Origin of the sequence: Nonomuraea sp. NPDC050202, assembly GCF_040656115.1 — a bacterium.
Taxonomy (GTDB): Bacteria; Actinomycetota; Actinomycetes; order Streptosporangiales; family Streptosporangiaceae; genus Nonomuraea.
Genome location: NZ_JBFALF010000002.1, coordinates 111,136 through 158,902, shown reverse-complemented (window position 1 = coordinate 158,902; position 47,767 = coordinate 111,136). Strand labels below are relative to the sequence as shown.

At 71.0% G+C, this 47,767-nt stretch carries 37 protein-coding genes; 19 read left to right on the top strand and 18 right to left on the bottom strand.

The window, feature by feature from the left end; all coding sequences use genetic code 11:
* Nucleotides 1-306: 306 nt before the first annotated feature.
* On the bottom strand, nucleotides 307-591 hold the full coding sequence (locus AB0I79_RS05775) for a LysM peptidoglycan-binding domain-containing protein (protein WP_357867474.1): 285 nt from the start codon (nucleotides 589-591) through the stop codon (nucleotides 307-309).
* 1,095 nt (nucleotides 592-1,686) lie between these two features.
* Between AB0I79_RS05775 and lexA the strand changes: the two genes are divergently transcribed.
* The 3 genes from lexA to AB0I79_RS05760 all read left to right on the top strand — a co-directional run bounded on the left by lexA (nucleotide 1,687) and on the right by AB0I79_RS05760 (nucleotide 5,113).
* Nucleotides 1,687-2,394 (top strand): transcriptional repressor LexA, encoded by a 708-nt coding sequence (gene lexA, locus AB0I79_RS05770; RefSeq protein ID WP_357867471.1) that lies wholly within the window; start codon nucleotides 1,687-1,689, stop codon nucleotides 2,392-2,394.
* A gap of 725 nt (nucleotides 2,395-3,119) precedes the next feature.
* Nucleotides 3,120-4,094, top strand: coding sequence for a helix-turn-helix domain-containing protein (locus AB0I79_RS05765; protein ID WP_357867468.1), 975 nt, complete (start codon nucleotides 3,120-3,122; stop codon nucleotides 4,092-4,094).
* 416 nt (nucleotides 4,095-4,510) lie between these two features.
* Nucleotides 4,511-5,113, top strand: coding sequence for a cysteine hydrolase family protein (locus AB0I79_RS05760; protein WP_357867465.1), 603 nt, complete (start codon nucleotides 4,511-4,513; stop codon nucleotides 5,111-5,113).
* Nucleotides 5,114-5,117: 4 nt separating this feature from the next.
* Here the strand turns inward: AB0I79_RS05760 and AB0I79_RS05755 are convergent, their stop codons facing one another.
* The 3 genes from AB0I79_RS05755 to AB0I79_RS05745 all read right to left on the bottom strand — a co-directional run bounded on the left by AB0I79_RS05755 (nucleotide 5,118) and on the right by AB0I79_RS05745 (nucleotide 8,845).
* Entirely contained in the window at nucleotides 5,118-6,569 is a 1,452-nt protein-coding gene (locus tag AB0I79_RS05755; protein ID WP_357867462.1) for a family 43 glycosylhydrolase, read from the bottom strand.
* Nucleotides 6,570-6,577: 8 nt separating this feature from the next.
* Entirely contained in the window at nucleotides 6,578-7,906 is a 1,329-nt protein-coding gene (locus AB0I79_RS05750) for a glycoside hydrolase family 43 protein (protein WP_357867459.1), read from the bottom strand.
* A 96-nt stretch (nucleotides 7,907-8,002) separates the two neighbouring features.
* Nucleotides 8,003-8,845, bottom strand: a complete 843-nt coding sequence (locus AB0I79_RS05745; protein WP_357867456.1) for an aminoglycoside adenylyltransferase domain-containing protein — start codon at nucleotides 8,843-8,845, stop codon at nucleotides 8,003-8,005.
* A gap of 65 nt (nucleotides 8,846-8,910) precedes the next feature.
* On the opposite strand from AB0I79_RS05745, the gene AB0I79_RS05740 reads away from it, so the two are divergent.
* Nucleotides 8,911-10,014, top strand: a complete 1,104-nt coding sequence (locus AB0I79_RS05740; RefSeq protein ID WP_357867453.1) for an aminotransferase class I/II-fold pyridoxal phosphate-dependent enzyme — start codon at nucleotides 8,911-8,913, stop codon at nucleotides 10,012-10,014.
* Here AB0I79_RS05740 and AB0I79_RS05735 read toward each other — a convergent pair.
* Nucleotides 9,995-13,153, bottom strand: coding sequence for a PDZ domain-containing protein (locus AB0I79_RS05735; protein WP_357867450.1), 3,159 nt, complete (start codon nucleotides 13,151-13,153; stop codon nucleotides 9,995-9,997). The two genes, AB0I79_RS05740 and AB0I79_RS05735, sit on opposite strands and share 20 nt — an antisense overlap.
* A gap of 115 nt (nucleotides 13,154-13,268) precedes the next feature.
* On the opposite strand from AB0I79_RS05735, the gene AB0I79_RS05730 reads away from it, so the two are divergent.
* Both AB0I79_RS05730 and AB0I79_RS05725 read left to right on the top strand, forming a co-directional pair.
* The gene (locus AB0I79_RS05730) at nucleotides 13,269-13,697 is read left to right on the top strand and encodes a hypothetical protein (protein WP_357867447.1); all 429 of its coding nucleotides are present in this window, start codon (nucleotides 13,269-13,271) and stop codon (nucleotides 13,695-13,697) included.
* A 49-nt stretch (nucleotides 13,698-13,746) separates the two neighbouring features.
* Nucleotides 13,747-14,715 carry a TIGR03557 family F420-dependent LLM class oxidoreductase gene (locus tag AB0I79_RS05725; protein ID WP_357867444.1) on the top strand — a complete coding sequence of 323 codons (969 nt, stop codon included), beginning with the start codon at nucleotides 13,747-13,749 and terminating at the stop codon, nucleotides 14,713-14,715.
* Here the strand turns inward: AB0I79_RS05725 and leuS are convergent, their stop codons facing one another.
* Nucleotides 14,716-17,196 carry a leucine--tRNA ligase gene (leuS, locus tag AB0I79_RS05720; RefSeq protein ID WP_357867441.1) on the bottom strand — a complete coding sequence of 827 codons (2,481 nt, stop codon included), beginning with the start codon at nucleotides 17,194-17,196 and terminating at the stop codon, nucleotides 14,716-14,718.
* Between the two features lie 438 nt (nucleotides 17,197-17,634).
* Between leuS and AB0I79_RS05715 the strand changes: the two genes are divergently transcribed.
* Nucleotides 17,635-19,608: a hypothetical protein gene (locus AB0I79_RS05715; RefSeq protein ID WP_357867438.1), complete on the top strand. Its 1,974-nt coding sequence runs from the start codon at nucleotides 17,635-17,637 to the stop codon at nucleotides 19,606-19,608.
* A gap of 11 nt (nucleotides 19,609-19,619) precedes the next feature.
* Here AB0I79_RS05715 and AB0I79_RS05710 read toward each other — a convergent pair whose 3' ends face one another.
* A complete protein-coding gene (locus AB0I79_RS05710; RefSeq protein ID WP_357867435.1) occupies nucleotides 19,620-20,861 on the bottom strand; it encodes a cytochrome P450 in 1,242 nt (413 codons plus the stop codon).
* Between the two features lie 228 nt (nucleotides 20,862-21,089).
* On the opposite strand from AB0I79_RS05710, the gene AB0I79_RS05705 reads away from it, so the two are divergent.
* On the top strand, nucleotides 21,090-22,283 hold the full coding sequence (locus AB0I79_RS05705; protein ID WP_357867432.1) for an RNA methyltransferase: 1,194 nt from the start codon (nucleotides 21,090-21,092) through the stop codon (nucleotides 22,281-22,283).
* 18 nt (nucleotides 22,284-22,301) lie between these two features.
* On the opposite strand, the gene AB0I79_RS05700 is transcribed toward AB0I79_RS05705, so the two are convergent.
* The 3 genes from AB0I79_RS05700 to AB0I79_RS05690 are packed head-to-tail and all read right to left on the bottom strand — an operon-like array spanning nucleotide 22,302 to nucleotide 26,017.
* On the bottom strand, nucleotides 22,302-23,141 hold the full coding sequence (locus AB0I79_RS05700) for an alpha/beta hydrolase (protein ID WP_357867429.1): 840 nt from the start codon (nucleotides 23,139-23,141) through the stop codon (nucleotides 22,302-22,304).
* Between the two features lie 43 nt (nucleotides 23,142-23,184).
* Nucleotides 23,185-24,438 carry a cytochrome P450 gene (locus tag AB0I79_RS05695; RefSeq protein WP_357867426.1) on the bottom strand — a complete coding sequence of 418 codons (1,254 nt, stop codon included), beginning with the start codon at nucleotides 24,436-24,438 and terminating at the stop codon, nucleotides 23,185-23,187.
* Between the two features lie 31 nt (nucleotides 24,439-24,469).
* Nucleotides 24,470-26,017, bottom strand: a complete 1,548-nt coding sequence (locus tag AB0I79_RS05690; RefSeq protein WP_357867423.1) for a GMC family oxidoreductase N-terminal domain-containing protein — start codon at nucleotides 26,015-26,017, stop codon at nucleotides 24,470-24,472.
* Nucleotides 26,018-26,168: 151 nt separating this feature from the next.
* Between AB0I79_RS05690 and AB0I79_RS05685 the strand changes: the two genes are divergently transcribed.
* The 4 genes from AB0I79_RS05685 (at nucleotide 26,169) to AB0I79_RS05670 (ending at nucleotide 30,657) form a co-directional block, all read left to right on the top strand.
* Nucleotides 26,169-27,704: a long-chain fatty acid--CoA ligase gene (locus AB0I79_RS05685; protein ID WP_357867420.1), complete on the top strand. Its 1,536-nt coding sequence runs from the start codon at nucleotides 26,169-26,171 to the stop codon at nucleotides 27,702-27,704.
* 224 nt (nucleotides 27,705-27,928) lie between these two features.
* The gene (locus tag AB0I79_RS05680) at nucleotides 27,929-28,873 is read left to right on the top strand and encodes a phosphotransferase (protein WP_357867417.1); all 945 of its coding nucleotides are present in this window, start codon (nucleotides 27,929-27,931) and stop codon (nucleotides 28,871-28,873) included.
* Nucleotides 28,874-29,024: 151 nt separating this feature from the next.
* Nucleotides 29,025-30,323: a PHB depolymerase family esterase gene (locus AB0I79_RS05675; protein ID WP_357867414.1), complete on the top strand. Its 1,299-nt coding sequence runs from the start codon at nucleotides 29,025-29,027 to the stop codon at nucleotides 30,321-30,323.
* A 169-nt stretch (nucleotides 30,324-30,492) separates the two neighbouring features.
* Nucleotides 30,493-30,657 carry a hypothetical protein gene (locus AB0I79_RS05670; protein WP_357867411.1) on the top strand — a complete coding sequence of 55 codons (165 nt, stop codon included), beginning with the start codon at nucleotides 30,493-30,495 and terminating at the stop codon, nucleotides 30,655-30,657.
* Between the two features lie 94 nt (nucleotides 30,658-30,751).
* Here the strand turns inward: AB0I79_RS05670 and AB0I79_RS05665 are convergent, their stop codons facing one another.
* The 4 genes from AB0I79_RS05665 to AB0I79_RS05650 form a co-directional block, all read right to left on the bottom strand.
* Complete coding sequence (locus AB0I79_RS05665) at nucleotides 30,752-32,011, bottom strand: class I SAM-dependent methyltransferase (RefSeq protein WP_357867408.1); 1,260 nt, start codon at nucleotides 32,009-32,011, stop codon at nucleotides 30,752-30,754.
* A gap of 8 nt (nucleotides 32,012-32,019) precedes the next feature.
* Entirely contained in the window at nucleotides 32,020-33,369 is a 1,350-nt protein-coding gene (locus AB0I79_RS05660; RefSeq protein ID WP_357869612.1) for an FAD-binding oxidoreductase, read from the bottom strand.
* A gap of 130 nt (nucleotides 33,370-33,499) precedes the next feature.
* Complete coding sequence (locus AB0I79_RS05655; protein ID WP_357867405.1) at nucleotides 33,500-34,483, bottom strand: NAD(P)-dependent oxidoreductase; 984 nt, start codon at nucleotides 34,481-34,483, stop codon at nucleotides 33,500-33,502.
* Nucleotides 34,480-36,018 (bottom strand): protein kinase, encoded by a 1,539-nt coding sequence (locus tag AB0I79_RS05650; protein WP_357867402.1) that lies wholly within the window; start codon nucleotides 36,016-36,018, stop codon nucleotides 34,480-34,482. The genes AB0I79_RS05655 and AB0I79_RS05650 overlap by 4 nt, the downstream gene beginning before the upstream one ends.
* A gap of 139 nt (nucleotides 36,019-36,157) precedes the next feature.
* Here AB0I79_RS05650 and AB0I79_RS05645 point away from each other — a divergent pair, with 139 nt between their 5' ends.
* The gene (locus tag AB0I79_RS05645; RefSeq protein WP_357867399.1) at nucleotides 36,158-37,279 is read left to right on the top strand and encodes a CaiB/BaiF CoA-transferase family protein; all 1,122 of its coding nucleotides are present in this window, start codon (nucleotides 36,158-36,160) and stop codon (nucleotides 37,277-37,279) included.
* Nucleotides 37,276-38,427: a cytochrome P450 gene (locus tag AB0I79_RS05640; protein ID WP_357867396.1), complete on the top strand. Its 1,152-nt coding sequence runs from the start codon at nucleotides 37,276-37,278 to the stop codon at nucleotides 38,425-38,427. The genes AB0I79_RS05645 and AB0I79_RS05640 overlap by 4 nt, the downstream gene beginning before the upstream one ends.
* On the opposite strand, the gene AB0I79_RS05635 is transcribed toward AB0I79_RS05640, so the two are convergent.
* Complete coding sequence (locus AB0I79_RS05635; protein WP_357867393.1) at nucleotides 38,384-39,607, bottom strand: FAD-dependent monooxygenase; 1,224 nt, start codon at nucleotides 39,605-39,607, stop codon at nucleotides 38,384-38,386. The genes AB0I79_RS05640 and AB0I79_RS05635 overlap by 44 nt on opposite strands.
* A gap of 79 nt (nucleotides 39,608-39,686) precedes the next feature.
* On the opposite strand from AB0I79_RS05635, the gene AB0I79_RS05630 reads away from it, so the two are divergent.
* Nucleotides 39,687-40,223 (top strand): helix-turn-helix domain-containing protein, encoded by a 537-nt coding sequence (locus tag AB0I79_RS05630; protein ID WP_357867390.1) that lies wholly within the window; start codon nucleotides 39,687-39,689, stop codon nucleotides 40,221-40,223.
* Here AB0I79_RS05630 and AB0I79_RS05625 read toward each other — a convergent pair.
* Nucleotides 40,208-40,660 carry an effector binding domain-containing protein gene (locus tag AB0I79_RS05625; protein ID WP_357867388.1) on the bottom strand — a complete coding sequence of 151 codons (453 nt, stop codon included), beginning with the start codon at nucleotides 40,658-40,660 and terminating at the stop codon, nucleotides 40,208-40,210. The genes AB0I79_RS05630 and AB0I79_RS05625 overlap by 16 nt on opposite strands.
* 96 nt (nucleotides 40,661-40,756) lie before the next feature.
* Here AB0I79_RS05625 and AB0I79_RS05620 point away from each other — a divergent pair, with 96 nt between their 5' ends.
* Complete coding sequence (locus tag AB0I79_RS05620) at nucleotides 40,757-42,196, top strand: GuaB1 family IMP dehydrogenase-related protein (protein ID WP_357867385.1); 1,440 nt, start codon at nucleotides 40,757-40,759, stop codon at nucleotides 42,194-42,196.
* Nucleotides 42,197-42,255: 59 nt separating this feature from the next.
* Here the strand turns inward: AB0I79_RS05620 and AB0I79_RS05615 are convergent, their stop codons facing one another.
* Nucleotides 42,256-43,011, bottom strand: coding sequence for an SDR family oxidoreductase (locus AB0I79_RS05615; protein ID WP_357867383.1), 756 nt, complete (start codon nucleotides 43,009-43,011; stop codon nucleotides 42,256-42,258).
* A 79-nt stretch (nucleotides 43,012-43,090) separates the two neighbouring features.
* On the opposite strand from AB0I79_RS05615, the gene AB0I79_RS05610 reads away from it, so the two are divergent.
* From AB0I79_RS05610 to AB0I79_RS05600, 3 genes are all read left to right on the top strand, one after another.
* Entirely contained in the window at nucleotides 43,091-43,465 is a 375-nt protein-coding gene (locus AB0I79_RS05610) for an FKBP-type peptidyl-prolyl cis-trans isomerase (protein ID WP_185102311.1), read from the top strand.
* 340 nt (nucleotides 43,466-43,805) lie between these two features.
* Nucleotides 43,806-45,329 carry an ATP-dependent DNA ligase gene (locus AB0I79_RS05605; RefSeq protein ID WP_357867379.1) on the top strand — a complete coding sequence of 508 codons (1,524 nt, stop codon included), beginning with the start codon at nucleotides 43,806-43,808 and terminating at the stop codon, nucleotides 45,327-45,329.
* Between the two features lie 250 nt (nucleotides 45,330-45,579).
* The gene (locus AB0I79_RS05600; protein WP_357867376.1) at nucleotides 45,580-46,587 is read left to right on the top strand and encodes a septal ring lytic transglycosylase RlpA family protein; all 1,008 of its coding nucleotides are present in this window, start codon (nucleotides 45,580-45,582) and stop codon (nucleotides 46,585-46,587) included.
* Nucleotides 46,588-47,119: 532 nt separating this feature from the next.
* Here AB0I79_RS05600 and AB0I79_RS05595 read toward each other — a convergent pair.
* On the bottom strand, nucleotides 47,120-47,716 hold the full coding sequence (locus AB0I79_RS05595; RefSeq protein WP_357867374.1) for a DUF1707 and DUF4870 domain-containing protein: 597 nt from the start codon (nucleotides 47,714-47,716) through the stop codon (nucleotides 47,120-47,122).
* Nucleotides 47,717-47,767 lie beyond the last annotated feature (51 nt).

Genomic DNA, 47,767 nt, shown 5'->3' with positions numbered 1-47,767 from the left:
GGGAGGCCACCGTGCAGGGAGGCCGCCGTGCAGGTGTGTCGCCGCACAGGAACCGGCCGGGCAGGGCAGGCGCCGTGGCATGCAAGGCAGCACGGGCGGAGCCACGTGTCAGGGAAGGCTCGACGACCGACCGCGACGCCGTTCCCGCTGACGGTTGGCCCCATGCCGACGTGCTGCGTCCACCTCCAAGAGGGGCTGCTCGTCCGACTCAGGGAGGGCTGCTCGCCCGACTCAAGGAGAGTTGCTCGCCCGACTCAGGGGGGTGCTCGCCCGGCCCTCAGGGTGTCACGCCGACTGACGCGGCGGTCAGCGTAAGGCGGCGGTGTCCTTCGGGACGTAGATGCGGGTACCCGGCCGGATGAGCGAGTCGGACAGCCCGTTCAGCCGCCTGATCTCCTCCACCAGCGCCCCCGGATCATCCCCCGCGGAGAGCGCGTCGGCGATCTCCCACAATGTGTCCCCCTTGTGCACCTCAACCCACGGAAGCCCAGCATGGCCGGCCACCACGACCCGCACTTCCGCGTGCCCGGCCGCCCGCGTTCCGAGCCAGAACCCGCCCAAGGACAGCAACGCCACAGCCAGCACCAGCACGACCCGACCCCGCCGGGTCAGCCGCACAGGCGCGGCGCCCCTCCCCGCAACGCCCCGGCCTTCCGCAACACCTGCCCGCCCGGAAGCGTCCCGCCGCCCCGGAACCCCCGACTGTCCGGTGATGCGCCGCCGCCCGAAGACGCCTCGCCGCCGCAAAGCCGCCCGACGCCGCCGGAACGCGACACTTCGCCGCCCCGAGGCACCGCCCTCCCAAGCGGAGGCACCGCCCCGACGAGCAGAGGCACCGCCCTTCCAGGCGGAGGCACCGCCTTGAGGGCCCGAGACACCGCCTTGACGACCCGAGGAACCGCCTTGACGACCCGAGGAGCCGCCACTCAGGCGAGCGGAGACGCCGCCCTGACGAGCGGAGGCAGCGCGCTCCCGCATGGAGGCATCGCCGCGCCGAGTCGGGAGGTCGCCCCGCCGCTCGCCTGAATCACCGTCGCGCGCGAGGGCGACGGCTCGCCCCGACCCCTCTCCCGATCCGCTCTTACCTTTGACCCCTCCGCTCCCGCTCCCTCCGCTTCTGGCCCCTCGCACCCCGCCCTTCGCGCCGGGCCTCCGGCCCCCCACGGTGTCATCGCCGCCACCCCGCCCTTGCCGCTTCTTGCCCCTCCCCGGGGGCGGCGGGACGGTGGTGTCCGGGTCGTCGCCCGCACGCGGCGACGGGACGAGCCGCAAATGGGACCTTCCCCCACCACTCGAACGGGACCCCAGCCTCTTGCCGGAATTCCCTCGAACAGCGGCCCCCACCCGCGTATTGTCGGCCCGTCGATCCTTACTCCGCGTGGCATCGGCGATCAGTGTGAGCCGGTTGACGTCTTCGCTGGTCGTGTCCGTATTTGTGGGCGTTCGCATGGATGACCTCCCGCCGTGTGGCCCGAGGAAAAGGCCAAATAAAGATCAGCAAATCGAACACGATGTCGATCGAACTCCCGTACGATGTTGTACACCACGCTGGCGACAATTTCGAGGAAGACTCGAACAATTGTTTGAAGATGATCTTCAACAGCGATACGGTCGCTGTGTGCGACATCAGGACCACGGACCGGGAGGTTCGCCGGTTAGGCGGGCCGCCAGGCGAGGAGGAAGAGCATGACCGAGCGGGATGACGCAAACGGGGTCAGCGACCTCGCGGTGCGCCGGCGAGACTCCCTGGGCTTGACGCCCAGGCAGCGCAAGATCCTCGAAGTGATCCGCGACTCGGTACAGCAGCGCGGATATCCACCGTCCATGCGCGAGATCGGCGAGGCGGTGCAGCTGACCAGCACGTCCAGCGTGTCCCACCAGCTCACCGCGCTACAGCGCAAGGGTTACCTGCGCCGCGACCCGCACCGGCCGCGCGCGCTGGAGGTCCGCCTCCCGGGCGAGCCCGTGCTCTGGGTCGATCCCGACGCCACCGACGAGGAGCCCACGGTCAACCGCCCGACGGCCGCCTACGTCCCTCTCGTGGGCCGCATCGCCGCCGGTGGGCCGATCCTCGCCGAGGAGAGCGTCGAAGACGTCTTCGCCCTGCCCAAGCAGCTCGTCGGTGAGGGCACGCTGTTCCTCCTGCAGGTCGCCGGTGACTCGATGATCGAAGCCGCCATCGCCGATGGCGACTGGGTGGTCGTACGCCAGCAGCCCGTCGCGGAGAGCGGCGACATCGTGGCCGCGATGATCGAGGGCGAAGCCACGGTCAAGACCTTCAAGCGCAAGGACGGCCACGTGTGGCTCGTCCCCCACAACTCCAACTACGAGCCCATCCCCGGCGACGAGGCCAGCGTCCTTGGCAAGGTCGTAGCGGTCCTGCGCCGCCTCTAGCCAGGGCGGGTCACCGTCTCCGGCCAAGGCGGGTCACGGCCCCCGCAAGGGGACAGGTCTCCGACCAAGGGTGGGTAGCCGCCTGAAGCGAAGGCGGACCTCCGTCTCCGACCGGGGAGGGGCACGTTTTGTAGCGAAGGTGGGTCTCCGTCTCCAGCCGAGGCGGGTCACGGCCCTGCCGGGGGACGAGTCTCCGACCAAGGGTTGGTAGCCGCCTGGAGCGAAGGCGGGCCGCTGTGTTCGGCCAAGGCGGGTTACGGCCCTGCGGGGGAGACGGGTCACTGTCTCCAGCCGAGGTGGGTCACGGCCTGCGGCGGGGACGAGTCTCCGTCCCAGCCGAGGCGGGTCAGGACTCGGGCGCGCGTCCGACCTTCCGCGCCGCGAACCGGCGCGCGCCGAAAACACCACCCATGGGTACGCCGTCACCGCCACGACGCCAAGGGCGCCGAGCGCTGGGTACGCTCAGTGCCGCGCTGCGCGCCGGGGCTTGTGTCGCGCCGGGCAGCCAGTGATGTTGTCCGGGCACGAGACCCGTGCACTTTTGGAACGTTCCTGGCGCTGCCACTCTTGGATCGTTCTCTCGCCGCCCCACACCTGCCATGTCCGGGGCGGGCTTCGTCATGTCGCGACACCTGGTCCCGGTTGCGGATGCCCCGTGAACGGTGTCCGGATATGACAGAACCACGTCATAGCGGCCATAGAGGCATTTTTGCGACAATAGGGGCATGCCCGCTCCACACCGTGTCGTCGTCGCCGTGTTCCCCGACGTCGATCTGCTCGATGTCACCGGTCCCGCGGAAGTCTTCGCGGTCGCGAACCGGGAGATGTCCGGCCGGACGCCGTACCAGGTGCTGCTGGCCGGGGCGGACGGCGGCCAGGTACGCACCAGCGCCGGGGTACGGCTCGCCACCGACCTGACCTTCGACCAGGTCGGCGACCGGGTCGACACGCTGGTGGTGCCCGGCGCGGTCGACCGCGACGGTGCACCGGTGATCGATCCGGACCTGGTCGGCTGGATCGCCGACACCGCCCCGCACGCCCACCGGGTCGCCTCCGTGTGCGTCGGGGCGCATCTGCTGGCCGCCGCGGGCCTGCTGGCGGGCCGGACGGCCACCACGCACTGGGCCACCGCCGACCGGCTGGCCACCGACCACCCCGACGTCACCGTCGACCCCGATCCGATCTACATCCGCTCCGGGAAGGTGTGGACGGGCGCGGGCATCAGCTCCTGCATGGATCTGGCGCTCGCCCTGGTGGCCGAGGACCACGGCGAACGGCTCGCCCTGGCGGTCGCCCGGCAGCTCGTGATGTACCTCAAGCGGCAGGGCGGGCAGAGCCAGTTCAGCGTCCCGCTCTGGCAGGCGCCGACCGAGCGCCGCGACCTCGACGAACTGCGGGTGTGGATCACCGCGAACCTCACCGCCGACCTGTCGGCGGCGGCGCTCGCCGAGCGCGTGTGCCTGAGCGAGCGGCACTTCGCCCGGGTCTTCCGCAAGGAGACCGGGTCCACTCCGGCCGCCTACGTCGAGTCGGCCCGGGTGGAGGCGGCGCGCCGGCTGCTGGAGGGCACCGACGAGCCGCTCGACCGGGTCGCCGCAACGTGCGGCCTGGGTTCGGCGGAGACGCTGCACCGGGCGTTCCGGCGGCGCCTCGGCACCACCCCCGCCTCCTATCGGCGACGCTTCCGCACCGCCGCCTGACCCAGCCCACCACCCTCGCCCCGAGGTTGCCTCTCCTGTCCTCGGCCGGGCGCTGGCGGGGTGCGGCCGAACACCTCCGCCCCACCGGCCCAGGCGGATCTGCCTCCGCGATGCATCCGCCCGACCTGCCAAGGCGAGGACACGTCGCAGCGCCTCAGCCCGACCGGGCCGGACGGCGGTGTGATCGCAACGCTTCCGCCCGACCGGCCGAGGTGAGGAAGCGTTGCAACGCCTCAGCCCGACCGGGCCAGACGGACGTGCTGCCGCAACGTCTGCGCCCGGCCGACCGCAACGCCTGCGTCCGTCCGGGCCAGGCGGTAGTGGCCCGTGTTCGCCACGGCCGTTGATGGCTTCACGCCTGACCACGGCCGATGATCCACCATGTCCTGTTCCCGTACTACTCCAAGGAGAATGAGATGACCGTTTCGACCACTCTGCGTGAAGTGATCGGCCTGGACGGCGCCCTGCCGTCGCTGTCCGCCAGCACCCTGATCCTGATCGACTTCCAGAACACCTACCGCACCGGCGTCATGGCCCTCCCCGACGCCGACCGCGCCCTCGACGCCGCCGCCCGCCTCCTGGAGCGCGCCCGCGCCGCCGGAACACCGGTGGTGCACGTCGTCAACGACGGCGGCGAAGGCACCCCGTACGACATCCGCGCCGAGATCGGGCAGATCGATCCGCGTGTCGCGCCCCGGGACGGTGAGCCGGTCGTCGTCAAGGGCTTCCCGAACTCCTTCCACGAGACGGACCTGCTGGAGACGCTGCGCCGCCTGGACGCCGGGCCTGACCTGGTGCTGGCGGGCTTCATGACCCACATGTGCGTCCAGTTCACCGCCCAGGGCGCGTTCAACCTCGGCTACCGCCCGACGGTGGTGGCGGAGGCGTGCGCGACCCGGCCGCTGGCGGGCCCGGACGGCACGCCTGTCCCGGCGGATGCCCTGCACGCCGCCGCCCTGACCACGATCGGCGACCTGTTCGGCTTGGTCACCGCCCGGGCGACCGACCTTCCCGCCTGACCGGTCACTCCAGGACGAAGCTCGCGCTTCCCCGGAACGCGCTCGACCCGTCATCCCGCTCCACCCACACCTGCCCCGCCCGATGCCTCAGGTAGTACCCGGGGAAGTTCACCGACTCCAGCGACACGGTCCCGCTCCCCGCGAGCCCGCTCCGCCGCACGAAGCTGGCGTCCGCGGAGAACAGCGCGGACCCGTCCCGCTGCTCCACCCAGGCCTCGTGGTTGCGATGCCGCAGGTAGTAGCCGGGGAAGTTCGCCGACTCCAGCGACACCGTTCCGCTCCCCGACAGCCCGGTCACGAGCCGGAACTGCGAGTCCGCCAGCGGGGTCACGTTGGCTTCGAGCCGAGCACGGTAGTTCCAGTGCCGCACCGCCGCCCCCGGCGTGTCGTACGACATGAGGCGCACCGGCGTGACCCCGTCGGGGACCGGGATGCCGAAGTCGGGCGTGCCGTCCGCGCGCCAGTACACCTTCTGGACGCGCGTACGGCGGTTCGGGTCGTTCAGCGGGTCGCCGGAGATGTCCCGGTAGGACCGGTCGTGGTAGACGAGGATGTCGCTCTGCCCGTCCTCGGAGGTGGTGAAGGAGTTGTGGCCGGGGCCGTACTGGCCGGTCGCGGCGTTGCTCGCGAAGACCGGGCTCTGGCTCTTCGTCCAGGACGACGCCTGGAGCGGGTCGGCGGTGGCGGAGGCGGTCAGCAGGCCGAGGCAGTAGTTGGCGTCCGTGGCGCTGGCCGAGTACGTCAGGAAGAGCCGGCCGTTGCGCTGCAGCACGGAGGGGCCTTCCGCGACCTTGTACCCGCGTGTCTCCCAGGCCAGCGTCGGGACGGTCAGGCGGGTCGTGGCGCCGGTGATCGTCCACGGGTTGGCGCCCATCCGGGCGATGTACAGGTTGGAGTTGGTCGCGATGCCTGGCTCCTGCTGAGCCCACAGCAGGTAACGCACGCCGCCCGCGACGAACGTGGTGGCGTCGAGGGAGAAGGTGTCCCAGGGGGTGGCGATCCGGCCGCGTTCGGTCCAGGCGCCGGTCAGGGGGTTGGCTGCGGCGTTCTCCAGGACGTACATGCGGATGCGCCAGACGTCGTCGGCGCGGCCGGCGGCGAAGTACACGTACCACTTGCCGTTGATGAAGTGGATCTCCGGCGCCCAGATGTGCGCGCCCATCTCGCCGCTGGTGTGCCTGCGCCAGATGACGCTCTCCGGCGCGGTGGCCAGGCCCTGGATGGTGGTGGCGCGGCGCAGCACGATCCGGTCGTACTCGGGGACGGTGGCGGTGAGGTAGTAGTAGCCGTCGGTGTGGCGGAAGATGTGCGGGTCGGCGCGCTGGGCGGCCAGCGGGTTGGTGTACTGCACCGCCGGTGATGCGTGCGCGGCCGTCGGCAGGAGGTTGGCGGTCACGGTGAGCAGGCTAGCCAGGACGGCGAGGAGCACGACCCGGCGGGGGATATTTCTGGACATGTCCCTCCCTACGCGAGCGGAGACGTGACCGTGAAGGAGGCGTCGGAGGCGAACACCGAACCGGACGCCCACAGGTCCAGCCGCAGCTCGTAGTTGTAGTGCCGCAGGTAACGCCCGGGCAGGTTGTAGGACTCGAACGACAACGCGCCCCCGCCCGCCAGGCCGGCCCGCCCGCAGAACGTGGCGTCGCCCTTGAAGATGGCCGAGCCGTCGTCACGTTGCAGGGCGAGCCGCATGTTGTAGTGCCGCAGGTAGTAGCCGGGCTGGGTGGCCGACTGGAACGAGTAGCAGCCGGAGTGGGCCAGCCCGGCCGTGACGGTGAACGTGCCGGACTGCCGGTCGGCGAGCGCGCTGGACGGCGTCAGCGGGTCGAGGTAGGCCAGGCCGCCGCGGTGGCGCACGTACCGGTCGGGGAAGTTGGCCGAGCGCAGCGATCGGTTGCCGGTGGGCACGGCGGTCGTGTCGCCGGCGTCCTCGCGCAGCACGGTGAAGTGCCTGGCCGTCCCGGACAGGCCGGGCAGTTCGACCTTGGCCCCGAACGATGACAGGTTGGCGCTGTCGGCGTAGTAGTAGCGCCCGCCGGTGTAGTTGTCGAAGTAGAGCCGCCAGCGGCCGTCCGGCAGCCGCGTCAGCGCCGGGCCCTCCAGGCCGGAGCCCCAGCCGGCCCAGTTGCCCGTGCCGGTGAACGTCCACGGCCCGGTGAGCGAGGGGGCGGTGGCGTGTTCGATGTACTTGGTCGTCTCGTTCTTCAGGAAGTTGTGGTACGTCGAGCCGGACTTGACCACGAAGCTGTCGATGTAGTTGGCCGAGATGCCCAGCGCGACCGGGGCGCTCCACGCGGACAGCGCGCTGTTGGTGGCGGTGATCCGGTACGGCCTGAACTGCCCGGCGGTGCCCGTCGTGGACGCGGAGTAGATCACGTGCACGCTGCCGTCGGAGTCCTTGAACCACTCGGGCGCCCAGGTGCTGCCGGTGGCGCCGTTCAGGCCGACGGTCACGTTGCGCAGGAACGTCCAGCTCACGGTGTCGGCGCTGCGGGCGAAGCCGATGGTGTCGCCGGTCCAGTTGGTGGTGTGGACGAGGTAGTAGTAGCCGTCGGTGTGCCGCATCACGCTGGGGTCGCGGATCAGCCCGGACGGCGGCCGGTAGGCGTTGGCCCTGATGAGGTTGTAGGTGCCGGCGTTGAAGGAGTCGTAGACGTACATGTTGGACTCGCTGGCGTTGGTGAAGGCCGTCATCAGGTAGTGCGGCGCGGGCCCGGCGGCGTGCGCGACGTGGGCCGGGACCAGGACGGTGGCCAGCAGCACCAGGCATAACCCGACGAAACGTGTACGCATCCAGCGGCCCTCCACGATGTTAGCGTTAACATCTCACCGCGCCGGAACAGGCGGCAGTGAGCGCATTCGTACCCCGGCAGCGGGGCCCCGTCAATATCAGCGCGCCCGGTACAGCGCGTGCGCCGCCGAGATCGCCTGGTCCGCGAAGCCGAGCACGTCGCGCCTGCGCTCGAACGGCGATCCGTACAGCGAGCGCCGCGGCGTGCCGAAATGGTCGCCGAGCCCCGCGATCACGCTCCCCGCCGACGGCAGCGCGCTGTCCTCCTCGCGCAGCCGCAGCGCCTCGTCCACCACACGGTGCCAGCGCTCCGAGAAGGCCTCACGCGCGTACCGCACCGCCCCCGACTTGGAGGTGATCTCGCCGGTGGCGAGCGTGTAGTGCAGCCGGGCGACTCCTGTGACGATCCACACGGTGCCGTACCCGCCGAGGCAGATCAGCCCCCACGGGGTGAACGGGCGCGAGGCGCGGGTCACCAGGCGGCGCCAGTAGAGTTCGAGGTTGCGATCGGTCCAGGCGGCCAGGGCGCCGGGATCGTTCCAGATCTTCAGCTCCTCCGGCTTGGGCCCGCGGCAGGTCAGCCCGTGGCGGGCCAGCGTGTGCCAGGTGACGGGGTTGACCGAGCCCCGCCGGTTGAGCCGCCCGGCGTGCGCCTGCGGGCGCTCCCCCAGCTCGGCCGGGTCGTGGCCGAGGTCGTCCCAGGTGAGGTAGACGCCGTCGAAGGGGTGGGCGCCGAGTCTGGTGTGGATGCGCTCCAGCACCCCGGCCGCCGGCGGCCGCCTCGTCACCGCGACGAAGTCGACGTCGCTGGTGCCCGGCCGGTAGTCGCCGAGCGCCGCGGAGCCCTCCAGGTAGAGCCCCTCCACCAGCCCGGGAGCCTCCGCGTCGGCCAAGGTGAGGTACGTCTCGACGATCGCGTCGATCTTCGGGTGGGGCGTCATGGCCGCCCAGCCTGCCATACTCCGCGCCACCGCCTCATCACAATCCAGAATCCTAGAATGGCCGAGTGAATGACGCATATACCCCCTTAACCCTTAAATCCACACATGATGGTCTCAAGTGGGCGGCGGTCGAGCCGGGGGTGATCCCGGCCTGGGTGGCCGACATGGACCTGCCCACCGCCCCCGCGGTCGCCGAGGTGCTGCGCCGCCGGGCCGACGGCGACCTGGGTTACCCGGTCTGGCTGCTGGACCAGAACGCCGGCCCGCTGGCCGAGGCGTTCGCCGAGCGCATGGCGGGCCGGTTCGGCTGGCAGGCCGACCCTGGGCTGGTGCGTCCGTTCAACGACCTCAACCAGGCGCTCCAGGTGCTCCTCCAGCTCTGGACGAAGCCGGGCGACGGGGTCGCGGTGCACGTCCCGGCGTACCACCCGTTCCTGGACACGCTGAGCGTCATGGAGCGCCCGCTGCGCCCCATCCGGATGGAGCCGGACGGCGACACGTGGCGCTTCGAGGTGCCCGACCTGTCGGGCTGCCGGGTGCTCCTGCTGGTGAACCCGCACAACCCCACAGGCCGCGCGTTCACCGAACGCGAGCTGACCGAGCTGGCCGAGCACGCCGAGCGGCACGACCTGCTGGTCATCGCGGACGAGATCCACGCCGACCTGGTGTACGAGCCGCACCGGCACATCCCCTTCGCCACGATCCTGCCCGCGCGCACGGTCACGCTGACCTCGGCGACGAAGGCGTTCAACCTGGGCGGCATCCGCTGCTCGGTGGCCCACTTCGGCCACGAGGGCGCGCGCAAGGCCCTGGAGGCGCAGCCGCCCTTCGTCTACGGCTCCCCCAGCGTGTTCGGCGTGGAGGCGACCGTGGCGGCCTGGCGGCACGGGGACGACTGGCTCGCGGAGACGGTGGCGCTGCTCGACCGCAACCGTCGCACGATCGCCTCCCGCCTGCCCGCCACGTTCGGCTACCGGGTCCCGGAGGCGACGTACCTGGCCTGGCTGGACGTGGGCAGGCCGGGCATGGCGGAGGTGCTCGAGCGCGAGGCGAAGGTGCGGCTGAACGACGGCGCGGCCTTCGGCCCCGGCGGTGAGAGCTTCGTCCGGCTCAACTTCGCCACCACCGAGGCCATTCTCGCCGAGATACTCAGCCGGCTGGCGGGCTGAGCGGCGGCAGGTCGGGGGGCGTGGCGGCCGGCCGCTCGTCGAGCGCGGCCAAGGCGAGCTCGATGGCCTTGTCGAGCTGCGGGTCCCGGCCCGCCACCCGGTCCTGCGGCGTGATCACCACCTCGATGTCGGGATCGACTCCGTAGTTCTCCACGCCCCACCCGGGCCCGTCGAGCCAGAACGAGTACCGGGGCTGGGTGACCCGGGTGCCGTCCACGAGCGAGTACCGCGAGTCGATCCCGATCACCCCGCCCCACGTCCGCGTCCCCACCAGCGGCCCGATCCCGCGATTCTTGATGCCCGCGCTCACGATGTCGCCGTCGGAGCCCGCGAACTCGTCCGTGACCGTCACCACCGGCCCGCGCGGCGAGTCGTCGGGGTAGCGCATCGGCTGGTACCAGCGCGCCCGGGCCCATCCGGTGACCTTGCGGGACAGCTTCTCCAGCACCAGCTCCGACAGGTGACCGCCGCTGTTCTCCCGCACGTCCACGACCAGCCCGTCGTAGTCCATCTCGGTACGCAGGTCGCGGTGGAACTGCGCCCACCCGGAGGCCACCATGTCGGGCACGTGCAGGTATCCCAGCCTGCCCCCTGACGCCTGCCTGACGTAGGCGCGGCGGTCCTCCACCCAGTCGTGGTAGCGCAGCTGCGTCTCGTCGGCGATCGGGCTGACCACGACCCGGCGCACGTCGCCGCCGGAGGAGTGCCGGACGGTCAGCTCGATGGGCTGGTTCGCGGTGCCGGCCAGCAGCGGGAGCGGCCCGCGTACCGGATCGACCGGGCGGCCGCCGACGGCGAGGATGGCGTCGCCGGGGCGGATGGCGACGCCCGGAGCGAGCAGCGGCGAGCGGGCGGCGTGGTCGGACGACTCGCCGGGCAGGATGCGCTCGACCCGCCAGACCCCGTCGCCGTCCCTGGCCAGGTCGGCGCCGAGCAGCCCCTGGCGGCGCCTGGGATCGACGCCGGAGCCGTTGGGCACGGCGTAGGCGTGGGAGGTGCCCAGCTCGCCCTGCGTCTCCCAGAGCAGGTCGATCAGCTCGGAGTGGGCGCCGATCCGCGAGACCAGCGGCTCGTAGCGGTCGAGCACGCCCTGCCAGTCGACGCCGTTCATGTCCTCGCGCCAGAAGTGGTCGCGCATGAGGCGGCCGGCCTCGCGGAAGCCCTGCAGCCACTCGGCGACCGGGTCGAGCTGGACGGTGATCCGGTCGAGCTCGATGGTGACGACCTCGTCGCCCTCGCTCGCGGCGCGGGTCTGCAGGCCGTTCTTGCCGTTGGTGACGAGCCTGGAGCCGTCGCCGCTGACCTCGAACGCGCGGATCTCCTTGCCCAGCTCGGACTTGGCGCGCTTCTTGAGGTCGTAGCGCTCCAGCACGGTCTCGGAGCTCTGCTCGCTGCCGTCGCCGAGCACGCCGCTGAGCGGGTAGCGCAGCCAGAGCAGCGCGTCCTTGGCGGTACGCAGGTTGCCGTAGCTCCCGGCGGGCACCGGCACGGGCACCACGCGGGAGCCCAGCCCGTCGGGGTCGACCTCGGTGCGCGGCGGCGCATCGTCCTTCTTGTCGTCCTTGGACGGCTTGTCGTCCTCGCCGTTGAACCCGCGCCCCTGCAGCGAGGGGTCGAACGGCGACGGCGTGGCGGCCTTCAGCGGCACGATGTACGGCTTGCACCCGTGGGGGAACGACAGGTCGAAGACGTGCGCGTCGTACACGGGGTCGAACGTGCGCACCGACAGGAACGCCAGGTGCTTGCCGTCCTTGGTGAAGGCCGGGTCGTGGTCCACGAACCGCGGCGGCGTCACCTCGATCACCGACGTGCCGTCCACCCGCCCCATCTTGATCTGCGTCAGCCGCCTGTGGTGCGGGTGGGCCCAGGCCAGCCACGTGGAGTCGGGCGAGAACGCCAGCCCGCTCACGTCGCCCTGGTCGGTGCGGTCCAGCTCCCGCACGTTGTCGGTCTCGAGGTCGATGACGAGCAGCCGCCCGTCGTGCGTGGCCACGGCCACGTGCTTGCCGTCGGGCGCGGCGGCCAGCTCCAGCACCCGGCCGAGCTGCCCGGAGGCCAGGGTCCTGACCTCGCCGCCGGGGGTGCCGATCTCCAGCCCGTCCTCGCCGCCGGCGTCGGAGACCCACACGGCCCTGCCGTCGGCGTCGAGCGCCTGCGGCAGGCGTACGCGCACGCCGGGCTCGGCCCGCAGCACGCCGGCGGGCCCGTCGCGGTGGGTCACCCAGTGCGCGGTGCCTCTGATCTCCACCGCGCTGGCCCGCCCGGTGGCGTCCGGCGAGAACGCGCCCGCCCGCAGGGGCGCCGGCCGCCTGGCCCGCCCCGGCCGCGGCCCGCCGAGCCGCACGTCCAGCCGGTACGGCTCGGCGTCCAGGCTCTCCAGCAGCCACAGGTCCCCGGCGTGGCTGTAGATCACCCGCTGCCCGTCGCCGGTGGCGTGGCGGGCGTAGAACTCCTCGTGGGAGCTGTGCTTGCGCAGGTCGGAGCCGTCGGGCAGGGCGGAGTACACGTTGCCCGTGCCGTCGGCGTCGGACAGGAACACGATCCGGTCGCCGACCCAGCTCACCGACCAGTACTGCGCCGTGCTGTCGGCGAACAGCCTGGCGAACTCGCCGTTCCCCTCGGCGTCCACCCAGAGCTTGGCCGCCGTGCCGCCGCGGTACCGCTTCCACTGCGACGGCTCGCGCCACACCACCGACACCGTGGCGACCTTCTCCTCGCTGACGGCCGCCTCGCTGACCCAGCCGTACGGCAGGCGCGTGGCCGGCCCGCCGTCGAGCGGCACCGCGTGCGCCCAGCGCCGGTTGCCCGCGCTCTGCCCGGCGGCGGTGATCGCGAGCACGTCGCCGCCGGGCGTCCACCCGCGGACGGAGGTGGTGTTGTCGCCCCAGTGGGTCAGCCGTTCGCCTTCCGGCCCGTCGAGCTCGGCGGTGAACGCCTCGGGAGCGCCCTCCCTCGTACTGGTCCATGCGATCCGGCCCCCGTCGGGCGAGAACCGCGGGTGCGACACGGCCACGCGGTCGGCGGTGAACCGCCAGGCTCTGCCGCCGGTCAGCGGAGCGAGCCAGACGTCGTCGTCGGCGACGAAGGTGACCAGGTCACCGTGCAGGTGCGGGTATCTCAGGTATGCGCCATATGCCACCCCTGAACACTAAACCGCGGCACCAAGAGCGGCTCAATAATTCCTCTCCCAGTGGACGGCCCGTTTTGTGGGGGAAGGAGGGTTGAAGCCCGATTTCGGAACCCTGTGAGGAAGCATGAAGATCTTCACCCGCGCGCACCAGCTGCCGCCCCGCCTGGCCGCCGCCGCCGTCATCCTGAACTCGGGCCTGGACCTGATCGAAGCCGACGAGCAGCGGGCCGCCTCCACGCACGGCATGGCGGCCGGCGCCTACCCCTTCCTGCGCCGCATGGACCCGGCACTCTTCACGCGACTGCTGGCCAGGAGCGAGGTCGCCCTCGGCGCGGCCCTGCTGGTGCCGTTCGTGCCGTCGTTGCTGGCCGGGGCGGCGCTGACCGGCTTCGCGGCGGGGCTGATCGGCCTGTACCTGCGGACGCCGGGCATGCACCACGAGGGCAGCGTGCGGCCGTCCCAGCAGGGCATCGGCGTCGTGAAGGACGTCTGGCTGCTGGGCATCGGGCTCGGACTGGTGGTCGAGGAGCTGCGCGATCGCCGCCAACATTGATCTCCGGACTCTGACCGCTAATGTGAGCAAAGTCGGGTAGCCGGGGCGCATGGTACAAATCGGCTACACCTTGATGTCCGAACAGACTCCGGCCCGCGAGCTGGTCGACTACGCCGCCGCCGCCGAACGGATCGGCTTCGACTACGCCGTCATCTCCGACCACTACTTCCCGTGGGTGGAGGAGATGGGGCACTCGCCCTACTGCTGGTCGGTGCTCGGCGCCGCGGCGCAGGTCACCGAGCGGCTGCCGCTGATGACGTACGTGACCTGCCCCATCATGCGCTACCACCCGGCGGTGGTGGCGCAGAAGGCGGCCACGATGGGCGTGCTGAGCCAGGGCAGGTTCACCCTGGGCCTGGGCGCGGGCGAGAACCTCAACGAGCACGTCATCGGCGAGGGCTGGCCGCCCGTGGACACCAGGCACCGGATGTTCGCCGAGGCCGTCCAGATCATCAGGAAGCTCTTCAGCGGCGAGTACGTCACCCACCAGGGCGAGTTCTTCGACGTGGACTCGGCCAAGCTGTACGACCTGCCCGAGCAGCCCGTCCCCATCGGCATCGCCGCCTCCGGCGGCCAGTCGGCCGAGCTGGCCGCGGAGTACGGCGACGTGCTGGTCATCAACGACCCGATGCCCGAGGTGGTGCAGCAGTTCAACGCCGCGGGCGGCGCCGGCAGGCCGGTGTACGGCCAGCTCGCCCTCGCCTACGACACCGACGCCGAGGCCGCCAAGCAGCGCGCGCACAAGCTGTGGCGCTGGTCGAGCGTCGGCGGCTGGAAGGTCATGGCCGAGCTGCCGGGGCCGGTGAACTTCGCCGCCGCGGCCGGCACGGTCCGCCCCGAGGACGTGGCGCAGAGCGTGCCGTGCGGCAGCGACGTGGACGCCGTCGTGCAGGGCGTCAAGAAGTTCGCCGACGCCGGGTACACGCACGTGGCGCTCGTCCAGATCGGGCACGACCAGCAGCAGCCGTTCTTCGACTGGGCGGAGAAGGAGCTGCTGCCGGCCCTGCGCTCCCTGTGATCAGGGGACGATGTTGACCAGCTTCGGCGCCCTGACGATCACCTTGCGGGGCATGCCCTGCACGTAGGGGGCGATCTTCTCCGAGGCCAGCGCCAGCGCGCGCAGCTCGTCCTCGCTGATGTCGGGCGAGACCTCCAGGCGGTCGCGCACCTTGCCCGCCACCTGCACCACGCACGTGACCGACTCCTGCACCAGCAGCGCGGGGTCGGCCGCCGGCCATCCGGCGAACGCGACGGACCCGGTGCGGCCCAGCCGCTCCCAGCCCTCCTCGGCGGTGTACGGCGCCACCAGCGACAGCAGGATCGCCAGCGTCTCGGCTGCCTCGCGCACCGCCGGGTCGGCGGCGCCCGGTCCCGAGTCGATGGCCTTGCGCGCGGCGGAGGTCAGCTCCATCATGCGCGCCACCGCCACGTTGAAGCGCTGGCCCTCGACCAGCTTGGTGACCTCGTCGATCGTGTGGTGCGTCACCTTGCGCAGCTCGACGTCACCGCCGTCGAACGCGGCGCCCGGCTCGCTGGCCACCTCCGACATCACGCGCAGCGCGCGGGCCAGGAACTTCTGCGAGGCGGCCGGCGAGACGTCGGCCCAGTCGATGTCGTCCTCGGGCGGCCCGGCGAACACCATGGTCAGGCGGACGGCGTCGACGCCGAAGTCGTCGATCTGCCGGCCCAGGTCCACGCCGTTGCCCAGGGACTTCGACATGGCCTTGCCGCCGTTGATCACCTGGCCCTGGTTCAGCATGCGCAGGAACGGCTCGGTGAAGTCCACCATGCCCATGTCGTGCAGGACCTTGGTGAAGAAGCGCGAGTACAGCAGGTGCAGCACCGCGTGCTCGATGCCGCCGACGTACTGGTCGATCGGGCCCCACTTGCGCACCTGCTCGGGGTCGAACGGGCCGTCGGTGTAGCCCGGCGAGCAGTAGCGCAGGAAGTACCACGAGGAGTCGACGAAGGTGTCCATCGTGTCGGTGTCGCGCTTGGCGGGGCCGGCGCACTTCGGGCACTCGACGTTGACCCAGTCGGTGGCGCTGGCCAGCGGCGACACGCCCTTGGGCGCCAGCGCCTCGCCGCGCAGGTCGGGCAGCGTGACCGGCAGCTGCTCGTCGGGGACGGGCACCTCGCCGCAGTCGGGGCAGTGGATGATCGGGATCGGCGTGCCCCAGTAACGCTGGCGGGACAGCAGCCAGTCGCGCAGCCGGAAGTTGACCGCGCCGGTGCCCCTGCCCTGCTTCTCCAGGATCTCGATGATCTTGGCGATGGCCTCGGCCTTGGTCAGGCCGTCCAGCGGGCCGGAGTTGACCAGCGTGCCCTCGCCGGGCGTGGCCTCGCCGGTCTCGCCCGGGTCGGCCAGGCCGGTGTGCACGACGACCTTCACCGGCAGGTCGAACCTGCGCGCGAAGTCCAGGTCGCGCTGGTCGTGCGCGGGCACGGCCATGATGGCGCCGTGGCCGTAGTCGGACAGCACGTAGTCGGCCGCCCAGACCGGGATGCGCTCGCCGTTGACCGGGTTGATCGCGTGGCGGCCCAGGAAGACGCCGGTCTTCTCCTTGTCGGTGGCCAGCCGCTCGATGTCGCTCAGCTTGGCGACCTCGGCGCGGTAGGCCTCGAACGCCGGGCGCTGCTCGTCGGTGACGATCTCCTCGGCCAGCGCGGCGTCGGCGGCGACGACGAAGAACGTGGCGCCGTACAGCGTGTCGGGGCGCGTGGTGTAGACGTGGACCGGCTCCTCGCGGCCCTCGATCTCGAACAGCACGTCGGCGCCCTCGGAGCGGCCGATCCAGTTGCGCTGCATGGTCAGCAGCCGCTCGGGCCAGCCGATCAGCTGCTCCATGTCGTCCAGCAGGCGCTGCGCGTAGTCAGTGATCTTGAAGTACCACTGCGTCAGCTCGCGGCGGATGACGTCGGCGCCGCAGCGCTCGCACTTGCCGGCCACGACCTGTTCGTTGGCCAGCACGGTCTGGTCGTTGGGGCACCAGTTGACCAGGCCGCCCTTGCGGTAGGCCAGGCCCCGCTCGAAGAAGCGGTTGAACAGCCACTGGTTCCAGCGGAAGTAGTCGGGGTCGCTGGTGTGCAGGCGGCGCGACCAGTCGAAGGAGATCCCGTAGCGCCGGAACGAGGTGGCCTGCGTCTCGATGTTGGCGTAGGTCCACTCGGCGGGGTGGGCGTTGCGCTTGATCGCGGCGTTCTCCGCGGGCAGGCCGAAGGAGTCCCAGCCGATCGGGTGCAGGACGTTGTAACCCTTCTGCATCCAGTAGCGCGCGATGACGTCGCCCAGGGCGAACACCTCACCGTGGCCCATGTGCAGGTCGCCGGAAGGGTAGGGGAACATGTCGAGCATGTAGCGGCGCTCGCGCTGGTCTGCCGGGTCCTCGCCGGCCCGGAAGGTCTCTTGCTCCTCCCATCGCTGCTGCCACTTGGCCTGCAGCGCCTGCGGATCGTACTCACTCACGGCTACTGTCCTTCTGGCTTGATGCGGACCCATAAGAAAACCCCTCGTGCACACAACGAGGGGTGGAGCCGCGACGGCAGAGATCTTCTAGGGCCGTCGCGGCCCGCTAAGAAGCAGGGTCGCGGAACGCATGTGTCAAGCCTAGCGCACCTCTTCGGCTGAATGCAGGCTATGGATCGAGCTCCGAAGGCAGAATGGACCCTTCAGGTCCGGCGAGACCTGATGGTGATGTATCCGTTGTGACCTCATTCGTCCCAGAAGAATAGCCTTGTCGCCGTGGTATACCCAGCTGAGCCTGTTCGACCGGAGGGTGACCTGCCGCTGCAGGATCCGCCCACCGATCCGCATGGCTTCCCTCGTTTCGCTGCGGAACCACCTGCATCTCCTGGAAAATCCCATGAGATCATGCGTGAGACGTCAAATCCGGATATAACGGGACATCCGGACACAACCTCGGGAGGGCCGGCAGCCATGGCAACGGAGAATTCCGGACCTCATCTGCCATCCTCCTGGCCGGAGCCGCCACGCCGTGAGCCCGGCTGGAGCGAGTCCCCCTCCGAGGTTCCCACCTCCTGGCCCAGCGCGCCCGCCGCCGAGGTCCCCACCTCCTGGCCGGAGACCCCGCGGCCGGCCCACCCCGAGCCGTCCTGGCCGGAGCCGCCGCGCAAGGACCCGTCCTGGCCAGAACCGCCGGGCGCCTCCCGCCCCGGTCCCGGCCCTTCCCACCAGGCTCCCCCCGGGCCGTCGCAGGGCGCCTCCTGGCCCGAGCCGCCCCGGCAGGAGCCTGGCCGGCCCGACGCCGCCGCGCCCACGTCCTGGCCCGACAACGCCTCCTCCCCCGACGTGCGCATGTCGTGGCCGGAGAACACCTCCTCGCCCGACGTACGTACGTCATGGCCCGAGAGCGCCTCCTCCCCCGACGTACGCATGTCGTGGTCCGAGAACGCCTCCTCGCCCGACGTGCGGAACCCGTGGCCGGACAACGCGTCGTCGCCGAACGTGCGGACCTCCTGGCCGGAGAACGCCTCCTCGCCCGACGTGCGCGCCGCCTGGCAGGACGGGCCGCCGCCGCAGAGCACAGCGGGCCCCGCCGCCTGGCCCGAGGTGTCGTCGAAAGGCGCCCCGCCCCCCTCCGCGCAGGCACCGGGCGCGCCAGGGCCCGGCTCGCCACCGCCCGGCCGGCCCGCCGACCCGGTTCCCGCGTGGGCGCAGCCGCCCACGCCGTCCGCCGACGCCTGGTCCAACCTGTCCAGTCCCGCCCCGTGGCCTCCGGCCGACCGTCCGGCACCCGCCGAGCCGGGAGCCGAGCGCACCGCGGTCTACAACAACGCCGGCCCCCCGCCGCCCGCCGCCCACCCGGCGGACGAGCGTACGGTCACCTACGCCCAGCACACCCAGAACCTCCTGAACGATCGCGCGGTGCCCTCCACCCCCATGGACTCAGCTCAGCCTCACACCGACACCCCCCTCGGCACGCCCCCCGGCGGACCTGCTGGCACGCCCCCCGGCACGCCTCAGGGCCCGCCCTCCGCCGAAGACCACCCCGGCCGCCCGGGCTCCAACCTGAGCCGCGACCCGTCCGACCCGGAGAACAGGTTCGTCACGGCCGGCCAGATCAGCGGCTCCCGCACCCCGCCGCCCGAGCGCCAGCAGGAGCTCTGGAACACCGTCTTCGGCGACAACTACCAGTCCATGGGCGACCAGGACGGCCTGGAGGACGAGGAGCCGGGCAAGCCCATCTGGATCTACGCGCTCGGCGGCTCCGTGGCGGTCGCGCTGGTGGCCGCGCTGCTGTGGGCGTTCCTGTGGGGCCCGCTGGCGGGCGACGACGCGCCGTCCAGCGCGAGCCTCGCCGCCGAGCAGTCCGCCTCGTCCCCGCCCAAGGCGACCGCCACCAAGGCCTCGACCTCGATCGGACCGCTGCCGAAGTACACCGGCAAGGCCTCGCCGGTCATCGGCCGGGTGCCCGACGCCGAAGCCCGGATCTCGGTCCCGCGCCTCGGCGGCACCTGGCAGCTCGACCAGCGTGCCACGGTGAAGGGCACGTACGGCTTCAACACCCGCCAGTACGTGCAGGTGGCGCCCGAGCGGTACGCGACCGTCATGTCGGGGCCGCTGTCGCCCCGGTTGTCCTCCTACTACGAGGCGGACAACCTGGAGCCGGTGATCAAGCAGGTCGTGCTGAGCGCCCGGCGCAGCTTCTTCCCCGACGGCAACAAGGTCCGCAAGATCGCCCAGCAGCCGATCAAGGTGGGCGACCAGACGGGACGGCTGATCGCGTACTCGCTGACGTCGGACACCGAGAAGGCCACGATCGTGACCATGGCCGTCAACACCGGCGCCGAGGTCCCGGCCATCGTCTACATCTCGATCCCGTCGGAGAGCAAGCAGCTCCTGCCCGACGTCCGCACGGTGATGAACCAGATCCGCCTGACCACCCAGTAGCAGGAGGAGGTCTAGAAGGCGCACTCCATGTGCTTGATCCCGTTGATGAAGCTGGAGTGCAGCCGATCGGGCTTGCCGACCTCGATCCGCGGGACCCGCCGCAGCAGCTCGCGGAACATCACCGTGATCTCCCGCCGGGCCAGATGGGCCCCCAGGCAGAAGTGCGGGCCGGGGCCGCCGTAGCCGACGTGCGGGTTGGGGTGGCGGGTGATGTCGAAGCGCAGCGGGTCGTCGAACACGGCCGCGTCCCTGTTGGCGGCCCAGTAGAACAGCACGACCTTCTGCCCCTTGCGGTAGAGGTGCCCGTTCATCTCGAAGTCCCTGGTGGCCTTGCGGCGCATGAAGTTCACCGGGGAGGCCAGCCGGACGATCTCCTCGACGGCCCCGGGCGCGCGGCCGTCGACGTCCTCCAGCCACAGCGCGCGCTGGTCCGGGTTCTTGGTGAGCAGGCGCATGCCGTACGAGATGGCGTTGCGCGTGGTCTCGTTGCCCGCCACGACCAGCAGGATGAAGAACGAGCCGAGCTCCTGCATGGTCAGCCGCTCGCCGTCGAGGTTGGCGTTGACCAGCGAGGAGGTGAGGTCGCCCGTCGGGTTGTCGGCGCGGTGGGCGGCCAGGTCCTGGACGAGCTGCTGCAGCTCCATGCCCGCGTTGAGCAGGCGCTCGGCGAGCTGGGTGAGGTCGTCGCCGGTGTACTCGGGGTCGAAGCCGCCCAGGATGATGTTGGAGCGGTCGAAGACGAACTGGTAGTCGCGCTCCGGGATGCCCATCATGTCGCAGATGATCTTCAGGGGCAGCCGCGCGGCCACCTCGGTCACGAAGTCGCAGCCGGGGCCCTTGGCGAGGAGGTCGTCGACGATGCCGACGGCCGCCGCCTCCACGTCCGACTCGAACTGTTTGATCATCTTGGGGGTGAAGGCGCGGGAGACGATCCTGCGCAGCCGGGCGTGGCGCGGGTCGTCCATGTTGATCATGGAGCCGAAGTACTCGGCGAACTCCGCGGGCATGTCGGGGATGTTCGTCGCACCGCCGTCGCCCGAGCAGAACACCTCGGGGTTGCGGCTGGCCTCGAGGATGTCGGCGTGCTTGACCAGCGCGTAGTAGCCCGGCCCCTTGGGCATGTAGGTCATCTCCGATTCCTCGAAGAAGGCCGGGGCGTCGAGCGAGCGCAGCCGCTCGAACGCCTCCTCGCGCTCGCTCATGGGCTTGGCCCAGAAGTCGCGGTCCGACAGATCGAAGTCCAGGACGCTCATGAGGCCATCATTCGAAAAGCGGCCACTTACGTCAATGGGTTGGACGTACACCGTACGTACGTGGCGCGGAAAAATCTGTGGCTCGGCGTGCGCCGGAGGTCCTAGGCTCGGCCCCATGTTCTTCTTCCGACGTTAGCGATCCGCCGGCGGGTCGCGGACGACCCACCGCCGGCGATGCGGGACGGCTGAGCGACCGCCGTCCCGGGTCGCGACGTGGGAGAAAGACAGTTGCATACCTTTGCCGTGGCCAGGGCCGTGCGTGGCATCGAGCCCCTGGTGGCCATGGAGATCCGGCGTTCACGCACGGGCGTGGTGCGCGGGGTGCGCCATCGCGAGGTGTGGTTCGAGGCCCGGCCTGAGGCCGACCTGCTCGGGTTGCGTACGGCCGACGACGTGCTGCTGGCCGCGGCCGTCGTGGACGGGATCGGCTCAGGCCGCTCCGCGCTGCTCCGGCTGGCGCGGGCGGCGCGCGAGGTGGACCCCCGGCTGATGGGCGCCCCCGGGAGCGGGGTGGAGGTGTCGGCGTCGTTCGTGGGGCGGCGCAACTACACCAGGTTCGAGATCGAGGACGCGGTGGGGGCCGAGCTGGCGCGGCCGCTGCGGGTGCCGTACCACTCCAGGCGGGACGGCCGGCGGCCACCGGCGGGCGCGAGGTCGTGGCGGGTCACGATCGAGGACGATCAGGCGGTCATCGCGGTACGGGTGGCGGCGCGGCCGTTGCACCGGCGGGCGTACAAGACGGCCTCGATCCGGGGCACGCTGCATCCGCCCGTGGCCGCCGCCATGGCGCAGCTCGCCCGGCTCGACGGGGCCGGCACGGTGCTCGACCCCTGCTGCGGCGCGGGCACCACCTTGATCGAGGCCCGCGCGCTGGCGGGCGAGGGCGCGGGCCCTGCGGGGGTGCGGTTCCTGGGCATCGACCACGACCCCGCCGCCGTGACAGCCGCCACCGCCAACACCCGCGCCGCCGCCCTCACCGCACCCGGCCTGCCCACCTCGCCCGATCTGCCCACCTCGCTCGATCTGCCCGGCACACCCGTTCCACCCAGCCTGCCCACCGCACCCAGCGCGACCGGTCTGCCCGGCGCGCCCAGGGCGGAGGCCGCGGGTGGCGCGGGCGCAGGGGCCGCTGGGATGCCGGTCGCGTGGGCGGTGGCCGACGGCGGGCGGATCCCGGTGGGTGACGGCTGCGCGGACCGGGTGTTGGTGAACCCGCCGTGGGGACGCCAGGTGCCGCCCGCGGGCCGGCTCTCCCGCGGCCTGGCCCCGCTGTGGCGGGAGGTGCGGCGGGTCCTGGCTCCGGACGGGCTGGCCGTGGCGCTGGTGCACGACGGGATCCCGCCCGGGTTCACGGTGGAGGAGGCGGTCGAGGTGAGCCTGTCGGGGCAGCACCCGCTGATCGCCGTGCTGAGGCCCCGCTGATCAGGAGGCCCCGGCTGATCAGGAGGCCGGGCCGAGCCAATCCAGGATGAGCCGGTTGACCTCGGCGGGCCGTTCCAGGTGGAGGAAGTGCCCGGCGCCCGCCACCTGCTCGGCCCGCGACCCCTCGGGCAGGTGCTCCAGCGCGCCCTTGGCCAGGTCGGCGCTCAAGCACCCGTCCTGCGCCCCGTGCAGGTAGAGCACGGGGCCCGTGACCCCGCCCTCGACGGCCGGGTAGCGGCCGGAGGGCGGCGTGGTGCCGAGCATGGCGCGGTAGTAGCCGATGGCCGCGCTCAGGTTCGCGGGGTCGCCGAGGCTGCGCCGGACGAACTCCAGGTCCTCGCTCGCGTCGTACCCGGGCGACCAGTCGCGCCAGAGGTTGTCGAGGAAGCCGGGCGTGGCGGCGGCCGTCTCGGCCAGCGGGGTCTGGAACAGGAAGATGTAGAACGAGCGCTTGAGCTGCTCGTAGTCGAAGAAGGAGCCCGCCAGCGAGCCGGGCGGCGGCACGGCGAGCGTGACGGCCCGCCGGAAGCGCCCGGCGGTGACGTAGGCGGGGAAGGCGCCCCAGTCGTGCCCGATGACGACGGCGTCGTCCCCGCCGCCGAGCTCCTCGTGCAGCGCGCGCACGTCGGCGACCAGCGCGGCTTCCTCGTAGGCGCCGTCGGCGGGGACCTCGGTGGGCGCGTAGCCGCGCAGGAAGGGCGCGACCGCGCGGTAGCCGCGCTCGGCCAGCGCGGGCATCAGGTGCCGCCAGGTGTGCGCGGTGTCGGGGAAGCCGTGCAGGCACAGCGCCAGCGGCCCCTCCCCCAACGATAGATACGCGAACTCCACCCCATTGGCGTGGATAGTCCTGATCTCCATGACTGCGAAACCTAGCACGCCGGATCTTCCGTCACCGGACATCTCAGAACGCCCACCTCAGATGCTTGACGCCGTTGATGAAGTTGGACAGCAGGAAGTCGGGCTCCCCCACCGCCCTGACCTCCGGCAGCCGGGTGAACAGCTCGCGGAACATCACGGTCATCTCCCTGCGGGCCAGGTGCGCGCCCAGGCAGTAGTGCGGCCCGGGGCCGCCGAAGCCGACGTGCGGGTTGGGGTCGCGGGTGATGTCGAAGGTGTCGGGGTCACGGAAGACCGACTCGTCGCGGTTGGCCGAGTTGTAGAAGAGCAGCACCTTGTCGCCCTTCCGGTACGCCGTGCCGTTCAGCTCGTGGTCCCGCGTCAGCGTGCGGCGGAACTGGATCACCGGCGTGGCGTAGCGGACGATCTCGTCGCAGGCTCCGGCGACGCGCCCGTCGTAGTCCGCCAGCAGCAGCTCGCGCTGCTCGGGGTGGTCGGTGAAGAGCTTGAGCCCGTACGCGATCGCGTTGCGCGTGGTCTCGCTGCCCGCCACCACCAGCAGGATGAAGAACGAGCCGAGCTGCTGGGAGGTGAGCCGCTCCTCCCCGTTGACCAGCAGGCTGACCAGGTCGCCCGTGGGCCGCCTGCGCCGCTCGTCGCCGAGGCGGGCGGCCAGCCGGTTGAGCGAGTAGCCGGCGTGCAGCAGCCTGACCAGGCCGCGGGCGACGTTGACGCGGCTGAAATCGGGCGAGAGGCCGGTGTACTCGGGGTCGGCGTTGCCGAGGATGACGTTCGTCCGCCGCAGCACCATGTCATGAAATTTCGCGGGGATGCCCATCATGTCGCAGATGACCCGGACGGGGAGCTTGGCGGCCACCTGGGTGACGAAGTCGCCGGGCCCCTCCTCGATCGCCCGGTCCACGATCTCGGCGGCGGCCCGCGCCAGGTCCTCCTCCATCTTCGACAGGATGCGCGGCGTGAACGCCCGCGACACGATGCGCCGCAGCCGCGCGTGCCGCGGATCGTCCATGTTGATCATCGAGCCGAAGTACACGCTCAGCCACCGCGGCATGTCGGGGATGCTGTTGGAGCACGGCTCGCTGCTGAACACGGCCGCGTTCCTGCTGGCCTCGGTCACGTCGGCGTGGCGCACCAGGGCGTGGTAGCCAGGGCCGCCACCGATGAACGGCACCGCCTGCTCCGGCACGAACACCGGGTGCTCCAGCTCGCGCAGCTTGCGGAAGGCCTCCATGCGCTCGGCCTGCGGCCGCCCCCAGAACGGGATCTGCGACAGGTCGAGGTCCGCCGGCAGAGTCATACCGTCGAGACTACGCAAGTGACCACTTACGTCAAGCCTTGCTCGCCCTGACCAGGTCGGCCCCCTTCTCGCCGATCATGATGGCGGGGGCGTGGGTGTGGCCGCGGTTCAGCGTCGGCATGATCGACACGTCGGCCACCCTGAGGCCTTCGACGCCGCGCACGCGCAGCTCCGGGTCCACGACCGAGCCCTCGTCGGTGCCCATGCGGCAGCTTCCGACGGGGTGGTAGAGCGTCTCGCCGCGCTCGCGTACCCACTGGGCCAGCTCCTCGTCGCTCTCCGGCCCCCAGTACGGCGCCATCGGCCCGCCCGCGTACGGCTTCATCGCGGTCGTGGCGAACACGTGCTTGGCCGCCTTCAGCCCCTCGACCATGCGCTTGACGTCCGCCTCCGCCGTCAGGTAGCCGGGGTCGATCACCACGTCCCTGCCGCTCAGCCCGATCCTGCCGCGGCTCTCCGGCTGCAGCAGCACGACCCCGACGGTGAGCCCGTGGCCGGTCGGCGGCGTCAGCCCGTGGTCCACGAACGGCACCGGCGCGAAGATCAGCTCGATGTCGGGCGCGGGCTCCTCCGGCGAGGTCTTGATGAACGCCACGGCCTCCCCGACGTTCGTGGTGAGCATGCCGGAGCGCAGCACGATGTAGCGCAGCAGGTTCACCAGCGACTCGGCCTTGGTCAGCGTCACCGGCTGCTTGCACTCGACGAACACGCCGCTCGACAGGTGGTCCTGCAGGTTCTTGCCGACCTCGGGCAGCTCGTGCACGATCGGCACCCCGGCGTCGCGCAGCTCGTCGGGCGCGCCCACGCCGGAGCGCAGCAGCAGGTACGGCGAGCCGATCGTGCCCGCCGCCAGGATGACCTCCAGCCTGGCCTTGATCGGGGCGCCGCCGCTGTGCTCGATGCCCGTCGCGCGCCGGCCGTCGAACGTCACCCTGTCCACGGTGGTGTTCGTGATCACGTGCAGGTTGGGCCGGGACAGGGCCGGGCGCAGGTACGCGTCGGCGGAGCTCCACCTCCTGCCCCGGTTCTGGGTGACGGGAGTGGGGCAGTAGCCCTCGTTGCTGCGGCCGTTCAGCTCGGTCAGGCGGGTGTAGCCCAGTTCCTCGCACGCCTTCAGGAAGACGCCGGTGGTGACGTTGGGGCTGCGCAGCTCGGAGATGTAGAGGGGGCCGCCGGTGCCGTAGACGCCGCCCTGGTTGCTGCCGATGCGGCGCTCGGCCTTGGTGAAGTAGGGCAGCACGTCGTCGTAGGCCCAGCCGGGCACGCCCCACTGGTCGTAGTCCTGCTGGCAGCCGCGTACCCACATCTGGGCGTTGAGCGAGGACGAGCCGCCCAGCACCCGGCCACGGGGCCAGTAGAGCTCGCGGCCGGACATCTCGCTCTGTTTGGCCGTCTGGTAGGCCCAGTCGTACTCGGTCTTGAACAGCTTGGCGAAGCCGGCCGGCATGCGGATCTCGAGCTTGTCGTCCTTCCCGCCCGCCTCGACCAGCGCCACCGATATGCCGGGGTCCTCCGACAACCTGCTGGCCAGCACGCAGCCGGCCGAGCCCGCCCCGACGATCACATAGTCGAACTCCATGACACCCCTCCAAGGGGTAAATAACTTCCTACTTGCTTACTTCACGCGGGCCCGGCGCGTCCATATGCACTTGTGACCTGAGTTACCTACCAGTCGGTATGCAGGTCCTGCGAAGATGGCGCCGAAGCCGTTCTAGAGGGAGGAAGGCGTCATGCTCAACCTGTCGATCGTCCTGGAGGACAGCGCCAGGAACACCCCGGATGGCACCGCGATCGTCTTCGGCGACATGCGGCTGCCGTTCTCCATGATCGACACCGTAGCGAACCAGGTTGCGAACCTGTTGGTGACACGCGGCATCGGCAAGGGCGACAAGGTCGCGCTGGCCTGCCCGAACCTGCCGTATTTCCCGTTCGTCTACTACGGCATCCTGAAGGCCGGCGCGACGGTGGTGCCGCTCAACGTCCTCCTCCAGCCGCGTGAGATCGCCTACCACCTCGACGACAGCGACGCCAAGGCGCTGTTCTGCTTCGAGGGCACGCCGGAGCTGCCGCTGGGCGAGCGCGGCAAGGCCGGCTTCGAGGCCGCCGAGGGCTGCGAGCACTTCTTCGTGCTGCCCGCCACGCCGCTGGCGACCGAGTCGGAGTACGGCGAGTCGTTCTGGGCGGCGCTCGGCGGGATGGCGAGCGAGTTCGAGACCGTGCAGACCGCGCCCGACGACACCGCGGTGATCCTCTACACCTCGGGCACCACCGGCCAGCCCAAGGGCGCCGAGCTCACCCACCAGAACATGCTGATGAACGCCATCATCAGCGACCGCATGTTCCCCCGCACCGAGGGCGGCGACACGTACCTGGCGGTGCTGCCGCTGTTCCACTCCTTCGGCCAGACGACCGTCATGAACACCGGCTTCCTGCGCGGCTCCACGGTCGTGCTGATGCCGCGCTTCGAGCCGGGCGAGGCGCTCGCGCTCATGGCGAAGGAGGGGGTCACGTACTTCGCGGGCGTGCCCACCATGTACTGGGCCCTGCTCACGAAGATCCACAGCGAGGGCGCCGAGGTGCCGCGCTCGCTGAAGGTGGCCGTCGCCGGCGGCGCGTCCTCGCCGGTCGAGGTGCTCAGGGACTTCGAGGAGACGTTCGGCATCGGCATCCTGGAGGGCTACGGGCTCTCGGAAACCTCGCCGGTGGCCTGCTTCAACCAGCTCGGCAAGCCCGCCAAGCCCGGCACGATCGGCACCCCCATCTGGGGCGTGGAGATGAAGCTGGTCGACGGCGACTGGAAGACGATCGAGGGCGAGGGCCCCGGCGAGATCGCCATCCGCGGCCACAACGTCATGAAGGGCTACTACGGCCGGCCGGAGGCCACGGCCGAGGTGATGAAGGACGGCTGGTTCCGCACGGGCGACATCGCCACGCGGGACGCCGACGGTTACTACGCCATCATCGACCGGGCCAAGGACATGGTCATCCGGGGCGGGTTCAACGTCTACCCGCGCGAGGTCGAAGAGGTCCTCATGACGCACGAGGCCGTGTCGCTGGCCGCCGTCGTCGGCGTCCCGCACGACTCGCACGGCGAGGAGGTCAAGGCGTACGTCATCCGCACGCCCGGCGCCACGATCACCGAGGACGAGCTGGTCGCGTGGGCCAAGGAGAACCTGGCGGCCTACAAGTACCCGAGGATCGTCGAGTTCCGCGACTCCCTGCCGATGACGGCCACGGGCAAGATCCTCAAGCGCGAGCTCCGGTAACCTGATCTTCGTCGAGGCGCGGGCGCACTCGTCCGCGCCTCTCGCTTTTCCCGATGGACGCCTTCTTCTCCCGTGTACGCGACCGGTTCGCGCTGCCCGAGCCCGCCGAGGAGCTGTGGCACGCCTACCGGGCGCGGCTGGCCACGTCGTGAGCGACGTCGTCGCCGCCATCGCACTGCTTGTCGAGGTGCGGCGCCCCGGCGCGGGCGGGTAGTTTGCCGCGTATGCGTGATCGACCGGATGACTTCGACGAAGAGCTGCTGCGCCCCGCGCTGAACGGGTGGGGGATCGAGGCGGCCACGCTGGACTACGCGCCGGTCGGTTTCGGCGACTTCCACTGGATCGCGACCGCCGGCGGCGGGCGGCGCTGGTTCGTGACGGTGGCGGACGTGCGGCGGCAGACGTACGACGAGCTGCGGCTGGCCATGGAGACGGCGGCGGCGCTGCGCGAGGAGGCGGGCCTGGGCTTCGTCGTCGCCCCGTTGCGCGCCGCCGACGGCAGCACGCTGCGCCGTCTCGACGGCCACCGGTACGCCATGAGCGTGTTCCCGTACGAGCAGGGCACGGGCGGCGACTTCGGCGACGAGCTGTCGCCCGCCGAGCGTGGCCGCGTCATCGACCTGCTGGCCGAGCTGCACACCACCCCGCCGCCGCTGTCCACCCCGGACCGCCCGGTGGCGCTGACCGGCAGGGCGGGGCTGGAGCAGGCGCTCGGCGACACGACCCTGCCCTGGCTCGGCGGTCCCTACTCCGAGCCCGCCCAGGACCTGATCGGCCGCCACGCGGGGATGTTGCGGCGCCGGCTGGCGGAGTTCGACCGCCTGGCGGGCAGGCCGGGCGAGCCGGTGCTCACGCACGGGGAGCCGCACCCGGGCAACCTCCTGCGCGCCGGCGAGCGCCGGTTGCTGATCGACTGGGACACGGTGGGGATGGCCGTGCCGGAGCGGGACCTGTGGCTGGTGGCCAGGGACGAGGATGACCTGGCCCGCTACACGAAGGCGACGGGCCGGGCGGTGGACCACGAGCTGCTGGGGCTGTACCGGCTGCGGTGGGCGCTGAACGACGTGGCGGAGTTCGTGGAGTGGTTCCGCTCGCCGCACGGGCGCACGGCGGACGCCGAGCAGTCGTGGGACGCGCTCACCGGCACGCTGGCGCAACTGGCGCGGTAACCGCCGAAACTTTCATCGATCTCGGCGCTTCCGCCGGATCTCTTCGCAGCTCATCGCCCTGCCGCCGCGTCCGCTCGCACCAGGCATATTGTCACGCCGAAATTTTCTGTGGACACTCGCAATATTTCGGCTGCCCAGCGAGAGGAACTCGATGAAGCTGAGAGCTCGCATAGCAAGCGCCATCATCGCCGCCGCGGCCCTCGTGGCGGCGATCCTGATCACCGCACCCCCGGCCGCGTCCGCCCAGCTCACCGAGGTGACCGGCTTCGGCACGAACCCCACGAACCTGCGCATGCACCTGTACGTCCCCGACGGCGTCGGCGCCAGGCCCGCCCTGCTCGTGGCCGTGCACTACTGCACCGGCTCCGGCCCGGCGTTCCACTCGGGCACCGAGTTCGCCTCGCTGGCCGACCGGCACAAGTTCATCGTCGTCTACCCGTCGGCGACCAGGAGCGGGTCCTGCTTCGACGTCTCCTCGCCGCAGGCGCTCACGCACAACGGCGGCAGCGACCCCGTGGGCATCGTCTCCATGGTCAGGTACGTGCAGCAGCGCCACAACGCCGACCCCGAGCGCACGTACGTGACCGGCGCCTCCTCCGGCGGCATGATGACCAACGTGCTGATCGGCGCGTACCCGGACGTGTTCAAGGCGGGGGCGTCCTTCATGGGCGTGCCGTTCGGCTGCTTCGCCACCACCGACGGCTCGAGCTGGAACAGCACCTGCGCCAACGGCCAGCTCGTCAAGACCGCGCAGCAGTGGGGCGATCAGGTACGGGCGGCCTACCCCGGCTACAGCGGGCCGCGCCCGCGCATGCAGATCTGGCACGGCACCGAGGACTCCACGCTGCGCTACCCCAACTTCCAGGAGCAGATCAAGCAGTGGACCAACGTCCACGGCCTGAGCCAGACGCCCAGCCTCACCGACCAGCCCCGCTCCGGCTGGACCAGGACCCGCTACGGCGGCACCGGCACGAAGGCGCCGGTCGAGGCGATCAGCCTGCAGGGCGTGGGCCACAACCTGCCGCAAGGCGGGATGGCGGCCATGGTGATCGACTTCTTCGGCCTCTCCGACGGCGGCACCGAGCCGACCCCCACCATCACGCCCACCATCACTCCCACGGTCACGCCGCCGGCCGGGGACTGCAAGGTCACGTACACGATGAACACCTGGAACACCGGCTTCACGGCCGCGGTCACGATCGCGAACACGAGCACGACCCAGCTCTCCTCCTGGAGCCTGGCCTTCACCCTGCCGGCCGGTCAGAGCGTCACCTCCGTCTGGAACGCCTCGCTCTCCCCCAGCAGCGGCCAGGTGACGGCCAGGAACGTCGGCTACAACGCCACCATCGCCCCGGGCGCGTCGGCCTCGTTCGGCTTCCAGGCCACGCACGGCGGCAACACCGGCAAGCCGCCCGCCTTCACCCTGAACGGCACGGCCTGCACCGTCTGAGATTCTCCCCGGCCGATCGGACCAGCGGTTATTGCGGGGCCGCGAGCCGGTCGGCCGGGGCCCGCCCGCCCTGGAAAGTGCTTCACCTTTACCGCTTACGCGCTTGCCCCGACGCCGACTGTAGCCATACGGTCACTTTAAGCAGTCGGAGAGGGGAAGGAGAGCACACGTGGGCAGGCACGCGAAGCCCCACAACCCCAAGGAGCAGGCGCAGGAGTCCCAGGAGGATTCCGGCGGGGACGAGCATCGCCCGAGCAGGGGCCGGCACGCGAAGGACCGGCAGTGCCGCACGCCGGCCGAGCAGGCGCAGTCCTTGTCCGGGTCGGCGGGGTAGAGACGGAGCTTGCGTCAGCCGCAAGCTCCGTCTCGCCTCACGCGACGGCGCGCGAGGGGTGGGTGCCGGCGGCCCACCTCGCGCGCGGGCGGCGTCAGGGCCAGTCGCGGGCCGGGCGCAGGGGCACGCCGGAGCGGCCGTTCTGGTCCAGCTTCACGCCGAGCACCTGGTGGAGCTGGACCTTGTTGCGTTCGAACCCCACGATGCAGCCCGCCATGTACAGGGCCCACACCCGGGCCGTGCCCATGCCGACCTCCTGGACCGCGTCCTCCCAGTTGGCGTCCAGGTTGTCGCACCAGTGGCGCAGCGTCTTGGCGTAGTGCTCGCGCAGGTTCTCCTCGTGGCGGATCTCGAAGCCGAGGTCCTCCATCTGCCTGATCAGCCAGCCCACCGACTCCAGCTCGCCGTCGGGGAAGACGTAGCGGTTGATGAAACCGCCCTTGTTGAACGTCTTCTCCTTGCCGGTCGGCCGGGTGATGCAGTGGTTGAGGATGCGGCCGCCCGGCTTGAGCTTGCCGTACAGGAACTCGAAGTAGGACGGCACGTTCGCCTTGCCGATGTGCTCGGTCAGGCCGATGGAGCTGACGGCGTCGAAGCCGGACTCCTGAACGTCGCGGTAGTCCATGAAGCGGACCTCGGCCAGGTCCTGCAGGCCGGCGTCGGCGATCGCCTTCTGGGCGTACTCGGCCTGCTGGCGGCTGAGCGTGACGCCGAGCGCCTTGACGCCGTACTCCCTGGCGGCGTGCATGACCATGCTGCCCCAGCCGCAGCCGACGTCGAGCAGGCGCATGCCGGGCTTGAGGCCGAGCTTGCGCGCCACCAGGTCGAACTTGGCGTACTGCGCCTCCTCCAGCGTCGAGTCCTCCGTCGGGAAGCAGGCGCACGTGTAGGCCATGGACGGGCCGAGCACCCACTCGTAGAACCGGTTGGAGACGTCGTAGTGGTGGTGGATGGCCTCGGCGTCGCGCTGCTTGGCGTGGCGGGAGCCGAGCCTGGCCAGCGCGCTCTGGCGTATCTCCTGCGGCGGCGGCGGCACGCGCATGAGGAGCGGCTTGACGCCCAGGGCGCGCACGGCGTCGATCTTCTCGGACGTGGTCAGGTCGTTGGTGGTGATGTTCCACATCCGGTCCAGCAGCGTGTACATGTCGCCGTGGACGTCGATGTGGCCCGAGATGTAGGCCCTGGCCAGCCCCAGCTCCCCCGGTGCCTGGGCCAGGTAGGCCACGGCGATCGGGGATTTCACCTCGATGGCCAGGTCGGCGCCGTCCGGCCCCGCCTTGCTGCCGTCGTACGCCATGAACGAGATGTTCGCGTTCGATCCGACGATCTTCTCAAAGATGGATGCGAGAGCCATCTACTTGCTCACCTTCCCCGTACACACTTTTCGTACAGGTCCAGCAGGCGCCCATTCGGGTCGTATTCCCGCTTGACCGGCCAATAGGCATCGCCGTTGTACAGCTGCCAGAACTGATCACGGGCGTAGAACGAGGTCGAGTAGAGCGACTTGTGCCCATCGAGGTCGTGCACCGCTCCCTCGATGAGCCGGTTGTAGTAACCGTCGAACTGCCCCCGTGGCAGTGGCACCATTCCCCAGAAACCGAAGTTGACGTAGAGCTTGCCCGGCTCGAGCGGGTAGATCGGCCAGCGAGAGCTCGCCCGCAGCGGACACATCCACACCGGTGTCATGCCCACCTTGTCGTGGAAGAACTCCAGGAACTCCGCGCCACGCTCGACCGGCGTCTCGACGTCCTGGATGACCGACTCGCTCACGGGCTGGCCGCGCCACCTGTCGAGGCGGGCCGTCAGGCCGTGCTTGCGGTCGAGCGCCACCAGGCGCCGGTAGACGTCGGAGCGCATCCAGCGGCGCGGCATGAGCGAGCGGACGACCGGCTGCTGCACCCCGAAGGCGCGCGAGCACCAGAACCAGTCGGTGTCCCAGCGCCACAGGTAGTCGCGGACCGTCAGCCAGTCGCGGCTGCGCTGCCTGATCGACTGGTAGTAGATCCGCATCCCCGTGTAGTCGGAGATGTAGGGCGCGCGCTCGGCGAAGCGGCCCAGCGTGAGGTACATCTCCCCGGGTTCGAAGAACACGCCGTCCACGAAGTCGACGCGCTCGCCGTCGTAGACCATGCTGTCGCAGATCTCCTGCATGGCCAGCATGCACTTGCCCGCGTCGGTGAACTTGACGTGGGTCAGGTGCACGTACGGCTGCACCTTGCGCAGCTTGATCTTGATGCGCAACGCGTAGCCGAGCGTGCCGTAGGAGTTGGGGAAGGCGCGGAACAGGTCCCGGTGCTCGTTGTCGTCGCGGGCCACCACGACGCGCCCGTCGCCGGTGAGGATCTCCAGCTCCTCGACCGACTCGTGCGGCAGCCCGTCCCTGAAGCTGGTGGACTCGATGCCGAGCCCGGTCACGGCGCCGCCCAGCGTGATCGTCTTGAGCTGCGGCACCACGTACGGCATGAGCCCGTACGGCAGCGTGGCGTCGACCAGGTGCTCGTACGTCGTCATGCCCTGGACCTCGGCGGTCATGGTCTCGGGATCGACGCTGATGACCTCGTCGAGATCCCTGGCCGAGAGCTTGGCCGTCCTGCCGCCGTCGCGGAACCTGAACAGGTTGGACGTGGCCTTGGCCAGCCGGGGCGCGGCGTCGCCGGGAATCTCGGCGTACGACTGCCTGATCTGCTCTACTGCCCGCCGGTGTGTCGACATCGTCGTCGTCACGAAAGCACCCCCTTGAGCTGGTAGAGATCGTCCGTGAAACCGTATCTCCCACGGGCGACCTCGAACAGACCGGGGTCGTTAAAGACACGAAAACTGTTCATCGTGCCAGGTGAATCCCCTATGCGATAGGCGATTCGGTAAACTTCCTGGAGATCACGGGCGATATGCCGTTCACCACCCCCTCCACCGCGCGGCCCTCGACGGCGGCGGCGAGGTTGTCGAGGACCGCGGTGACCAGGCGCCCGGTCGACTCCGGCGTGACGCCCGCGACGTGCGGGGAGAGCAGCACGTTCGGCAGGTCGCGCAGCGGGTCGCCGGCCGGGAGCGGCTCGACGTCGAAGACGTCCAGCGCGGCGCCGCCGAGGTGGCCGGCGCGCAGCGCCTCGACGAGCGCCCCCTGGTCGACCACGCCTCCTCTGGCCGCGTTGACGAGCAGGGCGCCCTGCTTCATGCGGCGCGGGTCGACCAGGCCGCGGGTCTCGTCCGACAGCGCGATCACGACGATCACCACGTCGCTGCCGGACACGAGCGCGTCGAGGTCCTGGTAGCCGGGGTCCTCGCGCGGCGTGCGGGTCCAGTAGGTCACCTCGCAGCCGAGCGCGCGGAACAGCCGCGCGCACATGGCGCCGATCGGGCCGTAGCCGATCACGCCGGCGCGGCGGCCGCCCAGCTCGTGCGGGAGCAGGCCCTGCTGGGGCCACTCGCCGGCGCGGACGGCCGCGTCGGCCGCGGCCAGCTTGCGCGACAGGGCCAGCGTGGCGGCCAGGCACCACTCCGAGACGGCGCCGGCGCTGACGCCGGGCGTGTTGGCCAGCGGCACCCCGGCCGCGGCCAGGGCGGCCAGGTCGTGACCGTCCACGCCCACCGACGGCTGCTGGACGAACGCCAGCCCGGGCGCCGCCGCCACCGCCTGGGCGTCCATGACGAGCGTGCCCGTCCAGTCGCCGAGCACGATCTCCGCGCCGGGCAGCGCCGCCAGCAGCGCGTCCCTGTCGCGGGACGCCGGCACGCGCAGCGTCACCCGGTCGCCGAGCGGGGCGAGCAGGCGGCGCATGGCCGGCTCGGGGAGCGGCGGGAGGGCGAGCAGGTTCCAGGGGCTCATCCCCCCACAGTAAAGCTGTTGATCACCTGCCGCATCAGTGCCCTGTTGCGCTGCCACTGCTCCTCGGTGACGGTCCACGACAGCACGTACGCGGTGTCGCCGATCGCCACGGCCCGGCGGACCTCGTGGTAGCGGGTGCCCGGCCGGACCCAGCGGGCGTCGTTCACCTCGCCCGCCGTCCAGGAGAACTCCCACTGCACGGCCTTGGCGCCCTGGTGCGTGACCGTCCTGCGGCCGCGGTTGACCACGCTCTGCGCGCTCTGCCGCAGTGTCTCCTGCCCGTCGCGGATGATCTGGTTCGGGTCGAGGTTGGCGTAGACGGCCTCGACGCCGAGGTGGGCGTTGCCGTCCCGGCGGGTCCACTCGGTGTACGCCTCGCCGAGCGCGCCGCGCCAGCCGGTGGGCCGCATGATCGACCAGCCGTCCCGCGACTTCCACGCCCGCACCGCGGGCACGGCCCTGGTCGCGCTGGGCGACGGCGTGGCCGAGGACGTCGTGCTCGGCGTCGGCGCCGCGCTGGGCGAGATCGGCTGGGTCGCGGCGGCCGGCTGGGTGGTGGCGCGCGGCGCCCCCTCGGCCGGTGAGGCGGTCCTGAAGTAGGCGATCGCGCCGCCCGTGAGCACCAGCACCACCGTCGCGGCGGCCGCGAGCAGCGCCCTGCCCGGGCCCTGCCCCTTCTTCTTCTCCGGGACGTCGAGGTCCTGGGCCGGGGGCCTGGCGGCGATGATGTCCGCGAGCAGCCGGTCGGCCTCCTCGGCGTCCACGCGGTCCTGGGGCTCCTTCTGGAGCAGCCCCTTCAGGACCGGGTGCATGATCGGCGGGATCCTGCGGTAGTCGGGCTCCTCGGTGAGCAGCGCGTTGAGCGTGGCCATGGGATCGCCGCGCTCGAACGGCGAGCGGCCCACCATGCACGCGTACAGGGTGGCGCCCAGCGACCACAGGTCGGATTCGGGCCCCGCGTTCTCGGCGCGGACCCGCTCCGGCGCCAGGAAACTCGGCGAGCCGGTCACCATGCCGGTCCTGGTCAGCGAGGCGTCACCCTCGACGGTGGCGATGCCGAAGTCCATCAGCACGGCCCGGCCGTCCTCGGACAGCAGGATGTTGCTCGGCTTGACGTCGCGGTGCAGGATGCCCGCCGCGTGGGCGGTCCGCAGCGCGGACAGCACCTGCCTGCCCAGGTCGGCCGCCTCCCGCACCGGGAGCGCGCCCGTGGTGAGCACCACCTGCTCGACCGTCGGATGGCTGACCAGCTCCATCACGATCCACGGCCGGCCGTCCTCCTCGATCACGTCGTACACGGCGACGACCGAGGGATGGTTGAGCTTGGCCGCGGTACGCGCCTCGCGGGCAGTCCTCAACAGCTGGCGCTCCTGATCGCCAGGCGACATCGTGTCCGGCAGCAGCACCTCCTTGATGGCCACCTGCCGGTTCAGCAAAGTGTCGTGGCCTTCCCAGACCACGCCCATCCCCCCGCGGCCCAGTTCGCGCAGTAACTGGTAGCGCCCTGCGATGAGCCGGTTGCTATGCGAAACCATTTCCTACCCCTGTTGACCACCCGACAGTGGGCAAGTTTCCCATACCTCCCAGATCTTCGCCGGAAGGTCGGAAAGGCCGCTTGCACCAGTTCACCGAATGTTGTTCTACTGGGGCAGGGTCCACAGCAAGGAGGGGTCGATGCCTGAGCTTCGCCGAGGTCCGCTGTCCGGGGTGCGAGTGCTGGAGCTCGCCGGGCTCGCCCCTGGGCCGTTCGCGGGGATGATGCTAGCCGATCACGGGGCGGAAGTCCTGCGTATCGACCGGGTCAAGGTGGTTTCCGACCGCCCGCGCGCCGACGTCATGGACCGCGGCAAGCACACGATCGGGCTGGATCTGAAGGCGCCCGAGGGGGTGGCGGCGTTCAAGGAGCTCGTCCGGCACGCCGACGTGGTGATCGAGGTGTTCCGGCCGGGGGTCGCCGAGCGGCTCGGCATCGGGCCCGACGAGCTGCACGCGATCAATGAGCGGCTCGTCTACGGCCGGATGACGGGATGGGGGCAGGACGGGCCGCTGGCCCCGACCGCCGGGCACGACATCGACTACATCGCCGTGTCTGGCGTACTGTCGATGCTGGGCCGCGAGGGGGACAAGCCGACGCCGCCGATCAACATCCTGGGCGACTTCGCCGGCGGCGGGCTCATGCTCGCGTACGGGGTGCTGCTGGCCCTGTTCGAGCGGGAGCGCACCGGCCTGGGACGGGTGATCGACGCCGCCATGGTGGACGGCGCGGCCATCCTGTTCTCGATGTTCTACCAGGCGGTCCAGAGCGGGCACTGGGGGCCGCACGGCACGAACCTGCTCGACACCGGCGCCCCGCAGTACGACACGTACGAGACGGCCGACGGGAAGCACGTGGCCGTGGGCTCGCTGGAGCCGCAGTTCTGGGAGGCCATGGTCACCCTCATGGGCCTGACCGACCTGCCCGACAGGAACGACCGGGCCCAGTGGCCCGCGCTCAAGGCCCGCCTGGCCGAGGAGTTCAGGAAAAGGACGCGCGCCGAGTGGGAGGCGCTCTTCGACGGCTCCGACGCCTGCGTCTCGCCCGTGTTGTCGATGGCCGAGGCGCCCGCCCACCCGCACAACGCCGCCCGCGGCTCCTTCGTCCAGGTGGGCGGCGTCACCCACCCCGCGCCCGCGCCACGCCTGCTCGGCGTGCCGGCGCAGGACCTCTCCCCCGCCACCCGCCTGGCCGACCTGTCCGGCTGGGGCCTGTCCCAGGAGGAGGCGGACAAGCTACGCAGCCAAGGGGTACTCGCATGATCGACTTACTCGACGGCGACCTGTACGCCGGCGATCCCTCCCCCGTCTACGCCTGGCTCCGCGAGCACGCGCCCGTCTACCGCGACGAGCCCAACGGCTTGTGGGGCGTCTCCCGCCACGCCGACATCTCGGCCATCGAGCGCGATCCCCGCCTGTGGACCAGCACCGTCGGCTACCGCCCCCAGCTCCCCTCGGAGCCGTCCATGATCGGTCTGGACGACCCCGAGCACGCCGAGCGCCGCCGCCTCGTCTACCGCCGCTTCACGCCCCGCCACGTGCACGCCCGCTACGCCGCCCGGGTCCGCGAGGTCGTCGTCGAGCTCATCACCCGGGCGCTGGAGCGGGGCACGGTCGACGCGGTGAGCGAGCTGGCCGCGCCGCTGCCCGCCCGCATGATCGGATGGCTGATCGGCTTCCCCGACGAGGACTGGCCCCGGCTCAAGCACTGGTCGGAGACCACGATCGTGGCCGGCGGCGGCCTGCGCTACGTCACGCACGAGGCCGCCGTGGCCGCCGGCGAGTACGGCCAGGCCGTGCTGGAGCTGGCCGCGCAGCGGCGCGCCCAGCCGCGCGACGACCTGCTGTCCCTGTGGTGCGCCACGCCGGGCTACGACGACGAGTGCCTGGCCAACGACGCGCTGCTGCTGCTCGACGGCGGCGCCGAGACCACCAGGACGGTCATCGCCACCACCATCGACGCGCTGATCCGCCATCCGGACCAGTGGCGCCTGCTGCGCGCCGACCGGGGCCTGATGGAAGGGGCGGTGGAGGAGTTCATCCGGTGGACCACGCCGGTCCTGAACATGTGCCGGGCCGCCACCCGCGACACCACCCTGCACGGGCAGGAGATCGGCCAGGGGCAGCAGGTGCTGCTCATGTACGGGTCGGCCAACAGGGACCCCGCGGTGTTCGACGCCCCGGACGCCTTCGACGTGACCAGGAAGCCGGGCGGGCACATCGCGTTCGGCCTGGGCACGCACTTCTGCCTGGGCGCGGCGCTGGCCAGGCTGGAGCTGCGGATCTTCTTCGAGGAGTGGCTGGACCGGGTGGGGTCGGCCGAGTGGGCCGACGCCGGCGGGCCGCGCATCCTGCCCAACGCCTTCGTCAGGGGTGTGACGTCGTTTCCCGTGGTGCTGCGTAGCCCTTGAGCGCGACCGAGTCGTGCAGGCGCACGCCCTTGCTGCCGAGCTTGACCGCGGCCCTGGTCAGGGCGACGGGCAGGCGGTTGACCAGCCGCACTCCCTGCAGGAGCGCCCACAGGTCGAACCGGCTGCCCGGCACGATCCGCTTGGCCGCGTTGATGGCGAACGTGCGGCTGCGGCGCACGTACTCGCCGATCTCGGCCTCGTAGGCCGGGTAGGCCCGCGTGTGGTCGCCGCCGTGCGCGGCCAGCTCTCCCGCCAGCACGTACGCCCCCACGACCGCCAGGCTCGTGCTGCCCCCGACCGCCGGGCCGGGGCAGTAGCCCGCGTCGCCGACGAGCGTCACCCGGCCGCGTGACCAGGTGTCGAGGCGGAGCTGGGTGATCGAGTCGAAGTAGAACGCCGGCGTGCGCTCCAGCTCCGCCAGCAGCCTGGGCACCTGCCAGCCCACGCCGGCGAAGCGCTCGCGCAGCAGTTCCTTCTGCCTGGCGACGTCCCTGTGGTGGTAGTCGAGCGGCTCGGGCGTCCTGAACAGGAACAGCGCCCGCGCGTCGGGCAGCCGGGCCGCCCCGTACATCGCGGCCAGCCTGCCAACCCCCGTGACGCCCTCCATGCGGCCGTCGAGCCCCAGGTGGTTGGGCACCGAGGCGACCGCCAGGTAGGCGCCGATCCAGGTCGTGAAGCGCGACTCGGGGCCGAAGACCAGGCGGCGCACGTTGGAGTGCAGGCCGTCGGCGCCGATCACCAGGTCGAACCTGGCGGGCTCGCCGCGCTCGAACGTGACCTCGCCGTCCTCGGAGATCGAGGTGATGGAGTCGCCGAAGACGTACTCGGCGTCGTGACGGGTCGCCTCGTAGAAGGTCTCGCTCAGGTCGTCACGCATGATCTCGACGTGCCGGTCGGAGACGGCGCCCATGACGCGCTTGATCTCCAGCTCGGCGGGGCGTCCGCCGCGCTCGCCGTACACGGTGAGGTGCTCCGTGCCGGTCTTCCTGGCCAGGACCTGCTCCAGCACCCCCATCCGCTCGACGATGTCCATCGCGGGCCTGAACAGGTCGATCGCGTGGCCGCCCGTCTTGCGCAGCGCCGGAGCCCGCTCGACGACGGTGACGGTGAAGCCGTACCTGGTCAGCCAGTACGCGAGCGCCGGCCCCGCCACGCTCGCCCCCGAGATGAGAACCCTCATGACCCTCCTTACCTACCGTTAAGTAAGCACGCTAGCACGCGGGCTTACTTAACGGAAGGTAAGGACTATCCTTGAATCCATGCCCAGTGACACCAAGGCCCGCATCCAGGCGGTGGCCCGCGAGCTGTTCGTGCAGCAGGGCGTGCAGAACACCAGCCTGCGCCAGATCTCCGACCGGCTGGGCATCACCAAGCCCGCGCTCTACTACCACTTCTCCTCACGCGAGGACCTGGTACGCAGCATCGTGCAGCCGCTGGTCGAGGACATCGAGGGGTTCCTGCGCGACCGGGCCCAGGGAAGCGATCCCCGCGAGCTGCTCGGCGACTACTTCGAGCTGATCTGGCGGCACCGTGAGGTGATCGTGATGATGGTGCGCGACCTGTCCACGCTCGGCTTCCTCGACCTGGGCACGCGCATGTTCGCATGGCGGCGGGAGCTGGTCGCCAGGTTGTTGGGCCGGGAGCTCGCACTGGAGCAGCAGATCCGCGCGACGGTGGCGCTGGGCGGCATGTCGGACTGCGCGGTGGAGTTCGCGCACCTGCCGCTGGAGGAGGTCAAGCCGACGGCCGTCGAGGCGGCGGCCGTCGCGCTCGGATTCCGTCAGACGGCGACGTAGAGATCCACCCCGTCGGGGTGGTGCACCTCCAGATCCGTCGTGAAGGCACGCGGTGGCGTGCCGCCCGACTCGGTGTGCTTCCACACCGCCTGCCACGACTCGACCAGCGCCTGCGGCATCGGGCCGCGGGCCTCCAGCCTCAGCGCGTGACCGGCCGGCACGCGCACGGCCACCATGCCCTCCGGCAGCCGCGGCACCGTGCGCACACCCGTGCCGACGATCTGCGTGAAGGCCCCGTGATGATCGCTCTCGTAGTCGGTGAGCACCGCGTACAGGTTCTCGTCGACGCGGCCGGGCACGTGCGCGAAGGCCCCGGGCGCACCGGCCCGCCGCCACAACGCGGGCAGTTTGGCCCGCGCCGGATCCATTTCGTCGGCGTTGGTGGTGCGTACGGCGAAACCGACCACTACCAGTTCGGCCCGTTCGGTGACGTTCACAGACCCTCCCTCCCCCAAAAGTGTCCCGGCCGATCATAAGGCCCCGCGAAACGGGGAAAAGCCTTGGTGACCTGTCAGCACATAAGATGGATGAACGTGAGATTTCTCAACGACCTCGAGCCCCATTACGACCTGACCTATAGCGACGTGTTCATGGTCCCGTCGCGTTCCGCGGTCGGTTCCCGGCTCGCAGTCGATCTGTCGACGAACGACGGCACGGGCACCACCATCCCGATCGTCGTGGCGAACATGACGGCCGTCGCCGGAAAGCGCATGGCCGAGACCGTCGCGCGGCGCGGCGGCATCACGGTGATCCCGCAGGACATCCCCCTCGATGTCGTGGCGAACGTCGTCGACTGGGTCAAGAACCGCGACCTCGTCCACGACACGCCCCTTACCCTGACCCCGCACGACACCGTCGGCGAGGCCCTGCAACTGCTGCCCAAGCGGGCACACGGCGCGATCATCGTGGTCGACTGGAACAACCGCCCCGTCGGCGTCGTGACCGAGGCCGACTGCCGCGACGTCGACCTGTTCACGCAGCTCTCCCACGTCATGTCGAGCGAGCTGCTCACGCTGCCCGCCGGGCTCGACCCGCGCACCGCCTTCGACCGGCTGCACGAGGGCCGCCACCGCCTGGCGCCCATCGTGGACGAGGACGGGCGGCTGGTCGGCATCCTCACCCGTACGGGCGCCCTGCGCGCCACCCTCTACCAGCCGGCCGTGGACGCCGAGGGCAGGCTGCGCATCGCCGCCGCCGTGGGCGTGAACGGCGACGTGGCCGCCAAGGCCAAGGAGCTGCTGGAGGTCGGCATCGACTGCCTGGTCGTGGACACCGCGCACGGCCACCAGGAGAAGATGGTCTCCGCCCTGCGCGCCGTCACGGCCCTCGACCCCGGCGTGCCGGTCGCGGCGGGCAACGTGGTGACCGCCGACGGCGTGCGCGACCTGGTGGACGCCGGTGCCGACATCCTCAAGGTCGGCGTCGGCCCCGGCGCCATGTGCACCACCCGGATGATGACCGGCGTCGGACGGCCGCAGTTCTCCGCCGTGCTGGAGTGCTCCGCCGAGGCCCGCCGCCTGGGGCGGCACGTGTGGGCCGACGGGGGCGTGCGCCATCCGCGCGACGTGGCGCTGGCCCTGGCCGCCGGGGCGTCGAACGTGATGATCGGGTCGTGGTTCGCGGGCACGTACGAGTCGCCCGGGGACACCCACATCGATGCGAACGGGCGCGCGTACAAGGAGAACTACGGCATGGCCTCCGCGCGGGCCGTGCGGCTGCGGACCGCCGAGGACTCCGCGTTCGAGCGGGCCAGGAAGGCGTTGTTCGAGGAGGGCATCTCGACGTCCAGGATGTATCTCGATCCGAAGCGGCCCAGCGTGGAGGACCAGATCGACGCCATCGTGGCCGGGCTGCGGTCGTCGTGCACCTACGCCGGGGCGTCGAACCTGGAGGAGTTCCACGCCAAGGCGGTCGTGGGGATCCAGAGCTCGTCCGGGTACGCGGAGGGCATGCCGCTGCACCAGAGCTGGTGAGCCCGCCGCCTCCGGCACCGATGGCCCGCGCTGAGGCCATGGGTGCCGGAGTCGCGGTCTCACGTCCTGCGCCAGCCGCCCGCGGCGTTGATCCCGCCGTCCACGTGCAGCGTCGTGCCCGTCACGAACCTGGCCAGGTCGCCGGCCAGGAACAGGGCCGCCGCGGCGGCGTCGCAGGGGTCGCCCAGGTGGCCGAGCGGCGGCACGCGTACCGGCTCGTAGGGCAGCGGGCGGGCCAGCATGCGCTCGCGCACGCCCGCCTCGCCCTCGGTCCGGATCGCGTCGGGGGCGATGGCGTTCACCCTGATGCCGCTGGGGGCGAGCTCCAGCGCCAGCGACTTCGTCAGGCTCGCCACGGCTGCCTTCATGGCCGCGTACACGGCGAAACCGGGCGCGGCCTGGTGGGCCTCGCTCGACGTCACGTTGATGATCGACGCGCCCGGGGACATCATCGGCAGCAGGCTCCGGATCATGCCGGTGACCTGCGTGAAGTTCTCCTCGACGAGGACCTGCTCGCCGCGCGGGGAGGTGTCGGCGAACCCGGCGTGGAAGGTGCCGCCCGCGTTGTTGACCAGCACGTCCACGCGGCCCCACCGCTCGCGTACGGCCTGGGCGAACACCTCGACCGCCACGTGGTCGCGCACGTCGAGCGTCATCGCCAGCTCGCCCTCCGGCTTGTCGCGGTCGCAGACCGCGACGTGGGCGCCGAACGCCGCGAACGCCTCGGCGATCGCCAGGCCGATGCCCCTGGCCGCCCCGGTGACGACGGCCACGCGGCCGGTGAGCAGGAACGCGTCGGGAGAAAGGGCGGCCATGAACGTTGACGATATCCCGAGCGCATAGAGTCGTCGGGTCCATTCTCTTCAGAGAACAACCGTCAACAGGAGCACTTTCGTGGCACTCCAGAAGCCCGAGATCGATTTTCCGGGCGGCGAACCGCCCAAGGACCTCGAGATCGAGGACCTGACCGTCGGCGACGGCCCCGAGGCCAAGCCCGGCCAGAACGTGCGCGTCCACTACGTGGGCGTGTCGTTCTCGACCGGCGAGGAGTTCGACGCGTCGTGGAACCGCGGCGACGCGTTCGAGTTCCCGCTGGGCGCCGGGCGCGTCATCGGGGGCTGGGACCAGGGCGTCGCGGGCATGAAGGTCGGCGGCCGGCGCAAGCTGGTCATCCCGCCGCACCTCGGCTATGGCACCCGCGGCGCGCCTCCGCGCATCAAGCCGAACGAGACGCTCATCTTCGTGGTGGACCTGCTCGGCGTGAGCTGACACCCGCGCGGTGAGGCGCCGTCGCGCCTTGGTCACGACCTGGCGTGGTGAAGCGCCGGCGTGCCGACGGCATGACCGGCGCGGCGAGGCGCCGGCGTGCCGACGGCACAGCCTGGCGGAGTGAGGCGCAGGCGTCCGTCGGCACGACCCGGCCGGTAAGGCGCGGGCGTGCGGTCGGCACGACCTGGCGCAGTGAGGCGCGGGCGTGCGGTCGGCACGACCTGGCGCAGTGAGGCGTCGGTGCCCTGGTGGCCCGGCGCCTTCCCCCGTTATCGACACATTGCGTGGATATGCCGTTATCAAGTGGGGAAATGTCGCCGACGTAAGGCACCATAGGCGTGTGCTTCTGATCGACGTGGTCCGGGTGTCCGAGGCGGTGACGCGCACGTCCGCGAGGCTCGGCAAGGTGGGTCACCTGGCGGAGCTGCTGGGCCGGGTCGGGCCGGACGAGGCGGAGATCGCGATCTCCTACCTGTCGGGCGAGCTGCCCCAGCGGCAGGTGGGCGTGGGCTGGCGCACGCTGGAGGACATCCCGCAGCCCAAGCTGGCCGCCACCGCCACGCTCACCGACGTCGACCGGCTGCTGAGCCGGATCAAGGCCGTGTCGGGGCCCGGCTCGCAGGCCGCGCGCAAGGCGCTGGTGGCCGAGCTGTTCGCCGGGCTGACCAGCCAGGAGCAGCAGTTCATGCGGCGGCTGCTGCACGGCGAGCTGCGCCAGGGCGCGCTCGACGGCGTCATGATCGAGGCGGTCGCCAAGGCGTCAGGCGCGCCGTCGGCGGACGTCCGCCGCGCGCTGACGCTGCGCGGCTGGCTCCCGGCCGTCGGGGCCGCCGCGCTGAGCGGCGGGGTGGCGGCGCTGCACGCGTTCCGGCTGGAGGTGGGGCGGGCGGTCGCGCCCATGCTGGCGGGCAGCGCGCCGAACGTAGCCGCGGCGCTGGAGAAGGCCGGCGCGCCGGCGGCGCTGGAGTGGAAGCTCGACGGCGTACGCGTCCAGGCCCACCGCTCCGGCCCGGAGGTGCGGGTGTTCACCCGTACGCTCGACGACATCACGCCACAGGTCCCCGAGCTGGTCGAGGCGGTGCTGGAGATGCCGTGCGGCGACCTCGTGCTCGACGGCGAGGTGATCGCGCTGCGGCCCGACGGGCGGCCGCATCCGTTCCAGGTGACGGCGAGCCGCGTCTCCAGCAAGACGAACGTGGCCGCGCTGCGCTCGCAGACGCCGCTGAGCGTGTTCTTCTTCGACGCGCTGCGCGTGGACGGCGCCGACCTGCTCGACCTGCCCTACGCCGAACGCCAGGAGGCCCTGGCCCGCACGGTCCCGCAGGGCCTGCTGACACCCCGGCTGGTGACGGGGGAGGTCGCCGAGGCCGAGAAGTTCTTCATCGACGTCGTCAAGGCCGGTCACGAGGGCCTCGTGGTCAAGTCGCTCGCCTCCCCCTACGCGGCGGGCCGGCGCGGGGCGGGCTGGATCAAGGTCAAGCCGCGTCACACGCTCGACCTGGTGGTCCTGGCGGCCGAGTGGGGCCACGGCCGGCGCGAGGGCAAGCTCTCCAACCTGCACCTGGGGGCTCGCGACCCCGAGGGCGGGTTCGTGATGCTCGGCAAGACGTTCAAGGGGCTGACGGACGAGCTGCTGGCCTGGCAGACCGAGCGCTTCCTGGAGCTGGCCGAGGGGCCGACGGACGCGTGGACGGTACGGCTGCGGCCGGAGCTGGTCGTGGAGATCGCCTTCGACGGGGTGCAGCGCTCACCCCGCTATCCGGGAGGCATGGCGCTGCGCTTCGCCCGGGTGCTGCGGTACCGGCCGGACAAGCGCGTCGAGGACGCCGACACCGTCGAGACGGTGCGCTCCCTGATGCTCTGATCGTTTCCGCGTTCTCCCGAAACGATCAAATGCACGGCGTATGGTCGGCCTTCGAGGCACCCCCTGCGGCATAAGTGAGAAATTTCACTGGATGTCCCATTAAGTTGCCTTTACCTGCTCTTTGTCGCATATGTTCGTGCCCATCGCGCGGGATCCCCCACCCCGCAGCGGGATCGGCCGCCGCACGCCCCCACCCCTCACGGCCCAGGCCTTTCCCTGCCCTATCCCCTACCTAGGACCGTGGTTTACCTTGGGCCAGCACAGCCGCAAGCCGTCGCGCCAGGACCGCAAGCCGTTCCCCCAGAGCCATGAGCCGCCTGCTCAGGACCGCAACGCGTCCGCTCAGCACCGCAACGCGTCCGCTCAGGACCGCAACGCGTCCGCTCAGCACCGCAACGCGTCCGCTCAGGGCCCGGACCGCAACCCGTCCCCTCAGGACCCGCATCGCAACCCATCCGCTCAAGACCGCAAGCGGCCCGCTCAGGGACTGGACCGTAACCCGTCCGCCCAGGACCGTAGGCAGTCTGCTGCTCAGGGCCACAAGGCCACTGCGAGCAAGCGCCGTTGGACCACCGTCGCGATCGGCGCGGCCGTCCTCGCGGCCGCCTCCACCACAGCCTGGGCCGCCATCGGCAACGACGGCTCTCCCACCCGGGCGACGGCCCTCACCCCGCCCTCCCCGAAGTCCGTCTCATCCCCGGCTTCCAAGCCTCCTGCTGCGGCGGCGGCCCAGCCGAACGCCGTCCAGTCCTCGCAGCCCGGTGCGCCTGCCGCCGCGCAGTCCCCGCAGCCCTCCGAGGCCTCCTCCCGCCCCACCGAGCCCTCACGATCCACCGAAACCTCACGGCCCGCCGAGACCCCGCGATCCGCCAGGACCTCGCGGCCCGCCGAGGCTCCTGCCAGTCCGCCGGAGTCGGAGGTCAAGACCGAGACGGCGAAGGCGGAGACCACGAAGCCGAAGTACCGCGTCCTGTCCTCCGGCAACTGCGGCGCCTCCTACTACGGCGACCCCCAGATGACGGCCAGCGGCGAACGCTTCAACCCCGCCGCCATGACCGCCGCCCACAAGACCCTCCCGCTGGGCAGCAAGGTACGCGTCACCAACCCGAACAACGGCGAATCCGTAACGGTCCGCATCAACGACCGCGGCCCGTACATCGGGGGGCGCTGCCTGGACCTGTCCAAGGCCGCCTTCGCCGCGATCGGCAACATCAGCGCGGGCGTGATGCGGGTCAAGTACGAGGTGCTGGGCCGCTAGTCCGGACGGCGCTCACCTTCGGGTTCGCCGAAGTGCCGGAACTCCCCGTGCTGTGCCCAAGCCCTGGCCGGAGGTCCCAGCCCGGGGCCCGGCCCTCATCCGAGCCCAAGGCCCATGGCCGCCGGCTCTCGGCCCTCGCCTCCCGGCCCCGCTCGCCCCCGGACTCGTCCCTCGGCCTCGCTCTCGCCGCCGCCCTTGGCGCATCTTCACCGGCTCACGCCTCTTGCCCTCCCCCGCTCCCTCGCCTCAGGCTCGCGGCTCTCCGGCCCCCGGCCCTCAAAGTCTCGTTGCTCATCGTCGGCCGGGTGCCGAGAGCCGACAGCCGAGGGCTGGCGGGTGAACGTCGCCTGCCGCAATCGAACCCCGACTCAGCAGCTGCTCTCCCGCCTTCACCACCGGAGGCGTACAACGCGGCACGCCGGCCGTCATCGGTAGGCGGGCGAAATGCGCTCCGCCCCGCCGGAGGCCATGGACATCTTCAAGAGCGGGCCTCCGCAGGGCGGAATGGGGCATTGCGGTCTGGCTCCGGCCGTCACTTCACCAGGCGGATGGTCATGGGGTAGCGGAAATTGCCCTCCGACAGCGCCGAGACGCCGCCGACGATGGCGAGGATCAGCGCCGCGACCCAGATGAACGGCACCAGCACGACACCGACGACGGTCAGCGGCAGCAATACCGAGGCGCCTACGACCGTGATCTGGAAGTTGAGTGCCTCGAGCGCGTGCTTGCGAATGTAGGGCGAGGTCTTGCCGCCGGTGAGCAGCAGGAGCAGCGGGCCGAGGATCGGGAAGCCGACGATCGGCAGCGCATGGGCGAGGGCTCCGCCAAGCCGCTCGTTGCTCTCCGCCATACCCGTCGGGGACGCCGCATGCGGCAGCGCGGCGGCGGCCCTGGGCACGGCTTGCGAGCCGTACAGCTCGGTCATGATGGGCACCAGGTCGCCGTGCGTGCGCGCCGTCATGGCGCGCTCCAGCCGGTCGTCGAATTCGAGCTTGTCGAAGCGGCCTTCCGCGTATGCGGCTTTGACGTGCTCGACCACGTTCTCTCGGTCCTGGTTGGTGACGCGCAGATGAGCTGGCGGCACCTGTCCCGGCCCGGGGGTTTTCGGTACCCCAGCCATAATCGCCATGCCTCTCCTTAGGAAATCGAACGGTCACCTCACATACTGCGTCCTGGGTAC

Bases quoted from the DNA above. Each gene is read 5' to 3' on its own strand.
- leuS (WP_357867441.1), bottom strand. From the start codon at position 17,196: ATGGGTCCGCATCAAGCCAGAAGGACAGTAGCCGTGAGTGAGTACGAT.
- AB0I79_RS05750 (WP_357867459.1), bottom strand. From the start codon at position 7,906: ATGCGTACACGTTTCGTCGGGTTATGCCTGGTGCTGCTGGCCACCGTC.
- AB0I79_RS05715 (WP_357867438.1), top strand. From the start codon at position 17,635: ATGGCAACGGAGAATTCCGGACCTCATCTGCCATCCTCCTGGCCGGAG.
- AB0I79_RS05725 (WP_357867444.1), top strand. From the start codon at position 13,747: ATGGTACAAATCGGCTACACCTTGATGTCCGAACAGACTCCGGCCCGC.
- AB0I79_RS05660 (WP_357869612.1), bottom strand. From the start codon at position 33,369: ATGTCGACACACCGGCGGGCAGTAGAGCAGATCAGGCAGTCGTACGCC.
- AB0I79_RS05710 (WP_357867435.1), bottom strand. From the start codon at position 20,861: ATGAGCGTCCTGGACTTCGATCTGTCGGACCGCGACTTCTGGGCCAAG.
- AB0I79_RS05630 (WP_357867390.1), top strand. From the start codon at position 39,687: ATGCCCAGTGACACCAAGGCCCGCATCCAGGCGGTGGCCCGCGAGCTG.
- AB0I79_RS05655 (WP_357867405.1), bottom strand. From the start codon at position 34,483: ATGAGCCCCTGGAACCTGCTCGCCCTCCCGCCGCTCCCCGAGCCGGCC.
- AB0I79_RS05745 (WP_357867456.1), bottom strand. From the start codon at position 8,845: ATGACGCCCCACCCGAAGATCGACGCGATCGTCGAGACGTACCTCACC.
- AB0I79_RS05595 (WP_357867374.1), bottom strand. From the start codon at position 47,716: ATGGCGATTATGGCTGGGGTACCGAAAACCCCCGGGCCGGGACAGGTG.
- AB0I79_RS05680 (WP_357867417.1), top strand. From the start codon at position 27,929: ATGCGTGATCGACCGGATGACTTCGACGAAGAGCTGCTGCGCCCCGCG.
- AB0I79_RS05665 (WP_357867408.1), bottom strand. From the start codon at position 32,011: ATGGCTCTCGCATCCATCTTTGAGAAGATCGTCGGATCGAACGCGAAC.
- lexA (WP_357867471.1), top strand. From the start codon at position 1,687: ATGACCGAGCGGGATGACGCAAACGGGGTCAGCGACCTCGCGGTGCGC.
- AB0I79_RS05685 (WP_357867420.1), top strand. From the start codon at position 26,169: ATGCTCAACCTGTCGATCGTCCTGGAGGACAGCGCCAGGAACACCCCG.
- AB0I79_RS05760 (WP_357867465.1), top strand. From the start codon at position 4,511: ATGACCGTTTCGACCACTCTGCGTGAAGTGATCGGCCTGGACGGCGCC.
- AB0I79_RS05700 (WP_357867429.1), bottom strand. From the start codon at position 23,141: ATGGAGATCAGGACTATCCACGCCAATGGGGTGGAGTTCGCGTATCTA.
- AB0I79_RS05690 (WP_357867423.1), bottom strand. From the start codon at position 26,017: ATGGAGTTCGACTATGTGATCGTCGGGGCGGGCTCGGCCGGCTGCGTG.
- AB0I79_RS05695 (WP_357867426.1), bottom strand. From the start codon at position 24,438: ATGACTCTGCCGGCGGACCTCGACCTGTCGCAGATCCCGTTCTGGGGG.
- AB0I79_RS05765 (WP_357867468.1), top strand. From the start codon at position 3,120: ATGCCCGCTCCACACCGTGTCGTCGTCGCCGTGTTCCCCGACGTCGAT.
- AB0I79_RS05730 (WP_357867447.1), top strand. From the start codon at position 13,269: ATGAAGATCTTCACCCGCGCGCACCAGCTGCCGCCCCGCCTGGCCGCC.
- AB0I79_RS05650 (WP_357867402.1), bottom strand. From the start codon at position 36,018: ATGGTTTCGCATAGCAACCGGCTCATCGCAGGGCGCTACCAGTTACTG.
- AB0I79_RS05675 (WP_357867414.1), top strand. From the start codon at position 29,025: ATGAAGCTGAGAGCTCGCATAGCAAGCGCCATCATCGCCGCCGCGGCC.
- AB0I79_RS05755 (WP_357867462.1), bottom strand. From the start codon at position 6,569: ATGTCCAGAAATATCCCCCGCCGGGTCGTGCTCCTCGCCGTCCTGGCT.
- AB0I79_RS05645 (WP_357867399.1), top strand. From the start codon at position 36,158: ATGCCTGAGCTTCGCCGAGGTCCGCTGTCCGGGGTGCGAGTGCTGGAG.
- AB0I79_RS05640 (WP_357867396.1), top strand. From the start codon at position 37,276: ATGATCGACTTACTCGACGGCGACCTGTACGCCGGCGATCCCTCCCCC.
- AB0I79_RS05635 (WP_357867393.1), bottom strand. From the start codon at position 39,607: ATGAGGGTTCTCATCTCGGGGGCGAGCGTGGCGGGGCCGGCGCTCGCG.
- AB0I79_RS05615 (WP_357867383.1), bottom strand. From the start codon at position 43,011: ATGGCCGCCCTTTCTCCCGACGCGTTCCTGCTCACCGGCCGCGTGGCC.